At 67.6% G+C, this 57,671-nt stretch carries 57 protein-coding genes (1 of these 57 running past the window's edge); 49 read left to right on the top strand and 8 right to left on the bottom strand.

The window, feature by feature from the left end:
- On the top strand, positions 1–140 hold the final stretch of the coding sequence (locus WB461_RS06905; RefSeq protein ID WP_423851991.1) for a barstar family protein. 277 nt of this gene lie to the left of the window's left edge; 140 of the gene's 417 nt are visible here — the last part of the coding sequence; its start codon lies beyond the left edge, outside the window; the stop codon is at positions 138–140.
- Here the strand turns inward: WB461_RS06905 and WB461_RS06900 are convergent.
- Complete coding sequence (locus WB461_RS06900; protein ID WP_423851990.1) at positions 115–1,176, bottom strand: polyprenyl synthetase family protein; 1,062 nt, start codon at positions 1,174–1,176, stop codon at positions 115–117. The two genes, WB461_RS06905 and WB461_RS06900, sit on opposite strands and share 26 nt — an antisense overlap.
- Before the next feature lie 23 nt (positions 1,177–1,199).
- On the opposite strand from WB461_RS06900, the gene metF reads away from it, so the two are divergent.
- A complete protein-coding gene (gene metF, locus WB461_RS06895; RefSeq protein ID WP_423851989.1) occupies positions 1,200–2,093 on the top strand; it encodes a methylenetetrahydrofolate reductase [NAD(P)H] in 894 nt (297 codons plus the stop codon).
- A gap of 6 nt (positions 2,094–2,099) precedes the next feature.
- On the opposite strand, the gene WB461_RS06890 is transcribed toward metF, so the two are convergent.
- On the bottom strand, positions 2,100–3,359 hold the full coding sequence (locus WB461_RS06890) for an FAD-dependent oxidoreductase (RefSeq protein ID WP_423851988.1): 1,260 nt from the start codon (positions 3,357–3,359) through the stop codon (positions 2,100–2,102).
- A 105-nt stretch (positions 3,360–3,464) separates the two neighbouring features.
- Here WB461_RS06890 and WB461_RS06885 point away from each other — a divergent pair, with 105 nt between their 5' ends.
- Entirely contained in the window at positions 3,465–4,235 is a 771-nt protein-coding gene (locus tag WB461_RS06885; protein ID WP_423851987.1) for a class I SAM-dependent methyltransferase, read from the top strand.
- Positions 4,222–4,620 (top strand): DUF3040 domain-containing protein, encoded by a 399-nt coding sequence (locus WB461_RS06880; RefSeq protein WP_423851986.1) that lies wholly within the window; start codon positions 4,222–4,224, stop codon positions 4,618–4,620. Before WB461_RS06885 ends, WB461_RS06880 begins: the two co-directional genes overlap by 14 nt.
- 91 nt (positions 4,621–4,711) lie before the next feature.
- Here the strand turns inward: WB461_RS06880 and WB461_RS06875 are convergent, their stop codons facing one another.
- Positions 4,712–4,948 (bottom strand): hypothetical protein, encoded by a 237-nt coding sequence (locus tag WB461_RS06875; protein ID WP_423851985.1) that lies wholly within the window; start codon positions 4,946–4,948, stop codon positions 4,712–4,714.
- Positions 4,949–5,050: 102 nt separating this feature from the next.
- Between WB461_RS06875 and mraZ the strand changes: the two genes are divergently transcribed.
- From mraZ to WB461_RS06780, 19 genes are all read left to right on the top strand, one after another.
- The gene (mraZ, locus tag WB461_RS06870) at positions 5,051–5,500 is read left to right on the top strand and encodes a division/cell wall cluster transcriptional repressor MraZ (protein WP_423851984.1); all 450 of its coding nucleotides are present in this window, start codon (positions 5,051–5,053) and stop codon (positions 5,498–5,500) included.
- A gap of 121 nt (positions 5,501–5,621) precedes the next feature.
- Complete coding sequence (locus WB461_RS06865; RefSeq protein ID WP_423851983.1) at positions 5,622–5,750, top strand: hypothetical protein; 129 nt, start codon at positions 5,622–5,624, stop codon at positions 5,748–5,750.
- Positions 5,747–6,694 (top strand): 16S rRNA (cytosine(1402)-N(4))-methyltransferase RsmH, encoded by a 948-nt coding sequence (gene rsmH / locus WB461_RS06860; protein WP_423851982.1) that lies wholly within the window; start codon positions 5,747–5,749, stop codon positions 6,692–6,694. Before WB461_RS06865 ends, rsmH begins: the two co-directional genes overlap by 4 nt.
- Positions 6,691–7,128: a hypothetical protein gene (locus tag WB461_RS06855; protein ID WP_423851981.1), complete on the top strand. Its 438-nt coding sequence runs from the start codon at positions 6,691–6,693 to the stop codon at positions 7,126–7,128. The genes rsmH and WB461_RS06855 overlap by 4 nt, the downstream gene beginning before the upstream one ends.
- Positions 7,125–8,873: a peptidoglycan D,D-transpeptidase FtsI family protein gene (locus tag WB461_RS06850; RefSeq protein ID WP_423851980.1), complete on the top strand. Its 1,749-nt coding sequence runs from the start codon at positions 7,125–7,127 to the stop codon at positions 8,871–8,873. The genes WB461_RS06855 and WB461_RS06850 overlap by 4 nt, the downstream gene beginning before the upstream one ends.
- A gap of 61 nt (positions 8,874–8,934) precedes the next feature.
- Positions 8,935–10,425, top strand: a complete 1,491-nt coding sequence (locus WB461_RS06845; protein ID WP_423851979.1) for a UDP-N-acetylmuramoyl-L-alanyl-D-glutamate--2,6-diaminopimelate ligase — start codon at positions 8,935–8,937, stop codon at positions 10,423–10,425.
- Between the two features lie 5 nt (positions 10,426–10,430).
- A complete protein-coding gene (locus WB461_RS06840; RefSeq protein ID WP_423851978.1) occupies positions 10,431–11,768 on the top strand; it encodes a UDP-N-acetylmuramoyl-tripeptide--D-alanyl-D-alanine ligase in 1,338 nt (445 codons plus the stop codon).
- A 52-nt stretch (positions 11,769–11,820) separates the two neighbouring features.
- Positions 11,821–12,885, top strand: coding sequence for a phospho-N-acetylmuramoyl-pentapeptide-transferase (gene mraY, locus WB461_RS06835; protein WP_423851977.1), 1,065 nt, complete (start codon positions 11,821–11,823; stop codon positions 12,883–12,885).
- Positions 12,882–14,345, top strand: a complete 1,464-nt coding sequence (gene murD, locus WB461_RS06830) for a UDP-N-acetylmuramoyl-L-alanine--D-glutamate ligase (protein WP_423851976.1) — start codon at positions 12,882–12,884, stop codon at positions 14,343–14,345. Before mraY ends, murD begins: the two co-directional genes overlap by 4 nt.
- Before the next feature lie 92 nt (positions 14,346–14,437).
- The gene (gene ftsW, locus WB461_RS06825) at positions 14,438–15,682 is read left to right on the top strand and encodes a putative lipid II flippase FtsW (RefSeq protein WP_423851975.1); all 1,245 of its coding nucleotides are present in this window, start codon (positions 14,438–14,440) and stop codon (positions 15,680–15,682) included.
- Between the two features lie 2 nt (positions 15,683–15,684).
- A complete protein-coding gene (gene murG / locus WB461_RS06820) occupies positions 15,685–16,758 on the top strand; it encodes an undecaprenyldiphospho-muramoylpentapeptide beta-N-acetylglucosaminyltransferase (RefSeq protein ID WP_423851974.1) in 1,074 nt (357 codons plus the stop codon).
- Positions 16,755–18,158: a UDP-N-acetylmuramate--L-alanine ligase gene (murC, locus tag WB461_RS06815; protein WP_423851973.1), complete on the top strand. Its 1,404-nt coding sequence runs from the start codon at positions 16,755–16,757 to the stop codon at positions 18,156–18,158. The genes murG and murC overlap by 4 nt, the downstream gene beginning before the upstream one ends.
- Entirely contained in the window at positions 18,155–18,880 is a 726-nt protein-coding gene (locus tag WB461_RS06810; RefSeq protein ID WP_423851972.1) for a cell division protein FtsQ/DivIB, read from the top strand. Before murC ends, WB461_RS06810 begins: the two co-directional genes overlap by 4 nt.
- Positions 18,881–19,015: 135 nt before the next feature.
- On the top strand, positions 19,016–20,185 hold the full coding sequence (gene ftsZ, locus WB461_RS06805; RefSeq protein WP_423851971.1) for a cell division protein FtsZ: 1,170 nt from the start codon (positions 19,016–19,018) through the stop codon (positions 20,183–20,185).
- A 1-nt stretch (position 20,186) separates the two neighbouring features.
- Positions 20,187–20,903, top strand: coding sequence for a polyphenol oxidase family protein (locus WB461_RS06800; RefSeq protein ID WP_423851970.1), 717 nt, complete (start codon positions 20,187–20,189; stop codon positions 20,901–20,903).
- Entirely contained in the window at positions 20,900–21,616 is a 717-nt protein-coding gene (locus WB461_RS06795; RefSeq protein WP_423851969.1) for a YggS family pyridoxal phosphate-dependent enzyme, read from the top strand. The genes WB461_RS06800 and WB461_RS06795 overlap by 4 nt, the downstream gene beginning before the upstream one ends.
- Before the next feature lie 42 nt (positions 21,617–21,658).
- Positions 21,659–22,141 carry a cell division protein SepF gene (locus WB461_RS06790; protein WP_423851968.1) on the top strand — a complete coding sequence of 161 codons (483 nt, stop codon included), beginning with the start codon at positions 21,659–21,661 and terminating at the stop codon, positions 22,139–22,141.
- A gap of 3 nt (positions 22,142–22,144) precedes the next feature.
- Complete coding sequence (locus WB461_RS06785) at positions 22,145–22,435, top strand: YggT family protein (RefSeq protein ID WP_423851967.1); 291 nt, start codon at positions 22,145–22,147, stop codon at positions 22,433–22,435.
- 123 nt (positions 22,436–22,558) lie between these two features.
- The gene (locus tag WB461_RS06780; RefSeq protein ID WP_423851966.1) at positions 22,559–23,356 is read left to right on the top strand and encodes a DivIVA domain-containing protein; all 798 of its coding nucleotides are present in this window, start codon (positions 22,559–22,561) and stop codon (positions 23,354–23,356) included.
- A 101-nt stretch (positions 23,357–23,457) separates the two neighbouring features.
- Here the strand turns inward: WB461_RS06780 and ileS are convergent, their stop codons facing one another.
- Positions 23,458–26,601, bottom strand: a complete 3,144-nt coding sequence (ileS, locus tag WB461_RS06775) for an isoleucine--tRNA ligase (protein ID WP_423851965.1) — start codon at positions 26,599–26,601, stop codon at positions 23,458–23,460.
- A gap of 83 nt (positions 26,602–26,684) precedes the next feature.
- Between ileS and WB461_RS06770 the strand changes: the two genes are divergently transcribed.
- The 5 genes from WB461_RS06770 (at position 26,685) to WB461_RS06750 (ending at position 30,589) form a co-directional block, all read left to right on the top strand.
- Complete coding sequence (locus WB461_RS06770) at positions 26,685–27,086, top strand: TraR/DksA family transcriptional regulator (RefSeq protein ID WP_423851964.1); 402 nt, start codon at positions 26,685–26,687, stop codon at positions 27,084–27,086.
- A gap of 36 nt (positions 27,087–27,122) precedes the next feature.
- Positions 27,123–27,512 (top strand): RidA family protein, encoded by a 390-nt coding sequence (locus WB461_RS06765; RefSeq protein ID WP_423851963.1) that lies wholly within the window; start codon positions 27,123–27,125, stop codon positions 27,510–27,512.
- 243 nt (positions 27,513–27,755) lie between these two features.
- Positions 27,756–28,301, top strand: coding sequence for a signal peptidase II (locus tag WB461_RS06760; protein WP_423851962.1), 546 nt, complete (start codon positions 27,756–27,758; stop codon positions 28,299–28,301).
- Positions 28,298–29,242, top strand: coding sequence for an RluA family pseudouridine synthase (locus tag WB461_RS06755; RefSeq protein ID WP_423851961.1), 945 nt, complete (start codon positions 28,298–28,300; stop codon positions 29,240–29,242). Before WB461_RS06760 ends, WB461_RS06755 begins: the two co-directional genes overlap by 4 nt.
- Before the next feature lie 123 nt (positions 29,243–29,365).
- The gene (locus WB461_RS06750) at positions 29,366–30,589 is read left to right on the top strand and encodes a pyridoxal phosphate-dependent aminotransferase (RefSeq protein ID WP_423851960.1); all 1,224 of its coding nucleotides are present in this window, start codon (positions 29,366–29,368) and stop codon (positions 30,587–30,589) included.
- Between the two features lie 4 nt (positions 30,590–30,593).
- On the opposite strand, the gene WB461_RS06745 is transcribed toward WB461_RS06750, so the two are convergent.
- Complete coding sequence (locus tag WB461_RS06745; RefSeq protein WP_423851959.1) at positions 30,594–31,004, bottom strand: iron chaperone; 411 nt, start codon at positions 31,002–31,004, stop codon at positions 30,594–30,596.
- A 165-nt stretch (positions 31,005–31,169) separates the two neighbouring features.
- Here WB461_RS06745 and dnaE point away from each other — a divergent pair, with 165 nt between their 5' ends.
- Positions 31,170–34,721 (top strand): DNA polymerase III subunit alpha, encoded by a 3,552-nt coding sequence (gene dnaE / locus WB461_RS06740; RefSeq protein ID WP_423851958.1) that lies wholly within the window; start codon positions 31,170–31,172, stop codon positions 34,719–34,721.
- Positions 34,722–34,747: 26 nt separating this feature from the next.
- Positions 34,748–35,197 (top strand): hypothetical protein, encoded by a 450-nt coding sequence (locus WB461_RS06735; RefSeq protein WP_423851957.1) that lies wholly within the window; start codon positions 34,748–34,750, stop codon positions 35,195–35,197.
- Positions 35,198–35,203: 6 nt separating this feature from the next.
- On the opposite strand, the gene ybaK is transcribed toward WB461_RS06735, so the two are convergent.
- Positions 35,204–35,695 (bottom strand): Cys-tRNA(Pro) deacylase, encoded by a 492-nt coding sequence (gene ybaK, locus WB461_RS06730; RefSeq protein ID WP_423851956.1) that lies wholly within the window; start codon positions 35,693–35,695, stop codon positions 35,204–35,206.
- 34 nt (positions 35,696–35,729) lie between these two features.
- Between ybaK and hisD the strand changes: the two genes are divergently transcribed.
- The 12 genes from hisD to WB461_RS06670 are packed head-to-tail and all read left to right on the top strand — an operon-like array spanning position 35,730 to position 46,199.
- Positions 35,730–37,043 (top strand): histidinol dehydrogenase, encoded by a 1,314-nt coding sequence (hisD, locus tag WB461_RS06725; RefSeq protein WP_423851955.1) that lies wholly within the window; start codon positions 35,730–35,732, stop codon positions 37,041–37,043.
- Positions 37,043–38,119: a histidinol-phosphate transaminase gene (locus WB461_RS06720; protein WP_423851954.1), complete on the top strand. Its 1,077-nt coding sequence runs from the start codon at positions 37,043–37,045 to the stop codon at positions 38,117–38,119. Before hisD ends, WB461_RS06720 begins: the two co-directional genes overlap by 1 nt.
- Positions 38,116–38,715, top strand: coding sequence for an imidazoleglycerol-phosphate dehydratase HisB (hisB, locus tag WB461_RS06715; RefSeq protein ID WP_423851953.1), 600 nt, complete (start codon positions 38,116–38,118; stop codon positions 38,713–38,715). Before WB461_RS06720 ends, hisB begins: the two co-directional genes overlap by 4 nt.
- On the top strand, positions 38,712–39,347 hold the full coding sequence (gene hisH, locus WB461_RS06710; RefSeq protein WP_423851952.1) for an imidazole glycerol phosphate synthase subunit HisH: 636 nt from the start codon (positions 38,712–38,714) through the stop codon (positions 39,345–39,347). The genes hisB and hisH overlap by 4 nt, the downstream gene beginning before the upstream one ends.
- Positions 39,348–39,399: 52 nt before the next feature.
- A complete protein-coding gene (priA, locus tag WB461_RS06705; protein ID WP_423851951.1) occupies positions 39,400–40,125 on the top strand; it encodes a bifunctional 1-(5-phosphoribosyl)-5-((5-phosphoribosylamino)methylideneamino)imidazole-4-carboxamide isomerase/phosphoribosylanthranilate isomerase PriA in 726 nt (241 codons plus the stop codon).
- A gap of 35 nt (positions 40,126–40,160) precedes the next feature.
- Positions 40,161–40,922 (top strand): imidazole glycerol phosphate synthase subunit HisF, encoded by a 762-nt coding sequence (gene hisF, locus WB461_RS06700; protein WP_423851950.1) that lies wholly within the window; start codon positions 40,161–40,163, stop codon positions 40,920–40,922.
- Positions 40,912–42,741 carry an ABC transporter ATP-binding protein gene (locus WB461_RS06695; protein ID WP_423851949.1) on the top strand — a complete coding sequence of 610 codons (1,830 nt, stop codon included), beginning with the start codon at positions 40,912–40,914 and terminating at the stop codon, positions 42,739–42,741. Before hisF ends, WB461_RS06695 begins: the two co-directional genes overlap by 11 nt.
- On the top strand, positions 42,738–44,549 hold the full coding sequence (locus WB461_RS06690; protein WP_423851948.1) for an ABC transporter ATP-binding protein: 1,812 nt from the start codon (positions 42,738–42,740) through the stop codon (positions 44,547–44,549). Before WB461_RS06695 ends, WB461_RS06690 begins: the two co-directional genes overlap by 4 nt.
- Positions 44,550–44,563: 14 nt before the next feature.
- On the top strand, positions 44,564–44,911 hold the full coding sequence (gene hisI / locus WB461_RS06685) for a phosphoribosyl-AMP cyclohydrolase (protein ID WP_423851947.1): 348 nt from the start codon (positions 44,564–44,566) through the stop codon (positions 44,909–44,911).
- Positions 44,908–45,483, top strand: coding sequence for a Trp biosynthesis-associated membrane protein (locus WB461_RS06680; protein WP_423851946.1), 576 nt, complete (start codon positions 44,908–44,910; stop codon positions 45,481–45,483). The genes hisI and WB461_RS06680 overlap by 4 nt, the downstream gene beginning before the upstream one ends.
- A gap of 37 nt (positions 45,484–45,520) precedes the next feature.
- Complete coding sequence (locus tag WB461_RS06675) at positions 45,521–45,733, top strand: HGxxPAAW family protein (protein WP_423851945.1); 213 nt, start codon at positions 45,521–45,523, stop codon at positions 45,731–45,733.
- A gap of 13 nt (positions 45,734–45,746) precedes the next feature.
- Positions 45,747–46,199: a DUF2752 domain-containing protein gene (locus tag WB461_RS06670; protein WP_423851944.1), complete on the top strand. Its 453-nt coding sequence runs from the start codon at positions 45,747–45,749 to the stop codon at positions 46,197–46,199.
- Between the two features lie 9 nt (positions 46,200–46,208).
- Here WB461_RS06670 and WB461_RS06665 read toward each other — a convergent pair whose 3' ends face one another.
- Both WB461_RS06665 and WB461_RS06660 read right to left on the bottom strand, forming a co-directional pair.
- Positions 46,209–46,505 carry a hypothetical protein gene (locus WB461_RS06665; protein ID WP_423851943.1) on the bottom strand — a complete coding sequence of 99 codons (297 nt, stop codon included), beginning with the start codon at positions 46,503–46,505 and terminating at the stop codon, positions 46,209–46,211.
- Complete coding sequence (locus tag WB461_RS06660) at positions 46,502–46,912, bottom strand: DUF4190 domain-containing protein (protein WP_423851942.1); 411 nt, start codon at positions 46,910–46,912, stop codon at positions 46,502–46,504. Before WB461_RS06660 ends, WB461_RS06665 begins: the two co-directional genes overlap by 4 nt.
- Positions 46,913–47,017: 105 nt before the next feature.
- On the opposite strand from WB461_RS06660, the gene trpC reads away from it, so the two are divergent.
- From trpC to WB461_RS06625, 7 genes are all read left to right on the top strand, one after another.
- Positions 47,018–47,824, top strand: coding sequence for an indole-3-glycerol phosphate synthase TrpC (gene trpC, locus WB461_RS06655; RefSeq protein ID WP_423851941.1), 807 nt, complete (start codon positions 47,018–47,020; stop codon positions 47,822–47,824).
- A 62-nt stretch (positions 47,825–47,886) separates the two neighbouring features.
- The gene (gene trpB / locus WB461_RS06650) at positions 47,887–49,113 is read left to right on the top strand and encodes a tryptophan synthase subunit beta (RefSeq protein WP_423851940.1); all 1,227 of its coding nucleotides are present in this window, start codon (positions 47,887–47,889) and stop codon (positions 49,111–49,113) included.
- Positions 49,114–49,192: 79 nt separating this feature from the next.
- Positions 49,193–49,999: a tryptophan synthase subunit alpha gene (gene trpA / locus WB461_RS06645; protein ID WP_423851939.1), complete on the top strand. Its 807-nt coding sequence runs from the start codon at positions 49,193–49,195 to the stop codon at positions 49,997–49,999.
- Complete coding sequence (gene lgt, locus WB461_RS06640) at positions 49,996–50,832, top strand: prolipoprotein diacylglyceryl transferase (RefSeq protein ID WP_423851938.1); 837 nt, start codon at positions 49,996–49,998, stop codon at positions 50,830–50,832. The genes trpA and lgt overlap by 4 nt, the downstream gene beginning before the upstream one ends.
- A gap of 92 nt (positions 50,833–50,924) precedes the next feature.
- Positions 50,925–51,665, top strand: coding sequence for a VIT1/CCC1 transporter family protein (locus tag WB461_RS06635; protein WP_423851937.1), 741 nt, complete (start codon positions 50,925–50,927; stop codon positions 51,663–51,665).
- Positions 51,666–51,774: 109 nt separating this feature from the next.
- Positions 51,775–56,319: a glutamate synthase large subunit gene (gltB, locus tag WB461_RS06630; protein ID WP_423851936.1), complete on the top strand. Its 4,545-nt coding sequence runs from the start codon at positions 51,775–51,777 to the stop codon at positions 56,317–56,319.
- Positions 56,312–57,671, top strand: a 1,360-nt coding sequence (locus WB461_RS06625) for a glutamate synthase subunit beta (protein WP_423851935.1), incomplete at its 3' end; no start/stop codon positions are given. The genes gltB and WB461_RS06625, both read left to right, overlap by 8 nt.

Genomic DNA, 57,671 nt, shown 5'->3' with positions numbered 1-57,671 from the left:
TGGTCCAGCTCGCTGACGTCGACCCCGTGCTCACGGGCGCAGTCGTCGACGTGTTTCGTGACGCGATCGGTCAGGCGTCGTCACTTGCGGTGGTCGTCGCTGGCGACCTCGGGGTCAGTGGCTTCGACGGGTTGCTGTGAGCGCGAGCGGCCCGAGCACGGTTCGTCCCTGAGGGCCGAGCAGGTCGATCGCGGCATCGGCTTGGCCCTCGAGCCGGGCAATGTCGTCCTCGACCGCGGCGAGCGCACCGGAGTCCACGATCAGGTCTCGCACCGCGTCTACACCGTCCGTAGTCCCCAGAGCCGAGCCGAGGAGGTTCCGGCCGGCGTCCGAGGTGAGCTCTGCGGCCCGGGCCACCAGCACCGTGCGCTTGCCCTCGCGGAGGTCGTCACCGGTCGGCTTGCCGGTCAGCTCCGGGTCGCCGAACACACCCAGGACGTCGTCTCTCAGCTGGAATGCCTCGCCGAGCGGCAGGGCAACCTCGGACAAGGCGGCGACCAGGCCGGTGTCGGCTCCGGCGAGCGCAGCGCCGATGTGGAGGGGGCGTTCGACGGTGTACTTGGCCGACTTGTAGCGCACGACCGTCATGGCCTCGGCGACCGAGAGGTAGGCGCGCGTCTGACCGGTGACGTCCAGGAACTGTCCCGCGACGACCTCGGTCTTGCACCGGTCGAGGAAGTGTCGCGCTTCCAGCAGGTTGGGCCGCATGGAGTCGGACCGCAGGACAGCGCAGGTGAACATCTGGTCGCACCACGAGAGCAGGAGGTCGCCCAGCAGAACCGCCACCGAGGTGCCGAAGCCGACCGGGTCGCCATGGCGGCCCTCAGCGCGGTGCCGGGTCTCGAACTCGCGATGCACGCTGGGCCGCCCACGCCGGGTGTCTGAGCCGTCCATCAGGTCGTCGTGCACGAGCGCACTGGCCTGCAGCCACTCCAGGGCGGCCGCCGCGGTCACGATGTCGCGGTCGTGCGGGTCCCCTCCCGCGAGCAGCCAGCCCGCGTAGCAGAACTGTGGACGCAGCCGCTTGCCTCCTGCGACGAATGCGATCGAGACGTCGGCGAGATCCTCCACGTCGTTGCCCAGCGGGGCCAGGACGGGACGTTGCGCCTCGACGAAGGCGACGAGAGTGTGATCTACCTGTGTCCGAAATGCGGGATCGTCGGCACGTGAGGTCACGACTCGGACGATACCGTTGATCCATGCGCCCCGAAGACCAGTCCCTCGTCGATGCTCTGCGCGCTTCCGCCCCGAGCTACTCGTTCGAGTTCTTTCCGCCCAAGGACGATGCGGGCGAGGCAGTCCTGTGGCAGACGATCGCTGACCTCGAGCCGCTGAATCCCACCTTCGTATCGGTGACCTACGGCGCAGGTGGCACGAGCCAGGAGCGCACGGTGCGCATCACGGCGCGGATCGCCGAGCAGACCGGCATGCGACCGGTTGGACATCTGACCCTGGTCGCGCAGACGCGGGGCGAGATCGAGTCGGTGCTCAAGCAGTACGCCGCATCGGGCGTCGACAACGTCCTGGCGCTCCGCGGCGATCCCCGGGGCGGACCGCGCGCACCGTGGGAGCCGCACCCGGATGGGATGGACCATGCGCTCGATCTCGTCGAGCTCGCGAGCGGACTCGGCGGGTTCCGAATCGGGGTCGCGGCATTCCCTGAGGGGCACCCGGACGCCTCGAGCCTCCAGCACGATGCCGAGGTCCTGGTCGCCAAGGCCGAGGCAGGTGCTGAGTACGCCATCACGCAACTGTTCTTCCGTGCGGCGGACTACTTCGCCCTGATCGATCGGGTGCGGGCCCTCGGGTGCGACCTGCCGATCGTTCCGGGCATCATGCCGATTCTCAACTTTGCCCAGGTCGCCCGTATGGCCGAGCTGTCCGGCGCCGCGCTGCCACCCGAGGTGCTCGATCAGGTCGAGCCGATCCAGCACGACCAGGCCGCCGTTCGTTCGAAAGGAATCGAGCTGGCCACGGATCTGTGCCGGGAGCTGCTGGTCGGAGGGGCGCCGGGCCTGCACTTCATCACCCTCAACCGGTCGAAGGCGACTCGCGAGATCTTCGACGCGCTGCGTTCCGAAGGTCTGGTCTAGCCGCGCTCAGCGTGGTGCCGGTCCGATGGCGTCGGCGATCGCGGCAGTGGCCATGCCGATGGCCTCGAGAGTTGCTCCAGGATGTGCGTGGGCGCCGGCAAAGTGCAGTCCCCCCTGCGGCGCGACCCCCGGGAGCTCGAACGCGCTGGCCCAGCCGCGCCAAGCCCAGCCCCAGTGGCCCAGCCCGACCAGCTCGCTCGGTGACAGATCGGTTCGGTCCAGCACATACGACCTGAGGTCGATCCCGAACCGCACCAGTGCACGCAGGGGATCCTCGCCGCTGCGGTGCTCGATCGTCCATCGCCCCTCCCCGCCGCTCCACAAACGGATCGGAGGGTTGGCATGCACCAGGATCTCGTCAGGCATCGCGGGAGCCTCCGCGGACAGCGCAACCAGGGTCCGTGAAGCGGGGATGACGGGCATGAGCCGGATTGTCGGCAGGGGAGCGGGCCAGCTGGGTGCGCACCACACGACGATCTCGGCCGGCAGCGTACGTCGTGCCGTCACCACGCCACGGACCTCGCCTCCGTCCAGCACCAGCTCGTGAGCGGACTCGCCCAGCTCGACCGTGACGCCGCGCTCGCCGAGCCGGGTCTCCAGTGCTGCGGCGAGAGCCGGCAACCCACCGGCGAATTGCCAGCGGCCGAACGAGCGTTCGACGTAATGTGCGACCGCCGCGAAGGCGGGTGTCGCGTGCCGGTCCTGGCCGGCCAGGCGAACTGGGTCCAGCACGAGCTTGCGGAGTCTGTCGTCGTCGAGGTCCTTCTCGGCGAGCCGGGCGAGACTGCGCCGGGCCTGCAGCGTTGCGCGCACCGAGCGATCGACTGCTGGCCGCCCGGCAAACACCTGGTCGAGAGCCAGCCGTCGGACCACGTCCCACGTGTCGGCGAGCGTGTCGACCCACGGCGACCACTGGTCCTGACCGAATGCCTCCACGATCGCGGCGTGCTGGTCGCCACGGTTGCCCAGAGGGAGGTCGAGCACCGACTTGTCCTTGTAGACGTGGCGCCGTCCAGCGGTCATCGTGAGGTCGAGGACCCGATCGAGTGGTCGGCCGGTCTTGTGGAACAGGTCTCGGAAGACCCCGGGCAGCGTCACGCTGTCCAGCTCGGTCTGCCAGGTGTGTCCACCTGAGCTGACGCCGTTGAGCCTCCCTCCGAGGCGGTCCGAAGCCTCGAGGACAGTGACGTCGTGGCGCAACTTGGCGAGTCGCGCGGCGACCGACAAGCCGGCGAAGCCGCCACCCACGACCACGACCTTCGCCATGCGCGCAGACTACGGGGTGCGCCTCGAGGCTTCTGCTGGCGCCCCGCGAGCGGTCGCCAGGGTGCTGTCGCGGCTGCGGATCCGCGCTGTGGCACAGTGTCCGTCATGGGTCCGGTCCGCACCGAGTTGATGTGGCAGTCCGTCATCGATGCGGTTGATCTGGCCGGTCCGCGCAGCAGCCTCGACGTGCTCGACCTGGGTGGCGGCACGGGCGGCGACGCCGTCCGGCTAGCGGGACTGGGCCATCGGGTCACGGTCGTGGATCCGAGCCCCGACGCCTTGGCCTCCCTGCACCGCCGAGGAGTCGAGGCCGGGCTCACCGAGGGTTTCACTGGCATCCAGGGTGACGCCGACGACCTGCTCGATCACGTCTCGCCGGCCTCGTTCGACCTCGTGATCTGTCACGGCGTCATCGAGTACGTCGATGATCCCGGTCAGGCTTTGTCGACGATTGCGACAGTGCTCCGCCCCGGGGGGCACGTCAGTGTCGTCGTCGCCGGTCGTAATGCGGCCGTGGCGGCCCGTGCACTGGCCGGTGACTTCGTCACGGCGCAGGCGCTCCTTGGCCGGACGTCCTACGACTGGGACGTCCGCACGATGGGTCCACGGCGCTTCGTCGTTGCAGAGCTGGCCGAGCTCCTGGCCTCGCACGGATTCACGCCAGTGTCGACCACAGGTCTGAGGGTCTTCGCCGACCTCGTGCCCAGTGCATTGGTCGACACCGAGCCTGGAGCGAGGGATGTCCTGTACGCGCTTGAGCGTCAGTTGAGTGCATCGGCGGACTTCACGGCCCTTTCGGCTGGTCTGCACACGATCGCGCGCCTAGACTTGCCTACAGCAACACCCGATCCAGGAGGCAAACGTGCCGCTATCTGACGAAGAGGCCAGGCTGCTGCACCAACTCGAGCAGTCGCTGGCAGCTGAAGACCCCGATTTCGCCTCGACGCTCCGTGGGTCGAAGTTCATGGCGCACAACCGGCGGATCGCCGTGCTGGCGATCCTGGGCTTCCTCGGTGGAGTGGTGCTGTTGTTCGCTGGCGCGGTGTCGGCCATGACCTGGCTCGGCGTCGTGGGATTCGTCGCGATGCTCGCGACGGCCTACCTGTTCATGAATGCCTGGAAGAGTGGCATCGGCCGACGTGACGAGGAGCCGGCACCCAGTGCGTCAGGCCGATCGGGCCGGGCCGGCAAGCAGTCCGGAACGTTCGTCGATCGGATGGAGGAGCGCTGGCAGCGCCGCCGGGACGGCGACGAGCGCTAGCACAGCTCCACTTCACTCCACCGCGGCCGCCCCTTCGGGGGCGGTTTTTTTTTGGCCCGAGCGCACCCAGACCGCGGTCAGTTCGAGACGGTCACCCGCCGAGGCGCGCCTCGAAGTTGTCCAGTCCCTTGCCGTCACAGTTCTTGGCGCCGGGCAGGACGCCACGACGGCCCTTGGCTGCGTGGATGAACAGGATTTCGACGGAGACCGGGTTGCCCGGGGCGCCGGACGGCGTGAAGGTGTCCAGCGTCCATGGGGCTTTCGAGCCATGGGAGTAGTCGCCTGTGCCCAGCACGTTCCACGTGCGGGGCGGAGCTGGAAGGCGCACAGCAACAACCCCAAAAAGGGGTCGTTTTGACCCATAAAGTGGTGGGTTGTGGGGTATGGTGGAGCGAAATGGAGGATCTGGCCGGCGGCGAGGAGGAGTGAGGTGAACCCGGATGTCACGAATTTCTTCGGCACCTACACCCCGCGCCTGGACGACAAGGGACGGCTGTTCCTCCCGGCCAAGTTCCGGCCTCGGCTTGAGAACGGCATCGTCCTCACCCGTGGCCAGGAGAACTGCATCTACGGCTGGACGACCGAGAGCTTCAACGCCTTCACCGACCGAGTTCGCGACACTCCGTTCACCAACCAGGCGGCGCGCAACTTCACCCGGATGTTCTTCTCCGGCGCCTCCTCGGACGTGCCGGACAAGCAGGGTCGAATCTCGGTACCACCAGTCCTGCGCTCCTGGGCCCAGCTCGACCGCGAGTGCACGGTCGTCGGGGCGATGGACCGGATCGAGATCTGGGACTCGGGTCGCTGGGACGAGTTCTCCACAGCTCAAGAGGGTCCGTTCGCGGACATGTCAGAGGAAGTGATGCCCGGCATCTTCTGACGCGCGTGCGGCGAGATCTGCGCCCGCATGGTTCTGACATCACTTCCCCGGTGTCAGACCCGGCGGTCGCGGATCTGGCCACACGACACCAGCCGGGCACCGACACGACGAGGACGAGGACATGACAATCGACACGAGCCGCAGGCGCGTACGGCACGAGGTTGCCGACGGCCTTGCACTCATGGCGTTCTCGCTCGGTGCCTCGATCGTCCTGGCCCTGATCTCGGCTCTCTTCCTGGGCTCGCTGTGAGCAACGCAAGCCACGTCCCGGTCCTGCTCAAGCGGGTCCTCGACCTGCTCGAGCCGGCTGTTGCGGTCGACCGGCCGGTCGTGGTCGACGCGACACTGGGACTCGGTGGGCACACCGAGGCGATGCTCGACCGCTTCCCCGACCTGCATGTCATCGGGATCGATCGCGACCCGGAGGCGCTGGCCCGTGCCGAGGCTCGCCTCGCGCCCTACGGTGACCGGGTCACGTTCGCCCACGCTGTCTACGACGAGATCGCGGAGGTCGTGGTCGAGGCTGGATTCCGCGCGGTTTCGGGCGTGCTGTTCGACTTGGGCGTCTCGTCGATGCAGCTGGACCTGGCTGATCGTGGCTTTGCGTACTCGCAGGACGCGCCGCTGGACATGCGGATGAATCCTGAGGACGAGCTCACTGCGGCCGGCATCCTCAACACCTACACGGCGCGGGAGATCTCGAAGGTCCTGCGCGAGTACGGCGAGGAGAAGTTCGCCAAGCGCATCGCCGACGCGGTGGTCGCCGAGCGGACAGCTGAGCCATTCACCAACAGCGCCCGCTTGGTCGACCTGATCCGAACGTCGATCCCGGCAGCCGCCCGTCGCACCGGTGGCAATCCGGCGAAGCGAACCTTTCAGGCGCTGCGCATCGAGGTCAACGACGAGCTGGGTGTCTATCGGCGCGCTCTGCCGGCGGCGCTGGAGGTGTTGGCACCGGGTGGACGGGTTGTCGTTCTGGCCTACCACTCGCTGGAGGACCGGATCACCAAACGAGCATTTACCCAGGTCACCTCCACCGACGTGCCGCGCGACCTGCCCTTCGTGCCGGAGGGGCACGAGGCGCGCTACCGACTGGTCACCCGCGGGGCCGAGATGGCCACCGAGGCCGAGATCGAGGAAAACTCCCGCGCCCGGTCGGTCCGGTTGCGTGTCGCAGAACGGATCGCCGCATGAGCCCACAGCTGGCCCGCGCTGTCATGACCGCGCCTGTACCGCGCTTCTCGCCCGAGAGCGCCAAGCAGGCAGGTCTTCGACTCGTTCGTCCCGTCCGGAGTCGAGCCCGCAAGGCTCCTTTCGTGGTCGTGGTCCTGACGATCCTGTCGGCAGGTCTGGTCGGTCTCATCATCATGAGCACGATCTTGCAGACGCAGTCCTTCGAGGCTCAGACACTCAATCGCCAGGCGGCTGAGCTGGAGACCCAGCAGCAAGCTCTGGCCCGCGAGGTCGACCGGTTGCAGAGTCCCGCCAATGTCGCCCGACGTGCCATCCAGCTGGGGATGGTGCCGAACACCAACCCGGCCTTCCTGCGGTTGTCGGACGGCAAGGTGCTCGGCAAGCCCGAACCCGCCGCAGCGGGCAGCAGCAACATTCGGAGCGTGACGCCGTGAAGACCGCCAAGGCCGTCTCGCGGCGCCGGCTGCGTGTGTGCCTCGCGATCGTGATCGGGGTGTTCGGCGTCTTCGGTGCACGGCTGTTCCAGATCCAGGGACTCGACGCGAGTGCGTACGCTGCGATGTCGGTCGCGGCAGGCACCGCCAAGAGCACCGTCCCGGCCCCACGGGGTGCGATCCTCGACCGCAACGGCGAGGAGCTGGCGTCGAGCGTCGACGGCCTCACCTTGACCGCCGATCCCCAGATGACCGCCGCCAATGCGCCGCAGATCGCCCGAATCCTCCGCCAGAAGCTCGGAGACCGGATCGACTACTTCGACATGATCGACAAGCTGCGGACACCGAATTCACGATTCGTCTATCTGGTCCGAGACCTGCCGGCCTGGACCGCGAAGAAGGCACTGGCGGCAATCGCGAAGGCAGAGCTGACCGGCGTCTTCAGCGAGAAGGAGACCCTCAGGACATATCCGGGCGGCCGGCTCGCGGCGAACCTGCTGGGCTACGTCAACGGCGCGGGCAAGGGCGTCGCCGGCGTCGAGGCGAAGTACGACAAGGCACTGACGGGTGTCGATGGCTCCAGCACCTACGAGGTCTCGCCCACGGGTCAGCGCATCCCGATGGCCGACAGCGCCGTCACCGAGATGGTCCCCGGAGACGACGTCACGACCACGATCGATCGAGACCTGCAGTGGTACGCCGACCAGCGGCTGGCCGACGCCGTACGCCAGTCGAGCTCGGACTGGGGTCTGGCGATCACGATGGACACCCGCACCTGCCAGATCGTGCAGATGTCGCAGGCCCCGACATTCAACCCCGACGACCGCACGGGCATGCAGGACTCCAACACGGTCTCGCGTGGCGTGCAGAACGTCTACGAGCCGGGCAGCGTCATGAAGACCGTCACGATGGCTGCGCTGGCGGATCAGGGCAAGATCGCTTCGGACACGCCGATCGTGGTGCCTTCTGGAATGCAGGTCGACGGCTTCCCCATCGGCGACTACTGGCAGCACGGCACTCTGCGCCTGACCGCAGCCGGGGTCATCGCCAAGTCCTCCAACCTGGGGACGATCGTCGCGTCCCGGCAGATGAGCGACATGACGATGTACAACTACCTCCGGAAGTTCGGATTCGGTCAGATGTCGGGTGTCAACCTGCCCGGCGAGTCCGACGGCATCCTGACCAACGGCAAGAACTGGACCAAGGCCAACCACGCGACGATCTCGTTCGGTCAGGGAATCTCGGTCACGGCGATGCAGATGGTGCGCGCCGTCGGTGCCATCGCGAATGACGGCAAGATGTGCGAGCCCTCCGTCGTGAGCGGCACGGCAACCGCCGACGGTGACGAGACCCCGATCCCGGCCCAGGCCAGCAAGCGCATCGTCTCGCCCGACGCCGCGTCGACCGTGACCCGCATGATGGAGGCCGTGACCGCGCCGGACGGGACGGCACCCGCGGCCGCCATCAAGGGGTATCGCGTGGCGGGCAAGACCGGCACCGCCTGGCGAGTCAACCCGAAGACGGGCCGCTACATCCGCGGCCAGAACACCGTCTCGTTCATGGGGTTCGCTCCAGCCGACAACCCGCGCTTCCTGACCTACATCGTGCTCGACAAGCCGTTCAGCAACGCGGGCGGTGGCTCCACGGCTGCACCGGTCTTCCACGACATCATGTCGATGGCACTGGAGCGCTTCGGCGTCGCGCCCACCGGCTCCAAGAGTCCCAAGGTCGCTCAGACCTGGTGACGATGTGCGAGCCCGGCCCGCGCGCTCCGATGGAAATCCGCGCTGTGGGTAGGGTCAGGGGGTGACCGAGGAGATGCGTGTACGTCCGAACACGACACCACGGTGGGAGCTCAGCGCACTGGCCGCCGAGCTCGACACGTCTGCTTCTGCCGAGGCCATCGTGACCGGCATCTCGCTGAACACGCGACACCTCGAACCAGGTGACCTGTACGCAGCACTGCCGGGGGCGACATCACACGGTGCATCGTTCGCGAGTGTTGCCCGCGAGCTCGGTGCGAGCGCTGTGCTGACCGATCCCGAGGGCGCAGCCATCGTCGAGGATCTTCCGACGGTGGTCGTCGCCGATCCTCGGCAGGCATTGGCGCGGCTCAGCAGCACGTTCTACGACAACCCGAGCAGCGCCTTCACGACCCTCGGCGTCACGGGTACCCAGGGCAAGACCACCACGACCTACCTTGCCGAAGCGGCCCTCGGCGATCACGTGTCGGCGGTCGTCGGCACGATCGGCACCCGAATCGGGCAGAAGCCGGCCGCGTCAACGCTCACGACTCCCGAGGCGCCGCAGCTGCAGGCGCTGTTCGCGGTCATGCGAGAGGAAGCGGTCGAGCTGTGCGCCATGGAGGTGTCGAGCCACGCCCTGGTGCAGGGCAGGGTCGACGGCTTCCAGTTCGACGTTGCGGTCTTCCTCAACCTGGGCCGCGATCACCTCGACTTCCACCACGACCTGGAGGACTACTTCCTCGCCAAGGCGGCGCTGTTCACACCAGAGCACGCCCGGCGGGCTGTGATCAACGTCGACGATGCCCACGGCCGCAGACTGCGAGAGCTGACCCCGCTGCCGGTCACGACGTTCTCGACCGACGGCAATCCCGCCGACTGGCGTGCGGTCAACATCCGACCGAATCGCCTCGGTACAGACCTGGAGGTGCTCGGCCCCGCCGGGGTGGCATTCGACCTGGCCGTGCCGTTGCCCGGCGTCTTCAATGTGTCGAACGCTCTGGCTGTCATCGCGGGTCTGGCCACGGTGGGCTACGACCCCGTCAGCCTGGCCGCGGGGATCGCGGCAAGCACGGGAGTGCCGGGACGCATGGAGCGGATCGAGGCCGACCAGGCCTTCACCGCGATCGTCGACTACGCGCACAAGCCGGACGCGGTCGAGGCGGTTCTGACCGCCCTGCGCCCCGTGACCGCAGGACGCCTGATCGTGGTGATCGGCGCCGGGGGTGACCGTGATCATGGCAAGCGGCCACTCATGGGTCAGGCCGCAGCCCGCCACGCTGATGTCGTCATCGTGACCGACGACAACCCGCGGAGCGAGCCAGCCGCGGCGATCCGCGCCGCCGTTCTCGAGGGCGCGGCAGCGGGGCCGGGCGTCGCCGTCGAGGTCCCCGGGCGGCGCGAGGCGATCGCCCGCGCTGTCGCGATGGCGCATCTCGGCGACACCCTCGTCGTCGCGGGCAAAGGTCACGAGCGGGGTCAAGAGGTCAACGGGGTCGTCGAGCCGTTCGACGATCGCGAGGTCCTCGTCGAGCTGATCGGGGGGACCGCATGATTGCCATGTCGCTGCGACAGATCGCGGACGTGACGGGCGGCCTGGTCAGCGGTGACGAGCGCACCATCGTCGACTCCAGGGCGACCGTCGACTCGCGTGCCATCGAAGCCGGCGGACTGTTCGTCGCCGTGGCCGGTGAGCATGCCGATGGCCACGACTACGTGGCCCAGGCCATGGCAGCCGGCGCCGCAGCGGTGCTGTGCAGCCGCGAGGTCGACGCCCCGTCGGTCGTGGTGGCAGACGTCACCGGAGCCCTGGGCCTGCTGGCTCGTCACGTCCTCGGTCTGGTCGATGACGTCTCGGTCGTCGGGATCACCGGTTCCAGCGGCAAGACCAGTACCAAGGACCTCCTCGCCCAGGTGCTCGAGCCCGAAGGAGTGACGGTCGCGACAGCCGGCAACTTCAACAACGAGCTCGGCGTACCGCTCACGGTGCTCGGCATCGACGAGCTGACCCGGTTCATCGTGGTTGAGATGGGGGCCCGGGGAGTGGGGCACATCGCAGCGCTGTGCCGGATCGCCCCACCGACTATCGGTGTGGTGCTCAATGTTGGTCATGCGCACATCGGCGAGTTCGGATCGGCCCAGGCGATCGCCCGGACGAAGGGCGAGCTGGTGGAGGCGGTCGACCGCAGTGGCGTCGCAGTGCTGAATGCCGATGACCCATTGGTCCTGGCGATGGCAGGGCGCACCGATGGCACGATCAAGACCTTCGGTGCCGCCGGTGACGTGCAGGTGTCCGACATCCACCTGGACTCGTCCGGCACACCGCACTTCACGTTGCGCCATGACGGCCGCAGTGTGGAGGTGCACCTCCCACTGATCGGGGAGTATCACGTCGCCAACGCTGCAGCCGCCGCGACGGTCGCCCTCGCCCTGGGCATCGACCTCGCCACGATCGCCTCCCGCCTCGCGACCGCGGAGCCACGGTCGTCGATGCGAATGGAGCGGCACGTGCGCGACGACGGTGTCGTGATCGTCAACGACGCCTACAACGCCAATCCGGAGTCCATGGCCGCAGCGTTGCGGGCCGTCGCGGCGATCGGCAAAGGGCGCGCGGTCGCAGTGCTGGGCGAGATGCTTGAGCTCGGAGACGACAGCGAGCAGGCGCATCGCGAGGTCGGACGTCTGGCCGCCGAGCTTGGCTTCTGGCGGGTTGTCGCGGTCGGTGCGGGCGCGCGCTGGATCGCCGAGGGTGCGGGGGAGGTCGCGGTGACGGTCGACGATGTCGATGTGGCCATTCGCACACTGTCCGCGAGCCTGTCCGGGGACGAGGTCGTCCTTGTGAAAGCATCGAGAGGCGGCCGCCTCGAGCGGGTCGCGTACGCCCTGCTGCAGAGTTGACGGCATACTCGTCCGAACACGTTGAACTGCCCGGGAAAGGACACGCGACCCGATGAAGGCCATCCTGATCGCTGGAGCGCTGTCGCTGCTGGGCACCCTGATCGGCACGCGTTTCGCGATCTCTGTCCTGGTCAAGAAGGGTTACGGACAGCTGATCCGCGACGACGGCCCGACGTCGCACCACACCAAGCGCGGCACACCCACGATGGGTGGCTTGGTCGTGATCCTGTCGGTTCTCGTGGCCTACTTCGTCGCCAAGCTAGCGACGCAGACGGTGCCGAGTGCCTCGGCGATTCTCCTGCTGTTCCTGTTCACCGGCCTGGGGGCGATCGGCTTCCTCGACGACTACATCAAGGTCGCCAAGCAGCGCAATCTCGGCCTCCGCTCCAAGGCCAAGCTCGTCGGCCAGACCGTGATCGGGCTGATCTTCGCGTGGCTCGCGATCGGTTGGGAGGACGACACAGGTCAGACGCCGATCACGCACGCCATCTCGTTCACCCGCGACCTCCGTGGCTGGGAGCTGCCCACGATCCTGTTGGTGATCTGGGTGCTCCTCATGATCGCCGGCGCCAGCAACGGGGTGAACCTGACGGACGGTCTCGACGGCCTCGCCACCGGCGCGTCGGTCATGGTGTTCGGCGCCTTCGTCTTCATCAACATCTGGCAGAGCGGCCAGAACTGCTCGTTCAACCCCGGTCCCAAGTGCTATGAAGTGCGCGACCCCCTCGACCTCGCCGTCGTCGCCTCGGCACTGACAGGTGCCTGCTTCGGCTTCCTGTGGTGGAACGCCTCGCCGGCGAAGATCTTCATGGGGGACACGGGCTCGTTGTCCCTGGGCGGGGCGATGGCTGGCTTCGCGCTGATGACCCGCACTGAGCTCCTGCTCGTGGTGATCGGCGGCCTGTTCGTGGCGATCACTGCGTCGGTGATCCTGCAGGTCGGCTTCTTCAAGCTCAGTGGCGGCAAACGGATCTTCCGGATGGCGCCCCTGCAGCACCACTTCGAGCTGCTCGGCTGGGCCGAGATCACGATCGTGGTGAGGTTCTGGATCATCAGCGGCCTGTGCGTCGCGGCGGCCATGGGCATCTTCTACGCCGAGTGGGTCACCGGCACATGAGCGGTCCCGATCTGTCCGCCCTCGGCCGGGAGTCATCCTGGGAGGGCGTACGAGTCGCCGTCGGTGGGCTCGGTGTCAGTGGATTCGCGGCCGCCGACACCCTGCAGCATCTCGGCGCCGAGGTCATTGCTCTGGACGACGGTGACGACGACGCGTTGCGGGAGAAGGCGACGCTGCTGGAGATCCTTGGCGTGGACGTCCGTCTCGGGGCTGGGTCGACGGCGAGTCTGCCTGACGACATCGACCTCGTGGTCACGTCACCGGGTTGGTCCCCGGACACCCCGATCCTCACCGAGGCGATACTGCGCGGCACGCCGGTGTGGGGCGAGGTCGAGCTCGCCTGGCGATTGCGTGGCGAAGGCAGTGCCCCCTGGCTGGCCGTGACCGGCACGAACGGAAAAACCACAACAGTGCAGATGCTCGAGTCGATCCTGCGCTCGGAGGGCCTGAACGCGCTGGCAGTCGGCAATGTCGGCACGCCGGTGCTGGAGGCCGTCATGAACCCTGACCCCTTTGACGTCCTCGCGGTCGAGCTGTCGAGCTATCAGCTGCACTGGAGCGAGTCCATCTCCGCCGAGGCGAGCGTGGTGCTCAACGTCGCACCCGATCACCTCGATTGGCACGGTGGACTGGCGGCGTACACCGCGGACAAGGCCCGAATCTATGCCCGAACCAGAGCCGCCTGCGTCTACAACGTGCAGGACCCCGTGACCGAGCACCTGGTCGAGGAGGCCGAGGTCCAGGAGGGGTGCCGCGCGATCGGCTTCACGATGGGTGTCCCGGCGCCCGGAATGATCGGCCTGGTCGACGACGCGATCGCCGATCGCGCATTCATCGCCGGTCGGGTCTCCAACGCGGCCGAGCTCGGCAGCATCCATGATCTGGCGCCCGTCGACGGGGAGATGCCCGCGCCGCACCTCGTGTCGGACGCACTCGCTGCTGCGGCGTTGGCTCGGGCGCACGGGGTGTCCGCGCGCGCAGTGCGTGACGGTCTTCGGTCGTTCCGGCCAGATGCGCACCGCATCGCGGACGTGGCGCGCATCGGCGGCGTCCGGTGGGTCGACGACTCCAAGGCGACCAACCCGCACGCTGCGACCGCATCCCTGCAGGGATTCGAACAGGTCGTCTGGGTCGCGGGTGGGTTGGTCAAGGGCGCGGCGTTCGACGATCTCGTGCTGACGGCCCGGGACCGGTTGCGCGCTGTGATCCTGATCGGCGCCGACCGCGCGGTGATCGCCGAGGCGCTTGCGCGACACGCGCCCGACGTCCCCGTGGTCGAGGTGGACACCGGGGAGACTGATCCCATGGATCGCGTCGTCGAGACCGCGGCATCGCTCGCCCGTGATGGCGACACGGTGCTGCTGGCTCCCGGCGCCGCCTCCATGGACCAGTTTCGCAACTATGCCGCGCGGGGCGACAGCTTCGCCGCGGCGGTGCACCGGTTGCGTGACAGGGCCTAGACCTTCCTTCCCCGAGGCAGAGGACGACCGATGACGTGGAGCACCCGCCACAAGCGAGCTAACCATGGTGCGACCTGCACGTCGGAGATTGCGTGCTGTGGCCCGATGACCCGGAGCGCGACATGACGACGACCGACGAGCGCCGCTCGCCGGCGATCGTGGAAGCTGCCCGCCGCACGCTCGAGCGCCCACTCGCGTCCTACCAGCTGGTGCTCGGGACGACCGCGCTGCTGCTCGGGCTGGGGCTGATCATGGTCCTGAGCGCGAGCTCGGTGTTTGCGCTGACAAACTATGACAACTCGTTCGCGATCGTCGAGCGCCAGCTGTTCTTTGCGGTGCTGGGGCTTCTCGGTGCGTTCGTCGCCGCACGGATCCCGCTGACGCTGCTGCGCAGGCTGATCCTTCCGTTCCTGCTGATGTCGGTGGCGCTGATCGTCGCGACGTTCGTCATCGGCGTCGACGTCAACGGCAACCGCAACTGGCTCGCACTGCCGGGAGGTTTCCAGCTCCAGCCGTCGGAGTTCGCCAAGCTCGCGGTGGTGCTGTGGATCGCGGATCTGTACGCGCGCCGGCAGAAGCACCTCGGCACTCCGCGCTACGTGCTGACGCCGATGGTGCCGATCGCCGGCGCCGTCGCTGCGCTCGTCGTGGCCCAGCACGACCTCGGCACGGCGCTGGTGCTGTTCGCACTGATCGTCGGCATGCTGTGGGTGGCGGGCCTGCCCGCCAAGCAGATGAGCGCGGTCGTCGCGGGCATCTTCGTCGTGCTGGTGTTCTTCGTCGCGACTGCACCGCACCGCGTCGCGCGGCTGCTCAACTTCACCAATCCACTGGCTGACCCCGACAATGCAGGGTTCCAGTCGATCCACGCGAGCATGGCGCTGGCCAGGGGTGGTTTCTGGGGCGTGGGCCTGGGTGGCAGCCGACAGAAGTGGGGCTCGTTGCCGGAGGCGCACACCGACTTCATCCTTGCGGTCATCGGCGAAGAGCTCGGGCTGCTGGGCACGTTCGTGGTGCTGATCCTGTTCGTCGTGCTGGCCTTCGCAGGGATCCGCATCGCGAGCCGCACGAGGGACCCGTTCGTCCGGTACACCGCGGCTGGAATCACGATCTGGCTCATGGTGCAGGCCGTCATCAACATCGGGATGGTGCTGGGCCTGCTCCCGGTCATCGGCCTGCCGCTGCCACTGATCTCGTACGGCGGCTCGAGTCTGCTGGTGACCCTTGTCGCACTGGGCGTCCTGATCAACTGTGCCAAGACCGAACCCGGAGCCCGGCGCGCACTCGCGGCGGGCCGCGCCAGCCGCGCACGGGGCCGGCTGTCACGGAGGAGCTGACGGTGCGAGCGTTACTTGCTGGCGGAGGGACCGCAGGGCACACGTCGCCGCTGCTGGCCACCGCAGCAGTGCTGAGCGAGTCCGGGGTCGAGATCACGTGCCTCGGCACGCCTCGGGGCCTCGAAGTGACCCTGATCCCGCAGGCCGGCTTCCAGCTCGAGCTCGTCCCTCCGGTCCCCTTGCCGCGCCGACCGGGCAAGGCAATGGTCCAGGTTCCGACGAAGCTCCGAGCCGCTGTGCGGGCGACCAATGAGGTCGTCGATCGCGTCCGACCTGACGTGATCGTCGGCTTCGGGGGCTACGTCTCGGTGCCTGCCTATCTCGTGGCGCGTCGCCGGCACATCCCACTCGTCGTGCACGAGGGCAACGCAATCCCCGGAATCGCCAACAAGCTCGGCGCCCGCTTCACCGAGCACGTCGCCACGAGCTTTCCCGACACGGAGCTGCGACACGCCCGCTACATCGGTCTGCCGATCAGGCGCGAGATCTCGGGCCTGGATCGTGCAGCCCTGCGATCCGAGGCCCTGGCCCACTTCGGGCTGGCAGCCGACCGACCGACCTTGCTGATCACCGGTGGGTCCCAGGGCGCCCGCCGGATCAACCAGACTCTCTCCGCGGCGGCGCGAGATCTTGCCGAGGCAGGAGTCCAGGTGCTGCATGCCGCCGGGCGACCCGACGAGGTGACGGTCCATCCGCGTGCGGGCGATCCTGCTTATGTCGTGGTCCCGTACATCGACCGGATGGACCTGGCCTACGCCGCGGCCGACCTGATCGTCTGCCGGGCTGGGGCGAACACGGTGACCGAGGCAGCGGCGGTCGGGCTGCCGGCCGCATTCGTCCCGTTGCCGATAGGCAACGGCGAACAGGCCCACAACGCACACGCCGTCGTCCAGGCGGGGGGAGCGCTGCTGATCGACGATGCGGCTCTCACCCCGGCGTGGATCGACAATGTCGTGATCCCGTTGGTCTGTCACCCGGGGCGGCTCGCCGCGATGTCGAAGGCGGCCGCCGGGTTGGTCCCGCGCAACGCTGACGAGCTGCTCGCCGACATGGTCCGGAAGGCGGTCCGGTCGTGAGGATTCCGTTTCCCGACCACGTGCCACCGGCTCGGGACCTCGGCGCGGTGCACTTCGTCGGCATCGGCGGTGCCGGACTCTCGGCGATCGCCCGGATCATGTCGCAGCAGGGGTTAGCGGTCAGCGGCAGCGACACGGCTGATTCTGCCGTCGTCCAAGCGTTGCGTGCCGAGGGCATCACCTGCTTCATCGGTCACGATGCCGCGCACCTCGAAGGCATCCAGACCGTGATCGCCTCGACCGCGGTGCGCGAGGACAACGCCGAGATCGTCGAGGCCCAGCGTCTCGGCCTGCGCCTGTGGCCGCGGTCCGCGGGGATGCGTGCCCTGATGGCAGACCGGCGCACGATCGCCGTCGCCGGCACCCATGGCAAGACCACCACGACCGCGATGCTGACGTGCGCGCTGATCGCCGCCGGAGCCAAGCCGTCCTTCGCGATCGGGGCGCAGGTCGCCAGCCTCGGCGTCAATGCGCGGCTCGGACGCGGCGACCTGTTCGTTGCCGAGGCGGACGAGAGTGATGGCGCGTTCCTGCACTACTCGCCCGAGGGTGCGATCGTCACCAATGTCGACGCAGACCACCTGGACAACTACGGCACGATCGAGGCGTACGCGGCGGCATTCGACGAGTTCGTGGCCTCCATCGGTGGGTTCCTCGTCCTGGACGTCGATGACGAGGGCGCCCGGGCGCTGATCGGGCCGGCACGCGAACGCGAGCTCGAAGTGTTGCGTGTCGGCTTCGACGAAGAAGCCGATCTGCAGGGGCGCGACCTGGTCATCGAAGGTTCCACCTCGACCTTCTCGGCTTCCCTGCACGGCGTCGACCTCGGCCCAGTGCACCTAGCGGTGCCGGGAGCGCACTATGCCAAGGATGCCCTGCTGGCCCTGGGAGCAGGGCTGCTGGACGGACACCACGTCGACCTTCTCGTGGCGGGGCTCGCGGCGTACACCGGTGCCGATCGGCGCATGCAGCTGCTCGGCAGTGCTGCCGAGGTGCGGGTCTACGACTCGTACGCCCATCATCCGACCGAGATCCGCGCGGACCTCGCTGCGGCCCGGGCGATCGCTGCGGGCGACCGGCTCGTCGTCGCCTACCAGCCGCACCTCGTGAGCCGGACCCGTTTGTACGGGGTCGAGATGGGCGAGGCGCTGTCGGCTGCCGACCGCGTCGTCGTGGCTGACATCTACCTCGCCCGCGAGGACGCCGATCCCACCGTCACCGCCGCACTGATCGTCGACGCGGTGGACGGACCCCCGGCCTCCGCTGGTGGACCCGTGGACGGTCTGGCGCAGGTGTTGCTGTCCGAGCTGCGGGCGGGCGACCTCCTGCTGACCCTCGGTGCCGGCGACATCACGACGGTCGGCCCGGCCGTGCTCGCTGGGCTGCAGGAGCGCGGGTGAGCGGCCAGCCCTTCGCTGCCCGTGCCGCAGCGCTGCGGCAGCGCCGCTGGAAGCAGGCCGCGATCGCCCTCCTTGCCTTGGCAGGGACGGCGACGTTGGTGTGGATCGTGATGTTCTCGAGCGTCTTGTCGGTGCACCGGGTCGCGGTGGATGGGGAGTCCTCACTTCCCGAGGCCGTCGTTCGCCGCACGGCCGATGTGCGCATCGGCCAGCCACTCGCTCGCATCGACGTGGCGGCGATCGAGGCCCGGGTGGCCGCGATGGAGCGGGTCCGTACCGTCAGGGTCTCTCGGTCCTGGCTCCACACGGTGCGGATCACGGTGATCGAGCGCCGGCCGATCGCCTGGATCTCCCTCAGGGGCGCGATCCGGGGCGTGGACCGTGACGGCATCGACTTCCGGACCTACCGCAAGGCGCCCAAGGGCCTGCTCGAGGCGACCGTCACGGCGACAGGTGCGCGGCAACGTCAGCAGACCCTGGAGGCCGTCGCACGGGTCGTCGAGGTCATCGACTCCGACGCCCCTGCGCTGCGCAAGGCGATGCAAGGGATCAGCGCCGCAAGCAAGGACTCGATCGAATTGGATCTGACCAAGGGGCGCACGGTGGTGTGGGGGAGTGGAACCGATGCCAGCCACAAGCTCAGCGTCCTGCGGGCTCTCCTGCGCATCGACGCGGCACGCTACGACGTCAGCGCGCCCGACCAGCCGACGACTCGGCGGTAGTTGACCGCGACACGCGGCGTGTCGGACCGGGATGCCTGGTCCGCGCGCGTACCGTTTGTCGAAAGTCATAGGTTGACATAACTATAAATCTCCACCTCAGGGTTAGAGTTTCCAAATCCCCGGAAGGGACACACGATGGCGGTTCAGAATTACCTCGCCGTGATCAAGGTCGTCGGCATCGGCGGTGGCGGCGTCAATGCCGTCAACCGCATGATCGAGGTGGGGCTCAAGGGTGTCGAGTTCATTGCGATCAACACCGATGCGCAGGCGCTCCTGATGAGCGATGCAGACGTCAAGCTCGATGTGGGGCGTGATTCCACGAGGGGACTTGGTGCAGGAGCCAATCCCGAGATCGGCAAGCGCGCAGCAGAGGACCATGCCGAGGAGATCGAGGCAGCCATCAAGGGCGCCGACATGGTCTTCGTGACGGCAGGCGAGGGTGGCGGCACGGGCACCGGCGGCGCCCCCGTCGTGGCCCGGATCGCTCGTTCGCTGGGCGCGCTGACGATCGGTGTCGTGACCCGGCCCTTCAAGTTCGAGGGCCGCAACCGCTCGGGCCAGGCCGATGCGGGCATCCAGGCGCTGCGCGACGAGGTGGACACCCTCATCGTGATCCCCAACGACCGGCTGCTGTCGATCAGCGATCCGAACGTCAGCCTGCTCGATTCGTTCCGCCAGGCCGATCAGGTCCTGCACTCGGGCGTCTCGGGCATCACCGACCTCATCACGACGCCGGGCTTGATCAACCTCGACTTCGCCGACGTCAAGTCAGTCATGTCGGATGCCGGATCAGCGCTGATGGGCATCGGCTCTGCGCGTGGCGAACATCGCGCCGCGGTCGCAGCCGAGAGTGCCGTGTCGAGCCCCCTGCTCGAGGCCTCGATCGAGGGCGCACGTGGTGTGCTGCTGTCGATCGCCGGTGGTTCGGACCTCGGCCTGTTCGAGATCAACGAGGCAGCCGGTCTGGTGGCTGACGCGGTGCACCCCGACGCCAACATCATCTTCGGCGCGGTCATCGACGACGCCCTTGGTGACGAGGTGCGCGTGACGGTCATCGCCGCTGGCTTCGACGGTGGAGAGCCGATGCTGCGCGACGCGACCAAACCCGCGCTGCTCAAGGAGGTCGAGAAGCCAGCCGCGTCGGTGGCTTCCGTGCCGGCAACCGCCCAGAGCTTCCTCGAGCCCGATCCACACCTGGACGGACCGAGGCGGGCAGCGGACGGCGCCAGCAACGTGACGGTCCCGGCGGACCCGATGCCCACGGACTACGGCGACGACCTCGACGTGCCCGACTTCCTCCGCTGAGTTGCTGCACCGGGAGACGGTCGATCGGGTCGAGCTGGTCTTCACCGACCGGGACGGCGGGCTGAGCGACGGCCCATGGGCATCGCTCAATCTCGGCACGTCCAACGGTGATGATCCTGGGTTGGTGCTGCTCAACCTGGCCCGCCTGGCCGACGAGATCGGTGTCGACCGGTTGGTCCGGATGACCCAGGTGCACGGCGCGGATGTCGTGTGGACCGACGAGGTGGCCGCGGACGAGATCCCGCAGGTCGATGCACTGCTGACCGATCAACCCGGCGTGGGTCTGTTGGTGCGGGTCGCGGACTGCGTGCCGATCGTCCTGGTCGGCCTCGACCAGCCCATGGCCGGGGTCGTCCACTGTGGCCGGGAGGGCTTGATCAAGGGAGTTGTCCCGGCGGCGGTCGCCGCACTGCGTGAGCGCGGAGCCGAGTCGCTCCGGGCCTGGGTCGGTCCGCGAGCCTGCGGTCAGTGCTATGAGCTCCCCGAACAGATGGCAGACACGGTTGCGGCGATCGTGCCATCGGCCCGGTCGACGACCTCGTGGGGCACCCCCGCCGTGGACATCGGGGCCGGCGTCCTGGCCCAGCTGCACGCGCTGGGTGTCACCGCCACCGATCTCGGCGCCGGGTTGTGCACGATCGAGGACGAGCGCTTCTTCTCGTACCGGCGGCAGGGACAGGACTCCGGTCGGTTCGGGGCCGTGGTGGTGGTTCGATGAGTCGGCGCGACGAGATCGCGGCGGGACTTGCCGAGACCGAACGGCGCATCGAGTCGGCCTGCGAGTCCGCCGGACGCGAGCGCTCGGAGATCACGCTGATCGTGGTGACCAAGACCTACCCCGCCTCCGATGTCGAGCTGCTGACAGAGCTTGGCGTCACCGACGTGGGGGAGAACCGCCACCCCGAGGCAGGGCTGAAGCTGGAGGAGCTGCGGGCCGGGCATCCCGACGCTGCCGAACCGATGCCGCGCTGGCACTTCCTCGGAGGACTGCAGACCAACAAGGCCGGGGCGGTCGCGCGGTACGCCGATGTCGTCCACAGTGTCGACCGGGCCAAGCTCGCGCACTCCCTGAGCCGTGGTGCCGAGGCGGCCGGCCGCGTCCTGACCTGTCTGGTCCAGGTCGACTTCGCTGCGACGGACCCCGGCAGATCTGGCGTCGTCCCTGCCGGCATAGCCGACGTCGCCTCAGCCATCGCCGACTCCGCACACCTCGAGCTCGGTGGTCTGATGACGGTGGCGCCGCTCGGCGAGGACCCGGCTCCGCACTTCGCGCACCTCGTGCAGCTGTCGCACGACCTGCGTGGCAGGCACCCGGCGGCGACGATCGTCTCAGCCGGGATGAGCGGTGACTTCGAGGCAGCGGTCGAAGCTGGCGCGACACACCTGCGGATCGGGCGTTCGATACTCGGTGAGCGTCCTCCGGCGGGGTAATCTCAGTCCTGTCACAACCCACACGCACACGACGGAGTTCTCATGGCTGGCGCAATGCGGAAGGTCGGCGAATACCTCGGTCTCGTCGAACAGGCTGACTTCGACGACGACTTCGAGGACGACCTCGATGACCCCACCCCCGTGGGCCGGCAGCCCGCAGTGGTGCGCCCGGCTCCGGTCGCGAGCATCGACGACCACCGTCGACCCGAGCGCCGTCCTGAGCGCCGCGCGTCCAACGCCGCCGACCTCGCGCGCATCGAGACCGTGACCCCTCGGACGTACAACGATGCTCGGACTGTTGGCGAGCACTACCGCTCGGGTGTGCCGGTCATCATGAACCTTTCCGAGATCGACGACGACGACGCCAAGCGGCTGGTCGATTTCGCGGCGGGCCTCGTGTTCGCCGTTCACGGATCGATCAATCGTGTCACCGCCAAGGTCTTCCTGTTGTCGCCCGAGAACATCTCGGTGACGGACGAGGACAAGCAGCGCATCGCTGCCGGCGGCTTCTTCAACCAGAGCTGATCCATGGAGCTGGTTGGCGGCATTCTCGACCTCATCCTGCTGCTCGCCATCATCGTTCTGATCGCCCGGTTCATCCTGGACTGGGTGCAGATGCTGGCTCGCAACTGGCGACCGCGAGGGCTCGTGCTCGTTCTGTGCGAAGTGCTGTACTCGTTGACCGATCCTCCGCTGCGGGCCGTGCGCCGTGTGATCCCACCCCTGCGGCTCGGCGGGGTCATGCTCGATCTGTCGCCGATGGTCCTGCTGATCGGCATATACATCCTGCGCGCCATCGTCCAGTCGATCTTCTTCTGAGAGTCTGCCAAGAGTGATCTGCGACACTCCTGGCGTTCGGGAGTCCCGTGGCAAAAGGCTTCGTCGGCAGAGTACGGTGGAGTCTCAAAGTCCCAGGACCAACTCCAACCCCGAGGTGTACTCATGCCACTGACGCCAGAGGACGTGCGTAACAAACGGTTTACGCCAGTCCGTCTCCGCGAGGGCTATGACATGGGCGAAGTGGATCAGTTCCTCGACGAGGTCGAGGCCGAGCTCGAACGCCTGACGGTCGAGAACGAAGAACTTCGCGCCAAGGTAGCTGCCGCATCAACCGGTGAACCCACCGGACTCATCCCTGCGGTCTCGCCGGCCACCCCGGCCTCGCAGGCCGCGCCCACCCCGGCCGTCCAGGAGCCTGTGAAGCAGGAGACACCTCCGCCAGCACCCGAGCCGGAGCCCGTCGAGGAGGCGCCTGCGGCCGCCCCTCAGCAGCCGGTCCGCGCTTCGATGGGCGACGCCTCGTCGGCTGCCGCTCGTCTGCTGGAGATCGCCTCGAACAACGCCGACCAGCTCATGGACTCGGCCAAGGAAGAGGCCGACCGGATCGTGGGCGAAGCCCGCGCCAAGGCCGAGCGCCTGACCAACGAAGCGCGTGGCAAGGCCGATCGGCTCGAGACGGACTCTCGCATCCGCGCACAGAAGCTCGATGAGGAGACCAACGAGCGCCGCCAGCAGGCTGTGGCGACGATCGAGCGGGATCGCTACGAGATCCAGCGCGAGGTCGAACACCTGCGGGCCTACGAGCGCGAGTACCGCGCCCGGCTCAAGAATTACTTCCAGAGCCAGCTCGACCAGCTCGCGGCCAATGAGAGCAGCACCGGTTCGCAGCCGGTGCAGACGCCCGCTGAGGCCGGCCCGCGCCGTCTTCGCTCGCTGCTGGGCGACGACGAGAGCTACTGAGCATCGGCTGACGCAACTGCAACCAGAACGGCCCGCCTCCACCTGGAGGCGGGCCGTTCTGATTGCCCGGCCCGACCGTTGACGCAGCGAGCAGGCTGCGGTCAGGCCCTGACGACGGAGAAGGCCAGGCCGAGATCGGTGTCCACGGACTGTGTCTCGTCCTCGGTCTCGGTGATCGTGGTCGCCAGCACCTCGTCCGCGATCAGTCCGTCGTGAGCGCGAAGCGCCTCGGCCATCGGACCGCTAGCCGACCAGGCGAGCGTGATGCGATCGCTGATCTGCAGTCCTGCAGCCTTGCGCGCCTCCTGGATGACCCGGATGGCCTCGCGGGCCAGGCCGGCCATGCGCAGGGCATCGTCGAGCTCGAGGTCGAGCGCAACCGTCTCGCCCTGGTCGTTGACGACCGACCACCCCTCTCGGGGCCGTTCGGAGATGATGACGTCGTCCGGCCCGATCTCGACCGGCGACCCGTCCACGTCGACTGTGGTGTCCCCGCGATCGGACAGTTCATGTGCAAGGCTCGTGGCGTCGGCAGCCGCGATCGCCGCTGCGACCTGCGGGGTGCCCTTGCCGAACCGCTTGCCGAGATTGCGGAAGTTGGCCTTCGCCGAGTGGTCGACCAGGTCCCCACCGGCATCTGCCATGGATTCCAGGCTGCCGACGTTGAGCTCCTCGCACACCTGGGCCCGCAGGTCTTCGCCCAGCTGCTGCCACGCGCCTGAGGGAACCAGGGCGCGACGCAACGGCTGCCGGGTGCGAACCTTGGCTTCGGCGCGGGCGGCCCGGCCGAGCTCGGTCACGCGGCGGGCCAGGTCGACCCGTTCGCCCAGGCCGGCGACGATCAAGGATTCATCGGCGACCGGCCACGGAGCCAGGTGCACGGATGCGGCAGCGCCCTCGGTGACCGGCACGACGACGTCCTGCCACACCCGTTCGGCGATGAAGGGCGTGAGGGGAGCGAGCAGTCTGGTCAGCTGATCGAGCGTCTCGTGCAAGGTGGCGAAGGCTGCGGTGTCGCCGCGCCAGAACCGCCGCCGCGAGCGGCGGACGTACCAGTTCGACATGTCGTCGATGAAGCGTGCGAGCCGTGCGCCCGCGGCCTGGGTGTCGAAGGCTTCGAGCGCCGTCGTGACGTCGCGGGTGAGTGTGTGCAGCTCGGACAGCAGCCACTGGTCGAGCACCTCGCGCTCGGCGACAGGTGGGACCTCGCCGGACTCGGGGGACCAGCCCTCCGAGCCGGCGTACAGGACGTGGAAGGCCGTCGTGTTCCAGTAGGTCAACAGGACCTTGCGCACGATCTCGCTCAGGGCGGTGTGGCCGATGCGCCGGGGCGACCACGGCGATCCCGAGCACGCCATGAACCAGCGGAGTGCGTCGGCGCCGTGCTCGTCCATGAGCGGCATGGGCAACAGGATGTTGCCGAGGTGCTTGCTCATCTTCTTGCCGTCCTCGGCCAGGATGTGACCGAGGCAGACGACGTTTTCGTACGAGTTCTGATCGAAGACCAGGGTGCCGACGGCCATGAGCGAGTAGAACCAGCCGCGGGTCTGGTCGATCGCCTCGCAGATGTACTGCGCAGGGTAGGCCTGCTCGAACTTCTCCTTGGACCCTTCTGCGTGCGGATAGCCCCACTGAGCGAACGGCATGGAACCGGAGTCGAACCACGCGTCGATGACATCGGGAACCCGGCGGTACGTTCCTGCCTCGCCGTCCTTGGTGAAGGTGATCTCGTCGATGTAGGGACGGTGCGGATCGAGCTCGCTCAGGTCGCGGCCGGTCAGCTGGGACAGCTCGGCGAGCGACGCGATGCACACGAGCCGGCTCGGCTCGGCGTCATTTCGCCAGATCGGCAACGGCGTGCCCCAGTAGCGGCTGCGGGACAGTGACCAGTCGATGTTGTTGGTGAGCCAATCGCCGAACCGGCCATTCTTGATCGTCTCGGGGAACCAGTTGGTGTCCTCGTTCTCCGCAAGCAGTCGGTCCTTGACCGCAGTCGTGCGGATGTACCAGGCCGGCAGGGCGTAGTACATCAGCGGCGTGTGACAGCGCCAGCAATGAGGGTAGGAGTGCTCGTAGGCCAGCTCGTTGAACATCAGTCCGCGGGCCGCGAGGTCGTCGGCCAGGGCCCGATCGGCCGTCTTGAAGAACTGGCCACCGACGAGCGGAACGTCGGCCTCGAAGTGGCCGTCGGCGGTGATCGGGTTGACCACCGGCAGGTCGTACGCCTTGCACACCGCCATGTCGTCGGCGCCGAACGCTGGGGACTGGTGCACCAGGCCGGTGCCGTCGTCCGTCGTCACGTAGTCGCCGAGGACCACGATATGTGCGGGTGACGGGAACTCGAGGAGCTCGAACGGCCGCTGGTAGGTCCAACGCTCCATCTCGCGACCGGTGAACGACTCGCCCGTCGCGCTCCAGCCCTCGCCGAGGGCCTGCGCGAGCAGCGGTTCAGCGACGATCAAGTTCTCCTCGCCGTTGGTGGCCAGGACGTAGGTGACGTCGGGGTTGACTGCGACAGCGGTGTTCGAGACCAAGGTCCACGGTGTCGTGGTCCAGACCAGCAGCGATGCGCGGCCTGCGTGGGGGCCCGACGTGAGGGGAAACCGCACGTAGACCGAAGGATCGGTGATCGTCTCGTAGCCCTGGGCCAGCTCGTGGTCGGACAGGGTGGTCCCACAGCGCGGGCAGTAGGGCGCGACCCGGAAGTCCTCGGTCAGCAGGCCCTTGTCGAAGATCGTCGACAGCGCCCACCAGACGCTCTCGACGTAGGAGGGCTCCATCGTGCGGTACGGATGAGCCATGTCGACCCAGTAGCCCATCCGCTGGGTCATCTCCTCGAACAGATCGACGTTGCGCACGACGGCTTCCCGGCACTTGTCGTTGAACGCTGCGATGCCGTACGCCTCGATGTCGGGCTTGCCGTTGAAGCCCAGCTCCTTCTCGACCGCGATCTCGACTGGAAGCCCGTGACAGTCCCAGCCGGCCTTGCGGTCGACGTGATAGCCCTGCATGGTCTTGAACCGCGGAAACACGTCCTTGAAGACTCGAGCCTCGACGTGGTGAGTGCCGGGTGTGCCGTTCGCCGTCGGCGGGCCCTCGTAGAAGGTCCAGCGGGGAGCGTCGGCCGGGGTGTCCAGGCTGGCCGCGAAGGTGCCCTGCTCGGCCCACAGATCGAGGATCTGGTGCTCCAATGCCGGCAGATCGACATGGGCGGGAACGGGGCGATAGGACGCGTGCGAAGTCACACCCTCAATTCTACGGGTGACCGTCGTCGAGTCGGCGGCGGTGCGAGTTGTCTTTGACCCACGTGGGGTCTAATCTCCCTCGCATGCCAAACACGAAGCTTGCGGTGCGAGCTGACGAGAAGCCCTGGACCGCCGCCGAGACCAAGGCGGTGCGGGCCGAGCTGGAGGGTGACTCGACCCGCCTGCGCGGCGAGCTGGATCAGTCGGCCCGCGAGCTGCAGGATCTGCTGCGTGACGGGGTGGATGGAGCCGGCAACGATCAGGCCGATGTGGGGTCCAAGGGACTGGAGCGCGACGCGGAGATGTCCCTCGCGGCCAACCAGCGTGAGCTGCTGATGCAGACCGAGAAGGCACTGGATCGGCTCGAGAAGGGCAGCTACGGGCAGTGCGAGGTGTGCAACGAGGCGATCGGGAAGAATCGGTTGATGGCGTTCCCGCGTGCGACTTTGTGCATGACCTGCAAGCAGCGCGAAGAGCGTCGCTGAGCCTGGCGAATGTCAGCCGAACCCTAGGTGCACTCGATGATCTCCCACCATGTCCGACCGGATGGGCTACCACCACCGAACGGATACAGCCAGGTGACCGTGGCATCGGGTCTGGTCGTCCATGTCTCCGGGCAGGTGCCCGTCCAAGCAGATGGGGAGATCGTGCACGGGGGCGCCGAGGCGCAGGCGGATCAGGTCTTCCGCAACCTGTCCAGGGCATTGCAGGCAGCGGGGGCCTCATGGGCAGACGTGGTGAAGCTGACGTTCTACCTGCGTGACATGGCTGACCTCAGCGACGTACGCATGGTCAGAGATCGCTTCCTGGATCCCACGCGTCTGCCTGCCAGCACCCTCGTTCAGGTGGCAGGACTCGTTCATCCGGACTTCCGGCTCGAGATCGATGCCGTTGCCGTGATCGGAGACTAGACCCGCTGATCTCGATCGTGTGCGCGTCCCGGTTGACCTGCCCGATGGTGATGCCGGCTGGCCAGACCCGGCGCGGCGACGGTCTGGATGTTCCAACGATCCGGCTGGGTCCGCCTCCACGGGCGGCTCGTCACCGACGGTGTGCGACGATTGGCGACGACATGCCTGCCGATAGCGACCCCGCACGAACCACGATCGCTCTGCGAGTGACCGTACCTGTGTCGAGGGTTGCTGGTTAGCGCGATGCGAGCAGCGCGAGGAGCGTCGCTGAGCCGTGGCGACGACCACGGCCCGACCGCCACACACACCTACGTCCGCCTGTTCACGGTTGTCGCAGCTCTGACCCTTCTGGTCGATCAAATCAGCAAGATGCTTGCCGTCCAGAAGCTGCAGGGGCGTGAGTCGATCGAGCTGATTCCACAGGTGCTGTCTCTGACATTCCTGCGCAACGGTGGTGCCGCGCTGGGCACCGGCGCCGGATTCACGATCGTCCTCACCGCGATCGCCGTTGCTGTCACGATCGGTGTGGTTCGAGTCGCGCCCAAACTGCGGGACAAGGGGTGGGCGGTGGGCCTGGGGCTCCTGCTCGCCGGCGCAGCGGGCAATCTGCTCGATCGGATCTTTCGCGAACCCGCGCCGCTGCGCGGCCACGTCGTCGACTTCATCGACTACGGGGTGTTCGTGGGCAACGTTGCCGATGTCGCCCTGACGCTCGCCGCGGTGCTGATCGTGTGGCGCACCTGGCGTGGTGTGGGGCTGGACGGATCTCGTCAGGAGAAGAAGACATGACTGCCGGTGACGCCGAGCTCGAGCACAAGGTGGTTCAGGTCCCCGAAGGGCTGGCTGGCGAACGGGTCGACAGCGCGCTTGCTCGGCTCCTGGGCCTGTCCCGCACGCGCGCCAGCGAGCTGGTGGCCGACGGGCTGGTGATGCTGGACGGCGAGCCCCCGGCGAAGTCCGACCGGGTGACGCCGGGTTCGATCCTCGAAGCCTCGATCCCCGCACCGCGACGTGTTGCGGTGGTGGCGACAGAGGTCGAGGGCATGCGCATCGTGTTCCAGGACGAAGACTTCGTCGTGGTGGACAAGCCGGTCGGTGTCGCCGCGCATCCCAGCGTCGGCTGGTACGGCCCGACCGTGCTGGATCATCTGGCCGGTGCCGGCATCCGAATATCGACCTCGGGAGCGCCTGAGCGACGCGGGATCGTGCACCGGCTCGATGTGGGTACCAGTGGGCTGATGGCGGTCGCCAAGTCCGAGCACGCGTACACGGTCCTCAAGCAGGCGTTCCGCGACCGGACGGTCGACAAGACCTACCACGCGCTGGTGCAGGGCCACCCCGATCCACACATGGGCACGATCGATGCTCCGATCGCGCGCCACCCCAAGCATGACTTCAAGTTCACCGTCAAGGACGGTGGGCGCGACAGCGTCACGCACTACGACACGCTTGAGGCGCACCACTACGCGAGCCTGCTGACGATCAAGCTCGAGACCGGGCGCACGCACCAGATTCGTGTCCACATGAGTGCGCTGCACCACCCGTGCGTAGGCGACCTGATGTACGGAGCCGATCCAACCCTGGCCACGAAGGTCGGTCTCGACCGGCAGTGGCTGCACGCCAAGAAGCTGGGTTTCATCCACCCGCGGACCGGCTCGTACGTCGAGTTCGACTCCGACTACCCAGATGACCTGACCCAGGCTCTCGAGGTCATTCGCGCGCTCGACTGACTCAGCTCCCCCGCCGAGGTTGACTCCGCGGAGGGCCGGGCACCCGTACCACCCGCTAACGCCACACCCGTCTGGATGGGTGGGGAAGGGCAGCGGCCGTGGGATGTCGTGGACAATGAGCACATGAGTTCTGTCGTGCGCCAGTCCGAGAAGCTGAGGGATGTCCTGTACGACATCCGTGGTCCCGTCAGCGCTCGAGCGGCCGCCCTGGAGGCCGAGGGGCACCGCATCCTCAAGCTCAACATCGGCAATCCGCAGCCGTTCGGCTTCGATGCCCCGGCCGAGATCCTCCAGGATGTCATCGCGGCGCTGCCGGGCTCAGCGGGTTACTCCGACTCCCGGGGGATCCAGTCAGCCCGGCGGGCCGTCGTGCACCACTACCAGCTCCAGGACGGCTTCCCCACGATCGACATCGATGACGTCTGGATCGGCAACGGGGTCTCCGAGCTGATCCAGATCGCCTTGCAAGCACTGCTGAACAACGGCGACGAGGTCCTCGTTCCGATCCCGGACTACCCGCTGTGGACTGCCGTGACTAACCTCGCCGGAGGAGTCCCGGTGCACTACCGCTGCGACGAGAAGAGTGGCTGGAACCCGGATCTGGAGGATCTGGAGGCCAAGATCACCGACCGCACGCGGGTCATCGTGGTGATCAACCCCAACAACCCGACCGGAGCGGTCTACTCTCGCGAGACCCTCGCCGGGATCGCTGATCTTGCCCGCAAGCACGATCTGGTGCTGATGGCTGACGAGATCTACGACAAGATCCTGTACGACGACGCGGTGCACATCCCGATGGCGAGCGTCGCGCCGGACGTCCTCACCCTGACCTTCAACGGGCTGTCCAAGGCCTATCGCGTGTGTGGCTATCGCGCTGGCTGGCTGGTGGTGACCGGCCCGCTGGACCGCGCGGGTGACTACCTCGAGGGCATCACCCTGCTGGCCTCGATGCGGCTGTGCCCCAACGTGCCTGCGCAGAACGCCATCCAGGTGGCCCTGGGGGGCTACCAGTCGATCAAGGAGCTGATCCTGCCCGGCGGACGGCTGCTGGAGCAGCGTGACACTGCGGTCACCGAGCTTCGCAAGATCCCCGGCGTCAGCGTGGTGACACCGCGGGGCGCCCTGTACGCCTTCCCGCGGCTCGATCCCGAGGTGCACCCGATCAAGGACGATCAGCAGCTCGTGCTGGACCTGCTCCTGCAGGAGAAGATCCTGCTGACCCAGGGCACCGGGTTCAACTGGCCGGAGCCGGACCACCTGCGCATCGTGACTCTCCCGTGGGCGCGGGACCTGGCCGAAGCGATCCAGCGGCTCGGTAACTTCCTCAGCACCTACCGGCAGGTCTGAGCGACTACCTTCCCGAGCGTTTGCGGGCGGCGTACTCGGCGGCCTCCCCGGCGCGAAACCGCGTGATCGCCGCGATCAGGTCGACCGGAAGCGGCTGGTCCACCGGGAATCGCACCGCGGACTTGCTCGTCCGGTACGTTCCGAGCTCCTCGCCGAAGTGGGCGAACGTGGCCGCGGTGGGAAAGAAGTTGAGCGAGGTGTGGTCGGCATGGCCTGCGAACTGGACCACGACCACACCGTCCTGCGTGTAGGTGGGAATGTTGTGGCTGATCGTCTCGTCGGCGTCCGGAATCGTCTCGCGGATCACGCGGCGTGTCTGGGCCAACCGGGGCTCCACGTCGAAGAGCGCGGCCTCGAGGTACTGCTCGACCGTGGTGAACTTCTGTCGGTCGCCGTCGTCGGTCGATGAGGTCATGTGCCCAGTACAGCCGATCGTGGTGCCGATGGGCCAGTCGGGACCGAAGTGGCACGGTTTCGGCCCGGGACGATGGCGACACGGGGTTGCTTGGTTCGCTGCGTCTGAGCCCTCGACTAGGCTGAGGTCCTTCCCCCCAGATCGTGCCGAGGAGGCCATTTTTCGATGTCGAGCGACTCGCCATTCGTGCACCTGCACGTGCACACGGAGTACTCGATGCTCGATGGGGCGGCCCTGCTCGACGGGCTCTTCGACCGGACGTCCGCGCTGGGCATGCCGGCCATTGCGATGACCGATCACGGCAACCTGCACGGCGCTTTCGACTTCTACCGCAAGGCCAGGGCACACGGCGTCAAGCCGATCATCGGCATGGAGGCCTATCTCACCCCCAACATCCCGCGCACCGAAAAGAAGGCCGTGCAGTGGAACAAGGGCGCCAAGGATGCCGACGTGGCTGGTCGCGGCGCCTACACGCACATGACGCTGCTCTCGGAGACCACCGAGGGCATGCACAATCTCTTCCGGATCGGGTCCTATGCGAGCCTCGAGGGCCAGTATCGCAAGCCGCGCGCCGACCGCGATCTGTTGCAACGCTTCGGCAAGGGGCTCATCGCCACGACCGGATGCCCTTCGGGCGAGATCCAGACCTGGCTGCGCATCGGCAACTACGAGAAGGCACGCGCGGCCGCGGCCGAGTTCCAGGACATCTTCGGCAAGGACAACTTCTTCCTCGAGCTGATGGACCACGGGCTGGCCATCGAGACCCAGGTCCGCGATGGACTGCTGCGCCTGATGAAGGACCTCGACCTGCCGCCGATCGCGACCAACGACTCGCACTACACCGCGCCCGAGGATGCCGAGGCGCACTCGGCGCTGCTGTGCGTGCAGTCCGGCAGCACCATGACCGATCCCAACCGGTTCAAGTTCGACTCCAACGACTTCTACATCAAGTCGGCCAAGGAGATGCGTGACCTGTGGGAGGACCGCTTCGACCTGAAGGCGGCCTGTGACAACACGTTGCTGATCGCCGAGCGTTGCGAGGTCGAGTTCGCCGAGTCCAACGGCGGCTACATGGCTCGCGCCGACGTGCCCCCGGGCGAGTCCGAGGACTCCTGGTTCACCAAGGAGGTCTGGCGGGGCGTCGAGTCCCGGTATCCGGGTGAGGCGCTGACCCCCGAGGTCCGGGCTCGCACCGAGATGGAGCTCGGCGTCGTCCGGGCCAAGGGCTACTGCGGCTACTACCTCGTGGTCGCAGACTTCATCAACTGGGCCAAGGACAACGGCATCCGGGTCGGGCCCGGTCGAGGGTCGGGCGCCGGGTCGATCGCGGCGTACGCCCTGCGCATCACCGACCTGTGCCCCCTGACCCACGGCTTGATCTTCGAGCGATTCCTCAATCCCGAACGCATGTCGATGCCCGACTTCGACATCGACTTCGACGAGCGTCGGCGGGGCGAGGTCATTCGCTACGTCAGCAACAAGTACGGCGAGGAGCGGGTCGCCATGATCGCGACCTTCGGCCGGCTCAAGTCCAAGGCCGCGATCAAGGACGCTGCTCGTGTCATGGACTACCCGTTCACGCACGGCGAGCGCATCACCAAGGCGCTGCCCGCTGACGTCATGGGCAAGGGCGTCACGCTCAAGGGACTCTTCGACAAGGACGACAGGCGCTACGGCGACGGGGCCGACTTCCGCAAGATGCACGACGAGGACGCCGACGTCCGCAAGATCTACCAGACCGCCCTGGGGCTCGAGGGGCAGATCCGGCAGTGGGGTGTCCACGCGGCCGGGGTCATCATGTCCAGCGATCCCCTGATCGACATCGTCCCGATCATGAAGCGCGAGCAGGATGGCGCGATCATCACGCAGTTCGACTACCCGATGTGCGAGGCGCTCGGGCTGGTCAAGATGGACTTCCTGGGTCTGCGAAACCTCACGGTGCTGGACGACACCTTGGTCAACATCAAGCGCAACCGCGACATCGAGCTGGTCCTGGAGGACCTGACCTTCGATGATCCCGCCACCTACGACCTGCTGGCGCGCGGCGAGACCCTGGGGGTGTTCCAGCTCGACGGTGGACCGATGCGAGCCCTGCTGCGCAGCATGAGGCCGGACAAGTTCGAGGACATCTCCGCTGTCGGCGCGCTCTACAGACCGGGCCCGATGGGTGCCGACTCGCACAACAAGTACGCCCGACGCAAGAACGGTCGCGAGCCGATCGACCCGATCCACCCCGAGCTCGAGAAGCCCCTGGAGGCCGTCCTGGGGGAGACCTACGGCCTGATCGTCTACCAGGAGCAGGTCATGGAGATCGCCCAGGTGCTCGCCGGGTTCTCCCTCGGCCAGGCCGACAGCCTGCGTCGCGCGATGGGCAAGAAGAAGAAGTCCGAGCTCGACGAGCAATATGCCGGCTTCCAGGCCGGCATGCTCGAGCGCGGCTACTCCCAGAAGGCGATCACGACGCTGTGGGACATCCTGCTGCCGTTCTCTGACTACGCGTTCAACAAGGCGCACTCCGCGGCGTACGGCGTCATCTCCTACTGGACCGCCTATCTCAAGGCCAACTACCCGGCCGAGTACATGGCCGCACTGCTGACCAGCACCCGCGGTGACAAGGACAAGTCCGCGATCTATCTCAATGAGTGCCGCCGGATGGGCATCAAGGTGCTGCCGCCCGATGTCAACGAGTCCGTGTCCAACTTCGCGTCGGTCGGAGCCGACATTCGCTTCGGCCTCGGGGCGATTCGCAACATCGGTGAAAATGTGGTCGCCGGCATCGTGGAGGGTAGGACCGCGCAGCCAGGCGGTGGACAGGGTCCCTACGCCGACTTCAACGACTTCCTCGACAAGGTCCCCACGTTGGTCTGCAACAAGCGTGTGCTCGACTCCTTGATCAAGGCAGGCGCCTTCGACTCGTTGGGCCATCGCCGCCGGGCCCTGACGACGGTCGCCGAAGAGGGTGTCGATCTCTACATCGATCTCAAACGGCAGGCGGCCATCGGTCAGGACTCGCTGTTCGGAGGAGCCAGCGACGCGTTCACCGGTGGCAAGGTCGAGGTGCCGCTGACGATGCCGGAGTGGGAGAAGACGCAGCTGCTGGCGTTCGAGCGCGACATGCTCGGCCTCTACGTGTCGGACCATCCGCTGCAGGGTCTTGAGCATGTGCTGCGCGCGAGCAGTGACTGCACGGTTGGCGAGCTGCTGACCGATGCCGACCGTCCCGACGGCAGCACGGCTCGCATCTGCGGACTCATCACGGGTGTCCAGCGACGCATGAGCAAGAAGGGCGACAGCTGGGCGTCGATCACGATCGAGGACCTCGAGGGCGGGATCGAGGTCATGGTCTTCCCCGGGGCCTACCAGCTTGCGATGCCGGTGCTGATTCCCGACACGATCGTCATGATCAAGGGTCGGGTGCGCCGCAAGGACGACGGGCTCGAGCTCAACGCGCTCGAGGTCACGCTGCCAGCGATGGGAACCGGCGCACCCGATCGTCCGCTGGTGGTCAGCCTGCCGGTGGCCCGCTGCACGACCGACACCATCGGCACGTTCAAACAGGTCCTGGCCGCCCATCCGGGGGTCTCCGAGGTGCATCTGCGACTGATCGGCAACGGCTCGACGAAGGTCCTGCGACTTCCGGACAGTCTGCGTGTGGCACAGTCCTCCTCATTGATTGCTGACCTGAAAGAGTTGCTGGGCCCACATTGCCTCTCCTGAGACGAGCATCTCTGTCCCTAGCCGCGGTGCTCGTTCTGGGCGTCGCGGCCGGTGTCGTGTGGGAGCAGCTCGCCGATCCTGCCGATTGGGAGGTCCGTGAGACCGGCATCGTCCTGACCGAGGCCGCCTCGACCGGCAGCTTCTCGGTGATCGTCACGTTCGTTGCGATCGGTGCCGTGACCTCGCTGATCCTGGGCTGCGCATTGACGTTGGCATTGCGCGATCTGGACTGGAAGCTGACCCCCGTGCTGATCGTCGCGACCCTCCTCGCCGGGGTTGTGGCCTGGCAGGTCGGGGTTCTGCTCGGCCCACCGGAGCCAGCCACGGTCCGCGGGCTGACGGTCGGGGATCGGGTGCCGTCGGCCCTGGCCATCGATTCGGCCTGGCCGTTTCTTTTCTGGCCGATGTTCGGCCTGGCCGGGCTGCTTGGCACGGCCGTGCTCGGCTCGACACGCGAGCTTCGACCGCGCTCGTAGCTGTCGTCAACGGGCGATGCGGGCCACTACTGCGCTCGTGACGATGACGAGATCGTGGGGGTGGAGCTCGGCCTCCAGGCCCCGCCGTCCGCCGGAGACGAAGATCGTGGGCCACTGTTGTGAGGACTTGTCGATCACGGTCGGGTGGTGCTTCTTCTGGCCCAGTGGCGAGATGCCGCCGATGACGTAGCCGGTCGCACGCTGCGCCTGCGCCGCATCGGCCATCTGTGAGCGCTTGCCGCCGAGTGCATCAGCCAGCGCCTTCAGGTCCAGCGACCCCATGACCGGAACGATGCCCACACAGAGCACACCATCGACCTCGGCCATCAGGGTCTTGAAGACCCGGCTGGGCTCGACGCCGAGTGCGTCGGCCGCCTCCATGCCGAACGACTCAGCTCGAGGGTCGTGCACATAGGAATGCGGCGTGAAGGGGACGTTGGCCCGATGTAGCGCGATGAAGGCAGGCGTCGCGTCGGTGGACTTCTTGTTGGCGGCCACCTGCCCACCGTAGTGCGTCCGTAGACTTGCCGGTGTGATGCGACGACTTGACCTGAGAAATCTGCAGCCCGCCGAGCAGGATCTGCAGCGGGTCTATGGCTCGACGGTTCCGCGGGCCGAGGTCGACGTCGAGCAGGCGATGGCAGCGGTACGGCCGATCTGCGAGGACGTCAGATCTCGCGGTGCCGAGGCCGTGCTGGATGCAGGAGAGCGTTTCGACGGCGTGCGCCCCGCACAGCTGCGGGCGCCCGCCGCAGCGATCTCGGATGCCCTGAAGGCCCTCGACCCTGACATCCGCGCCGCGTTGCAGGAGTCCATCCGCCGGCTGCGGCAGACCAGCCGGGCCGAGCTGGAGCACACCCTGATCACCGATGTGGCTCCCGGAGCCGTCGTTGAGCGCCGCATCGTCCCGATGCAGCGGGTGGGACTGTACGTCCCCGGCGGCCTCGCGCCCCTGGTCAGCACCGTCATCATGAATGCCGTCCCGGCCCAGGTGGCTGGAGTGCCGGGCATCGCGCTCGCCAGCCCGCCCAGCGCCGAGCACGGAGGTCTGCCGCACCCGACGATCCTGGCCGCGTGTGGTCTGCTCGGCATCGACGAGGTCTATTCCGTCGGTGGCGCGCAGGCGCTGGCGATGTTCGCGTACGGCGCGGGTGAGTGCCGCCCGGTCAACCTGATCACCGGGCCGGGCAACATCTACGTCGCGGCCGCCAAGCGCTATCTCCAGGGCACCGTCAGCATCGACTCCGAGGCCGGGCCGACCGAGATCGCGATCATCGCGGACGACACCGCCGACGCCGGTTTCGTCGCTGCCGACCTGATCAGCCAGGCCGAGCACGACCCGCTGGCAGCCAGCGTCCTGATCACCGACAGCGAGGCTCTGGCCCGGGCCGTCGACTCGGCCCTGGACGAGCAGATCGGGTCGGCGAAGCACGCCGATCGCATCCGCACCGCGCTCGAGGGGCGACAGTCCGCGACGATCCTGGTCAGAGACATCGACCAGGCCGTCGAGGTGGCCAACGGCTACGCCGCGGAGCACTTGGAGGTCCAGACCGCGGACTCAGCCGCCGTGGCAGCCCGCATCGTCAACGCCGGGGCGATCTTCGTCGGACCGCACACCCCGGTGTCGCTGGGCGACTACGCGGCCGGTTCCAATCACGTCCTGCCGACGGCGGGTTGCGCCTGTCACTCATCCGGCCTCTCAGTCCGCGCGTTCTGCAAGAACATGCACGTCGTGACCTACGACGAGGCCGCCCTGCGCGAGGTGGGTGGCCACGTCGTGACCCTCGCGGAGGCAGAGAACCTGCCGTCGCACGGAGCCGCGGTGTCGATCCGGACGTCCCGCTGATGCCGCTGCCCGCCTGGGTGCCGATCCGCGAGGACCTGCGCGGATTCGAGCCCTACGGCGCACCCCAGATCCCCGACGTCATCAACCTCAACGTCAACGAGAACCCGTACGGCCCCAGCGCCGAGGCGGCCGCCGACATAGCCGAGGCGGTGCGAGCCGTGGCGACGACGCTCAACCGCTACCCCGACCGGGAGGCGCTCGACCTGCGGGCAGGCCTGGCCGACTATCTGGGCCACGGGCTCACGATGGACCGAGTCTGGGCGGCCAACGGGTCCAACGAGGTCATGCTGCAGATCCTGCAGGCCTTCGGTGGTCCGGGCCGCACTGCGCTGTCCTTCGCGCCCACGTACTCGATGTATCCCGAGTACGCCCGTGACACCCACACCCGCTGGGTCACGGGTCAGCGTGAGGAGGACTTCTCGGTCGACGTCGACCGGGCCCTGGCACTGATCGAGACGGAACAGCCTGATGTCGTGCTGCTGACCTCACCGAACAATCCGACCGGTACGGCACTCCCGCTCGACACCGTGCGAGCCCTCGTCGAGGCCGCGCCCGGCGTCGTCGTGGTCGACGAGGCATATGCGGAGTTCCGCCGGCACGGCACACCGAGCGCCCTCGATGTGCTTGAGGAGTTCCCGCGGCTGCTGGTCACCCGCACGATGAGCAAGGCGTTCGCCCTGGCCGGTGGGCGGCTGGGCTACGTCGCCGCGGATGCCGCGATCATCGACGCACTGCGCATCGTGCGCCTTCCGTACCATCTGTCCGCCGTGACACAGGCTGCCGCGAGCGCCGCGCTGCGCCACCGCGACGAGCTGCTGGCCCGAGTCGACGAGCTGCGGACGACTCGAGACGACCTGGCAGCGTGGCTGACCACGCACGGCTTCGAGGTCGCGGACTCGGATGCCAACTTCGTCCTGTTCGGCCGTTTCGACGACCGACACGCGATCTGGCAGGGCCTGGTCGACCGCGGAGTGCTGATACGGGAGACTGGACCCGACGGTTGGCTCCGTGTCTCGGTCGGGACCCCTGACGAGATGCAGGCCTTCTACACATCACTCCTGGAGGTGACCCGATGACCCGTAGCGCCCGCATCGAGCGAAAGACCTCGGAGTCCCACGTCGTCGTCGAGCTCGACCTCGACGGCACCGGTGCCAACGACATCTCCACGGGAGTCGGCTTCTACGACCACATGCTGACCGCCTTCTCGCGGCACTCGCTGATCGACCTGACGGTCCGATCCGAGGGCGACCTGCACATCGACGCGCACCACACCGTCGAGGACACCGCGATCTGCCTCGGTGAGGCGATCCGCGAGGCGCTCGGTGACAAGGTCGGCATCCGCCGCTATGGCGACGCACTGGTCCCGCTGGACGAGTCGATCGCCCAGGCCGTCGTCGACGTGTCCGGGCGGCCCTACTTCGTGCACTCCGGCGAGCCCGAGCGGCAGATCACCGCGATCATCGGCGGACAGTACTCCGGATCGCTGACCAGCCACGTGCTCGAGTCGATCGCCCACCACGCCGGAATCACGATGCACGTGCGGCTGCTGGACGGCCGCGATCCGCACCACATCGCCGAGGCACAGTTCAAGGCGGTCGCCCGTGCACTGCGCGACGCCGTCGCGATCGACCCGCGCGAGTCAGGTATCCCCAGCACGAAGGGTGCTCTGTGACCCGACCGCGTGTCGCGGTGCTCGACTACGGCTCCGGCAACGTTCGTTCGGCCGTGCGTGCGATCGAACGAGCCGGTGCCGATGCAGAGCTCACGAGCGACCCCGGTACGGCGGCCGAGGCCGACGGCCTGCTCGTGCCGGGAGTGGGCGCGTTCGAGGCGTGCATGCGCGGACTGCTCGGCGTCGACGGTGTGCGCGTCATCGAACGCCGGCTGATCGCCAGTCGCCCGGTGCTCGGTATCTGCGTCGGCATGCAGATCCTGTTCGCCGAGGGCATCGAGCACGGGGTGCGCACAGAGGGCTGTGGTGAGTGGCCGGGGGTCGTCGAGCGGCTGCAGGCGCCGATCATCCCGCACATGGGATGGGACACCGTGGAGGCGAGTGCTGGCACGCGCATGTTCACCGGTATCGAGGACGAGCGGTTCTACTTCGTGCACTCCTACGGCGCGCGTGACTGGGTGCTGCGTCAGCCACCGGCCCTGCCGGCTCCCGCGGTCACCTGGACCGAGTACGCCGGAGAGCGGTTCGTCTCGGCAGTCGAGCACGGACCCCTCTGGGCGACGCAGTTCCACCCGGAGAAGTCCGGCGACGCAGGCTCCCAGCTGCTGCAGAACTGGCTCGCGACCTTCTAGCGGCTCGTCCCACTCAGGGTTGCGGGCACCGGGGCCAGATACGATCGCCTGCGTGACTCTCGAACTCCTCCCCGCCGTCGACGTTGCTGATGGGCAGGCCGTGCGCCTCGTCCAGGGCGAGCTCGGCAGCGAGACCACCTACGGCTCCCCGCTCGATGCCGCCCTCCAGTGGCAGACCGACGGGGCCGAATGGATTCATCTAGTCGATCTCGACGCGGCATTCGGCAAGGGCTCGAACCGCGATCTCCTCGCTGATGTCGTCGCCAGACTCGACGTCAAGGTCGAGCTGTCCGGGGGCATCCGGGACGACGCATCGCTCGCCGCCGCGCTCGCCACCGGGTGCACCCGAGTGAACCTGGGTACCGCGGCGCTGGAGAACCCGGCGTGGTGCGCCAAGGTCGTGAGCCAGTACGGCGACCAGATCGCGGTCGGGCTCGATGTGCGCGGCACCACGCTTGCCGCCCGTGGGTGGACCCAGGAGGGCGGCGACCTGTTCGCGGTGCTCGAGCGGCTCGAGCGCGACGGATGTGCCCGCTACGTTCTCACCGACGTCACCAAGGACGGGACGCTGACCGGTCCGAACCTCGAGCTCCTGCGCCAGGTGTGCGCCATCACCGACAAGCCTGTGGTGGCGTCCGGTGGCGTCTCGAGCCTGCAGGACCTGCGCGACATCGCCGCACTGACCGATATCGGTGTCGAAGGCGCGATCGTGGGCAAGGCGTTGTACGCGGGGGCGTTCACGCTTCCCGAGGCGCTGTCCGCAGTCGCTGTGGGCTGACGGCAGCTCTCACGGTCGGCAGATAGGCTCGTGCAGTGAGCCTCTCCGTCCGCGTCATCCCGTGCCTCGACGTTGATGCCGGTCGGGTGGTCAAGGGAGTCAACTTCGTCGACCTGCGTGATGCCGGCGATCCGGTGGAGATGGCGACGGTCTACGACGCCGAGGGTGCCGATGAGCTGACCTTCCTTGACATCACCGCCTCCTCGGGCAGCCGCGCCACGACGCTCGACGTCGTCGGTCGCACCGCCGACCAGGTCTTCATCCCGCTGACGGTGGGCGGTGGCGTGCGCACACCCGAGGACGTCGATCGGCTGCTGCGCGCGGGGGCCGACAAGGTCGGCATCAACACCGCGGCGATCAATCGACCAGAGGTCATCGCCGAGATCGCACACCGCTTCGGCAACCAGGTGTTGGTGCTCAGCGTCGACGCACGACGCAATCCCGATCAGCCGAGCGGCTTCGAGGTCACGACCCACGGAGGACGTACGTCGGCAGGTCTCGACGCCGTGGAGTGGGCGCGCACTGCGACCGAGCTGGGGGCGGGGGAGATCCTGCTCAACTCGATGGATGCGGATGGCACCAGGAACGGGTTCGATCTGGAAATGATTCGGGCGGTCCGTGACGTTACACAGGTGCCGCTCATCGCGAGCGGTGGCGCCGGCCGGCTGGAGCACTTCCCTGAAGCCGTCGAGGCCGGAGCCGACGCAGTGCTCGCCGCGAGTGTGTTCCACTTCGGCGACATGACCATCGGACAGGTGAAAGAGACCTTGCGAGCAGCTGGACACCGTGTCCGATAGCCCGATCACCGAGGAGCGGGACGACCGCGACCTCGGCTCGACGAACACCGCCCGGATCACCCGGCGTGGCTTCACCCTGCTCGGGCGCGGCATCCGCGAGCAGCGACTGCTGTTCTGGATCTCAGTCATCGGCAGCGTCCTGTTTGGCTTCATGACCGTGGCAGACGCCCGCGTGCTGGGCTGGGCCACCGATCACGTCATTCGGCCGTCGTTCCAGAGCGGGGAGGTCACCCAAGGTGCCCTGGTCGCCGCCGTCGTGCTGTTCATGGCTGTTGCGTTGCTGCGTGCACTCGGCATCGTCGGGCGCCGCCTCATCGGTGGCATCGTGTACTACCGGCTCGTCGCGGACTATCGCCGTCGGGTGACCCGGCAGTACCTCTCGCTGCCGATGTCGTGGCACCACCGCCACCCGACCGGACAGCTGCTGTCCAACGCCAATGCGGACGTCGAGGGCGCCTGGGCGGTCTTCATGCCACTGCCGATGGCCATCGGGGTCATCGCGATGCTGGTAGCAGCGATCTTCGAGATGGTTCGCGCCGATCTCGTGCTGACCCTGGTGGGCCTGGTGGTCTTTCCCGCGCTGTTTGCCATCAACGTCTTCTACCAGCGCTGGCTCTCCCCGAAGGTCGCCCGAGCCCAGTCCCTTCGTGGCGCCGTCAGCGCGGTGGCCCACGAGTCCTTCGACGGAGCACTGGTCGTCAAGTCACTGGGTCGTGAGACCGACGAGACCGACCGCTTCCGTGACGTCGCCGAAGAGCTCCGCGACGCCAACATCGAGGTCGGCCGCATCCGCAGCATGTTCGATCCGCTGCTCGAGGCACTGCCCAACTTCGGCATCCTGCTGGTCGTGATCCTCGGAATCGGGCGGGTCAGCAGCGGCGCCGCAGATCCCGGTGACGTCGTCTCGGTCGCCTACCTGTTCACCGTCGTGGCCTTTCCCGTTCGGGCGATCGGCTGGGTGCTGGGCGAGCTGCCGCGCAGCGTGGTCACGTGGGACCGGGTCGCCTCGGTGCTCGACGAGCGGGGCTCCATGCCCTACGGCAGCGCCCAGCTCCCGGGCGCTGGCCCCATCCGACTCGTCGTCGACGATCTGACCTTCGGCTACTCGGACGCAGATGTCGACGTGCTGCGTGGCATCGACCTCGACGTCGCCCCGGGCCGGGTCGTGGCAGTGGTCGGCGCCACCGGCAGCGGCAAGAGCACGCTCACCTCGCTGCTGACCCGCCTGGTCGATCCGCAATCCGGCGTCATCCGGGTGGACGGCGTGGACATTCGTGAGCTGACCCATGACGAGCTGGCCCGGGCGATCGCGGTCGTGCCGCAGGGGACGTTCCTGTTCGACGACAGTGTGCGCGAGAACGTCACGCTGGGCGGCGACATCAGCGACGACGACGTGTGGGCGGCCCTGCGCACGGTCCAGGCCGACCAGTTCGTCGCAGACCTGCCGGCCGGACTGGATGCGCAGCTCGGCGAGCGCGGCACGACGCTGTCAGGCGGTCAACGTCAGCGACTGTCACTGGCACGAGCGCTCGTACGGCGCCCCCGTCTGCTGGTCATGGACGATGCGACCAGCGCGGTCGATCCAGAGGTCGAGCAGCGCATTCTCAAGGCACTCGCAGCGCACACCTCGGACCAGGATGGTCCCACCGTCCTGGTCGTTGCCTACCGCAAGGCCACGATCGCCCTGGCTGACGAGGTCGTGTTCCTCGACGGAGGGGCGATCGCCGACCGTGGTACCCATGACGAGCTGGTGGAACGGTCCGTCGACTACCGCAATCTGGTCAATGCTTACGACCACGCCAGAGAGGCGTTGTCATGAGCAGGCAGGTGGACGAGGACGCACGCCTTGGAGGCATCGCGATCATCCGGCGAGGACTGTCGATGTCGCCGGCGATCAAGGACGGGATCGGCCTCACGATCCTGCTGGCGATCCTCAGCACTCTCGGCGGCTCCGCAGTGCCGATCCTGATCCAGAGGACCGTCGATTCCGGGCTCGGTGACGGCCGCGGCACGACGGTGTCCGACATCGCGACGTTCCTGGTCATCGCGGCGGTGCTGATCGTCATCACGGCCGGCATCGCGTACTGGATGCGCATCCGGTTGTTCGTGGCCAGCGAGACCGGTCTCGCCCAGATGCGCGTCAACGCCTTCCGGCACGTCCACGACCTGTCGATGCTGACCCAGAACTCCGAACGTCGAGGCGTGCTGGTCTCGCGCGTGACGTCCGACATCGATCAGGTGTCGCAGTTCCTGCAGTTCACCGGCATCCAGATCGTCGTGAGCATGGGCCAGATCCTGGTGGCCACGCTGATCATGGCCTACTACTCGTGGCAGCTCACGATCGTGGTCCTGATCTGCTTCCTGCCACTGGTCATCAGCCTGCGCTTCTTTGCGCAGAGGTTGAGCGACGCCTACGACATCGTGCGCCGCACGGTCGGCGAGATGATCGCGGTCATCGCCGAGCCCGTCGTCGGGGCTTCGGTGGTTCGGGCGTACGCCGTGGAGCGCCGCACCCAGGCGCGGGTCGATGCGGGCATCAAGCGCAATCTGGACGCCAACGTCAGTGCGCAAAAGCTGGTTGCGGTGACCTTCTCGGCGGCCGGGGTGGCTGGTGGGCTCGCCAATGCCGGCGTCATCACGTTCGGCGTCATCATCGGCGTCGCCGGCGGTCTCTCCATGGGCACCGTCATCGCCTTCGCCTTCCTCGTGGGACTGTTCGTCGGCCCCGTGCAGACTGCGACCCAGGTGCTGACCGATGCGCAGAATGCGATCGCCTCGTGGCGCCGGGTCATCGAGCTGCTCGACACCCCGGCCGATGTCGTCGACCCCGGTGTTCGTGGCGTGACCTTGCCGACCGGCAGCCTCGGCGCCCGGTTCGACCACGTGACGTTCGCCTACCCCGGCGGCCCCGACGTGCTGAAGGACGTCGATGTCACCCTTGCACCGCGGCAGCGGGTCGCGGTCGTCGGCGAGACCGGATCGGGCAAGACGACCTTCGCCAAGTTGCTGACCAGGCTCATGGACCCCACCGAGGGCGTCGTGCGGCTCGGCGACACCAACATCGGCACGGTGTCCTTCGATGACCTGCGCCGGCACGTCCTGATGGTCCCGCAGGAGGGCTTCCTGTTCGATGCGACGCTGCGGGACAACCTGCTGTACGGCAAGCAGGACGCGACCGATGCGGAGCTCCTGGCGGTCTTCGACCGGCTCGCGCTGACTGACTGGTACGCCGCACTGCCTCGTGGGCTGGCCTCGCAGGTCGGGCAGCGCGGCGAGTCGCTGTCGGCGGGGGAGCGGCAGCTCGTGGCACTGGTGCGCTCGGCGCTGGCCGATCCGGAGTTCATCGTGCTCGACGAAGCGACGAGTGCGGTGGACCCGCAGACCGAGCTGCGGGCGACGCGTGCCCTGGACCGACTCCTGGACGGGCGGTCCAGCGTCACGATCGCCCACCGACTGTCGACCGCTGAGAATGCCGACCGGGTGCTGGTCTTCGATGCCGGCCGGCTGGTCGAGGACGGAACCCATGCAGAGCTGGTGGAGCTCGGCGGGGTCTACGCCCGACTGCACTCCAGCTGGGTTGCCCAGGCCTCCTTGGCCGGCCCGCACGCGGTTGTCGATCCGTCGTGACCCGGCCTGAGACAATGGATCTCGTGAGCTCCCTCGATCCCGCCATCGCGACCCGTCTCAAGCGCGACGCGGACGGCCTCGTGCCTGCCGTGGTCCAGGACGTCGAGAGCAGGGACGTGCTGATGGTCGGCTGGATGGACGACGAGGCGTTGCACCGCACCCTGACGACGGGTCGCGGCACCTTCTGGAGTCGCAGCCGACAGGAGTATTGGGTCAAGGGTGAGACTTCGGGCCACACCCAGGCGGTGCGCGAGGTGCGGCTGGACTGCGACGGCGACACGCTGCTCGTGCTGGTCGACCAGAGCGGCCCGGCGTGTCACACCGGTGAGCGCACGTGCTTCGACGCAGACCGCCTGCTGTGAACCCGCGGCGCCTGTACGCCCCGGTCGTGCTGGGCACCCTCGTGGCCGGCGCGCTCGCGTTCTTCGCTGCCTCGCGGACCTGGGCGCGAGTCCGGGTGGCGACCGACGGCCTACCCTCGGACTCGGTCGACGTGACCGGCACCGACGCCCAGCCACTGGTGTCTGCACTCGCGGTCGTGATCATGGCGGCTGCGCTGGCGGTCCTGGCCTCGTCCCCGCGCGTGCGCCGCCTGGTCGGCGGATTCACTGCTCTCGTGGCGGTGGCCGGCGCGACGATCGTGCTGCTCGGCTCCGCGGCGCTCGCCGATGCCGTCGACCGTGCAGTCGAGGCCTCGCCCGCATTCACCGGCGGCGGCACCCCCGACTTCTCGACCTCGCCGTGGACGTACGTCGCGGTCCTGGGCTTCGTCCTCGCCGCGCTGCTCGGTGGGGTCACCGCGCGATTCGGTGCGACGTGGCCCACGATGAGCAGCCGTTATGACGCTCCTTCGGCCCGCCCGACCGTGATCGCGCCGCAGTCCGACTCCGACATGTGGAAGGCGTTGGACGAGGGCCGCGATCCCACCCAGTAGTCTGAGCGGAGTTCGCGACCACGAGGAGACTTCACCCATGCACGGATCATCGCCAGCCGCCTGGACCGCCGTACTGCTGTGCCTGCTCGGCATCACGATCGCCGGCGTCGCTCTGATCCCGAACCCGCACTGGGTGTGGTTCACGGTGGGTTGTGTGGTCACGCTCGCCTCGGGTGTCGTCGGGCGAGTGATGTCCTCGGCTGGTCTGGGTGCCGACACGCCTGAACACTCGCAGCAGTCCCAGCACTGAGCCTTTCCGTGCCATGAGGGAGCAGCCGCTGTTGCCAGCTGTCGAAGCTCGAACGACCGCGACCTCGAGCCGGCTGACAGACCTGCGCGCACCGGCGATGGTTGGCGTGGCCGGTCTGGCAGCAGCGACCCTGCTGCACCTGTACGACCCGCACCAGTCAGGCTCCTACGGCTTCTGCCCGTTCCTGGTCCTCACCGGCCACCCCTGCCCGGGCTGTGGGGGTCTGCGCGCAGTCAATGACTTGAGCCGTGGCGACCTCGTGGGCGCGATCAGCAGCAACGCGTTGGTCGTCGCGCTGGTGGTGATCCTGGCCGTCACCTGGGGGCGGTGGATCGGGCGCCGCCTTCAGGGCACCCGAGACCAGATGTTCGTGCTCACGACGCGGGTGGGTCTGAGCACGATCGCGCTGCTGGTCGTGTTCGGCGTCCTGCGCAACACGCCGTGGGGTTCCTGGCTCGCGCCCTGATCCCGAGCGTCAGCCGGCCAGCCCTCCCAGCACCCAAGCCGCCAGCGCCGTCACCATGGCGGCGCCGCCGATCAGCATGCCGAGCACCGCCGCCGAGTCGCCCGTCTGGCTGCCCTGGGACGCCGCGATCTCGCGGCGGCCCTGCACTCCGGTCGTGATCGACGGCACGCCGAGGATCGCCCCGTAGGGAAACAGGTAGACGCAGGCGAACGCAGCGACCCCGAACAGCACGCTGTAGACGGCATAACGGTTGACCGGGGCGTCATCGTCGGGCGGGCCTGGCGGCAGGGAGGACTCGGGCGTCACGATGTGCTGAAGTCGATGTTGCCGGTCGACACCACGAGGATCAGGTAGCCGATCGACAGGACGATGGCCACGATGCCGAGCACCAGACCCGCTGTTGCCTGACCTGAGCCGGTTTGCGTGCCGCGCGATTCCCCGATCTCGCGCTTGGCCAGCACAGCCAGGACGATCGCGGGGATGCCGGCGAAGATTCCGCAGCAGACGATCGACACGATCCCGAGGATCATCGACCACAAAGCCTTCTTGTTTCCCTGCGGCACGCCATAGCCTCCCGGCGCCCCTGGTGGCGGGAATCCACCGGGTGGGGGTGGGTAGCCACCCTGCGGCGGCGGGACCGAGCCATGCGCGGGGAGGTCGTTGGTGCTTGGCTGGTCGTCGCCGGGATAGGGCGGCGGCTGGTTCGTCGTCATGCGGTGAGCATAGTGATTTGGAGGTCCGGGGGAACCCCCGCGGGGTCCAGTCCTCTGCCGGGATACCCTTGAAACAGACAATCGTGCGCGAGGGAGGGAGGATCCGTGACAGTTCTCGACGAGATTCTGGCCGGCGCAGCCGCCGACTTGCAGGACCGGATGACGCGGACGTCCCTCGACGATCTGAAGGCCCAGGCCGCGCGCCAGAACTCCGCACTCGATCCGATGCCGGCGTTCCGCGCCGACGGTGTGTCCGTCATCGCCGAGGTCAAGCGCGCCAGTCCCAGCAAGGGAGTGCTGGCCGCCATCAAGGACCCGGCAGCGCTCGCTGCGGACTACGCAGCCGGCGGGGCCGCCGTGATCAGCGTCCTGACCGAGGAACGCCGTTTCGGCGGCACGCTCGACGATCTGCGAGCAGTACGCGCCTCGGTCGACATCCCGGTGCTGCGCAAGGACTTCATCACGACTTCGTACCAGCTCTGGGAGGCGCGCGCCGCCGGAGCCGACATGGCTCTGCTGATCGTCGCGGCACTCGAACAGATCGTGCTCGAGAGTCTTGTCGAGCGAGCTCGGTCGATCGGTCTGACTCCGTTGGTCGAGGTGCACGACGAGGAGGAGGTCCGGCGTGCCGTCGACGCAGGCGCCGACCTGATCGGCGTCAACGCGCGTAATCTCAAGACCCTCGAGGTCGACGCGAGCACCTTCGAGCGGCTCTCGCCGGCCATCCCCGACGGTGTCGTCAAGGTCGCCGAGTCCGGGGTCCGCGGACCTCACGACGTCATCGAGTACGCCAAGAGCGGAGCACACGTGGTTCTGGTCGGCGAGACGCTGGTACGCGGCGACGACCCACGCGCGAGTGTCGCCGATCTCGTCGCGGCCGGCACCCATCCGGCACTGCAGCACCGCTGGTAGTGGCGTCACCGTCCACCCGGTGACGCGCCCCGCCCCTGCCGCTTCGATCCCTCTGAGGACTTATGACGTACGCCCAGCCCGACCCAACTGGCCACTTCGGACGCTTCGGTGGCCGCTTCATGCCCGAGGCCCTGATCGCCCCGCTCGACGAGCTCGATCGCGCGTGGACCGACGCCAAGGCTGATCCAGCCTTCATGTCCGAGCTCGACCGCATGCTGCGCGAGTACGCGAACGTCCCCAGCCCGCTCTACGAGGCGCACAGGTTCTCCGAGGCGGCAGGCGCTCGCATCCTGCTCAAGCGCGAGGATCTCAACCACACCGGCGCGCACAAGATCCGCAACGTCATCGGTCAGGCACTGCTGGCCAAGCGCATCGGCAAGCCGCGGGCGATCGCCGAGACCGGGGCCGGACAGCATGGCGTCGCCTCTGCGACGGCGTGTGCCTACCTCGATCTCGAATGCGTCGTCTACATGGGCGAGGTGGACACCGAGCGTCAGGCGCTCAACGTCGCCAGGATGAAGATGCTGGGCGCCGAGGTCGTCTCCGTCAAGACCGGCAGCCGCACGCTCAAGGACGCGATCAACGAGGCTCTTCGCGACTGGGTCTCCAGCGTCGACACGACGTCGTACCTGTTCGGCACAGCGGCCGGACCGCACCCCTTCCCGAGCATGGTGCGCGACCTGACCCGTGGCATCGGTGACGAAGCGCGCCGTCAGGTCCTCGAGCTCACCGGTTCGCTTCCGGACGCAGCCGTGGCGTGCGTCGGTGGTGGCTCCAACGCGATCGGACTGTTCACGGCATTCATCGACGACGCCGACGTCATGCTGCGGGGCATCGAGGCGGGCGGTGACGGTGTGGGAACGGGGCGGCACGCCGCGACGATCACCGGTGGCGACGTCGGTGTGCTGCACGGCGCGCGGTCGTTCCTGCTGCAGGACGACGACGGCCAGACCATGGAGTCCCACTCGATCTCGGCAGGTCTGGACTATCCGGGGGTCGGCCCAGAGCACTCGTTCCTCGCCGACACAGGCCGGGCGTCCTACGTCCCGGCGACCGATGACGAGGCAATGGCGGCCTTTGACCTGTTGTGCAAGACCGAGGGGATCATCCCGGCGATCGAGTCGGCGCACGCGCTAGCCGGGGCGCTCGAGCTGGCCAAGGAGCTGGGCCCGGACTCGACGATCCTGGTCAACCTCTCCGGACGCGGCGACAAGGACGTGCACACCGCGGCCGAGTACTTCGGTCTGATCGAGGCCCCCGTCGTCCTCAGCGAAGGGGTCGAGGAGTGATCGAGCCTCGGCGACCAGATCAGCAGGCAACGCTCTGGGTCTCGGCTCGGTGTCGCGTCGCCTCCGTGGGTGTGGCGACGTGACCGCCATCGACGAGCTGTTCGCGCGCACGCGTGCCGAGAACCGGGCGGCCCTGGTGGGCTACCTGCCGGCGGGTTTCCCGACCAAAGAGCTGTCGATCAAGGCGATCGAGGCGATGGTGGCTGGTGGGGTCGACCTCGTCGAGGTCGGGCTGCCGTACAGCGATCCGGTGATGGATGGCCCGACGATCCAGGCCGCTGCAGAGCAGGCCCTGCAGGCTGGAACGCGTACGACCGATGTGTTCGACGTGGTTCGGGCCAGCGCGGCGACCGGCGCCCCGACCGTTGTCATGACGTACTGGAATCCTGTCGAGCGCTTTGGCGTCGATCGGTTCGCCGACGCCCTCGTCGATGCCGGGGGTTCGGGTCTGATCACGCCGGACCTGATTCCCGACGAGGCGGCCGATTGGGTCTCTGCATCCGAACGCCTCGGTCTCGATCGGATCTTTCTGGTCGCACCGTCCTCGACCGACGAGCGACTGGTGATGACGGCCGAGGCGGCCAGCGGCTTCGTCTATGCGACCGCCGTGATGGGCGTGACCGGCGCACGCGAGCAGACCAGCTCGCTCGGTCCCGAGCTCGTCGCCCGGTTGCGCCACGTCACCGACAAGCCGGTCGGTGTGGGGCTCGGCGTCAGCAACGGAGCCCAGGCTCGGGAGGTCGCTGCGTTTGCCGATGCTGTCATCGTGGGGTCCGCCCTCGTACGCTGTCTGCTGGATGCGCCGGACGAGTCGTCCGGGCTTGAGGCCATTCGTCGGCTGGCGCAGGATCTGCGTGCCGGCGTCGAGAGGAATCAGTTCACGTGAACATCGCGACCTTCATCCCGAGTCCCTCCCAAGGCGTCTGGGACCTCGGGCCGATCCCACTGCGGGCGTATGCGCTGGGCATCATCATCGGCGCCCTGGTGGCGATCTGGATCGGGGAGAAGCGATTCCAGGCTCGCGGTGGTCGCGAGGGACTGATCGGCGACGTCGCGATCTGGGCGATCCCGTTCGGCATCGTGGGTGCCCGCGTCTATCACGTCGCGACCGATCCTGAGCTGTACTTCAGCGAGGGCGCGCACGCCGTCGACGCGCTGAAGATCTGGCAGGGCGGCCTGGGCATCTGGGGTGCGGTCGCCGGCGGTGCCGTCGGCGCGTACATCGCCTGCCGCCGCTACGGTGTCTCGTTCTCGTCGGTGGCGGACGCGCTCGCGCCCGGCCTCCTGGTCGCGCAAGCCATCGGACGAGTAGGCAACTACTTCAACCAGGAGCTGTTCGGTCGGCCGACGACCAAGCCGTGGGGTCTGGAGATCGCGGCGGACAATCGACCGGCCGGATTCGAGCAGTTCGCGACCTTCCACCCGACCTTCCTGTACGAGCTGCTGTGGAATCTCGCCGCGGCAGCTCTGATCATTGCGATCGACCGCAAGGTGAGGTTGACCGGCGGTCGGGCGTTCGCGCTGTACGCGATGCTCTACACGTCGGGCCGGGTGTGGATCGAGGCGCTGCGGATCGACACGGTCAATCACATCGGTCCGTTCCGACTCAACGTCTGGACATCGCTCCTCGTGTTCACGCTGGCCTTGATCTACTTCGTCGTCAGCCGCAGGAGAGACCGCGCCAAGGAGCCGACCCAGGAGTCCGTCGAGCTGGACTGAACCGCCGACGACCGACGATCGCGGCGCTGGCGCCGAGGTAGGAAAGCCAATCCTTCGGTGACGAAGTCGTCCGCTGGACGTACCTTCTGAGCATGACCGATGCGATCGACCGTAGCGAACCCCTGCCCGATCCCGGCCAGGTCGAGCACGAGCACCCCGACGTCACCGGCGGCTGGCTTCGCCCCGCCGTGTTCGGGGCGATGGACGGTTTGGTCTCCAACTTCGCGCTGATCATGGGCGTCGTGGGCGGCAGCAGCGCCAATGACACCAAGCCCATCGTGCTGGCCGGCATGGCCGGTCTGGCCGCCGGCGCGTTCTCGATGGCGGCGGGTGAGTACACGTCGGTGGCCAGCCAGAGCGAGTTCGCTCTGGCCCAGATCGAGGTCGAACGCAGCGAGATTCTTCGCAACCAGCGCGGCGAGGAGGCCGAGCTTGCGGTGATGTACGTCGAGAAGGGCGTCGATGAGGATGTCGCCCGCACAGTTGCCGCACAGATCCATCGCGATCCGGAGAAGGCCGTTCGGGTGCATGCACGTGAGGAGTTCGGCATCGACGTCGACGACCTGGCGTCACCGATGCTGGCAGCGATGTCGTCGTTCGTGGCGTTCGGCCTGGGTGCGGTCATCCCGGTCATGCCCTACCTGCTGGGAGTCGAGTCCCCGTGGACGGCGATCGTGGTCTCCCTGATCGGTCTGTTCGCGTGTGGGTCGATCGTCACCCGCATCACGGCCCGGTCGTGGCTGTTCGGTGGCGTCCGCCAGCTCGTGCTGGGCGGCGCAGCAGCAGGCCTCACCTACCTCGTTGGCAACGCGGTCGGTGGCCTGATCGGCTGATGCGACACCACGGCACTCCGCCGTGTAACCTTGAGTCGCTGTCCGAGGCCAATGTCGTCCCCGGTACGAAGTAACTCGTGATCCCTGATGACATGAAGGCAGGCCCCTCGTGCGCACTCCCAAGTTCTCGACCCAGCCCTCGGCTCAGGGTCTGTACGACCCGCAGAACGAGCATGACGCGTGTGGCGTTGCCTTCGTCGCGACACTGACCGGTGTCCCCAGCAACGACATCGTCGTCAAGGGACTCACGGCGCTGCGCAACCTGGATCATCGTGGTGCGGTCGGTGGGGAGCCGGACACGGGTGACGGTGCAGGCATCCTGCTGCAGATCCCCGACACCTTCCTGCGAGCGGTGGCGGGCGTCGCGCTGCCTGAGCTCGGCTCGTACGCCGCAGGCATGGCCTTCCTGCCACTGGATGAGTCCGAGGCAGCGCAGGCTCGCACCCGCATCGAGGAGATGGCACGCGAGGAGGGCCTCACCGTCCTCGGCTGGCGCGACGTGCCGGTCAACCCAGAGATCCTGGGATCGATGTCTCGCGGCGCCATGCCTGCGTTCTCGCTGATGTTCGTGACGTCGGCGGGAGAGCCGCAGACCGGCGTCGAGCTGGACCGCACGGCGTTCTGCCTGCGCAAGCGAGCCGAGCACGAGCTCAAGGTCTACTTCCCGTCGCTGTCGAGCCGCACCCTGATCTACAAGGGCATGCTGACGACCGACCAGCTCGAGAACTTCTTCCCCGATCTGAGCGATCCGCGCATGGAGTCGGCGATGGCGATCGTGCACAGCCGCTTCTCGACCAACACCTTCCCGAGCTGGCCGCTGGCCCACCCGTTCCGCTTCATCGCGCACAACGGTGAGATCAACACCGCTCGAGGCAACCGCAACTGGATGCGCGCTCGGGAGGCGCTGCTGGAGAGCGATCTGATTCCGGGCGACATGCGCCGGCTGTTCCCGATCTGCGATCCGCTCGGCAGCGACACCGCATCGTTCGACGAGGTCCTGGAGCTGCTGCACCTGGGCGGCCGCAGCCTGCCGCACGCCGTCATGATGATGATTCCTGAGGCCTGGGAGAACGACACGGACATGGACCCCGCGCGGCGGGCGTTCTACGAGTTCCACTCCTCAGTCATGGAGCCGTGGGACGGCCCTGCCGCGGTGTGCTTCACCGACGGCAACCAGATCGGTGCCGTGCTGGACCGTAACGGGCTGCGTCCTGGTCGCTACTGGGTCACCGAGGACGGGTTGGTCGTGCTCGCCTCTGAGGCCGGCGTGCTCGACCTCGACCAGAACAGCATCACCCGCAAGGGGCGTCTGGAGCCCGGCAAGATGTTCCTCCTCGATCTCGACCAGCACCGGATCATCGAGGATCACGAGATCAAGAACGCCCTGGCAGCCGAAAACCCGTACGACGAGTGGCTCTACTCCGGACTGGTGCGCTTCGAGGACCTGCCAGACCTGGAGCACATCGTCCACACGCACTCCTCGGTGACCCGGCGCCAGCAGGTGTTCGGCTACACCGAGGAGGAGCTGCGCATCCTCATCGCCCCGATCGCGCGGTCCGGTGCCGAGGCGATCGGCTCGATGGGCACCGATACTCCCATCGCGGCGATCTCGGACCGCCCGCGGCAGCTGTTCGACTACTTCTCCCAGTTGTTCGCGCAGGTCACCAACCCGCCGCTGGACGCCATCCGCGAAGAGGTCGTGACCTCGTTGGCCGGCACGATCGGTCCCGAGCGCAATCTGCTCAACCCCAGCCCGGCTTCATGCCGCATGCTGCAGCTGCCGTTCCCGGTCCTCGACAACGACGAGCTCGCGAAGATTCGGCACATGAACAAGGACGGCGACATGCCGGGCTTCTCGGTGCACGTGGTCCGAGGCCTGTACGCCGTTGCCGGTGGTGGAGCCGCACTGAAGGCCAAGCTCGACTCGATCTGCGCCGAGGTGTCGACCGCGATCGCCAAGGGCGCGCGGATCATCGTGCTGTCGGATCGGCACTCGAACGCCGATCTGGCGCCGATCCCGTCGTTGCTGCTCACCGGTGCGGTGCACCACCACATGGTTCGCGAGAAGCTGCGCACCCAGGCCGGGCTCATCATCGAGTGCGGCGATGTCCGCGAGGTGCACCACGTCGCACTGCTGATCGGCTACGGCGCGACTGCGGTCAATCCCTACCTGGTCCTGGAGTCCGCCGAGGACCTGGCGCGCGAGAAGATCTTCGTCGAGGACGTTGCTCCCGCCGTGGCGCTGCGCAACGTCGCGTACGGCCTGGGCAAGGGCGTGCTCAAGGTCATGAGCAAGATGGGTGTCTCGACCGTCGCGTCCTACACCGGGGCGCAGATCTTCGAAGCCGTCGGCCTCTCCCACGAGGTGGTCGATGCATACTTCACCGGGACCTCGTCCAAGCTCGGCGGCATCGGGCTGGACGTGCTCGCCGAGGAGGTTCACTCACGGCACCTGAAGGCCTACCCGACGAGCGGCATCGCGGGACCTCGTCGTCACCTGGACGTCGGAGGTGAGTACCAGTGGCGCCGCGAGGGCCCGGAGCATCTGTTCGACCCCGAGACGGTCTTCCGCCTGCAGCACTCCACCCGCACGGGCAGCTACGAGATCTTCAAGCAGTACACCTCGCGGGTCGACGATCAGTCGGAGCGGCTGATGACGCTGCGTGGCCTGTTCGAGCTGCGCGACGGGCAGCGCCCGGCTGTTCCGATCGACGAGGTCGAGCCCGTGTCCGAGATCGTCAAGCGGTTCTCGACCGGCGCGATGTCGTACGGGTCGATCAGCCAGGAGGCGCACGAGACGCTCGCGATCGCGATGAACCGGCTGGGCGGCAAGTCCAACACCGGCGAGGGCGGCGAGGACGCCGATCGGCTCTACGATCCCGAGCGTCGGTCGGCGATCAAGCAGGTCGCATCGGGACGCTTCGGCGTCACGTCCGAGTACCTCACCAACGCCGATGACATCCAGATCAAGATGGCGCAGGGCGCCAAGCCCGGCGAGGGCGGCCAGCTGCCCGGACCCAAGGTCTACCCGTGGGTCGCCAAGACCCGGCACTCGACGCCGGGTGTTGGGCTGATCTCCCCGCCGCCGCACCACGACATCTACTCGATCGAGGATCTCAAGCATCTCATCCACGATCTGAAGAACGCCAATCCGTCGGCACGCGTGCACGTCAAGCTCGTGTCGGAGGTCGGCGTCGGCACCGTCGCCGCAGGGGTCTCCAAGGCCAAGGCCGACGTCGTCCTGATCTCGGGGCACGACGGCGGGACCGGCGCGTCGCCGCTGACATCGCTCAAGCACGCCGGTGGCCCGTGGGAGCTGGGTCTGGCCGAGACGCAGCAGACCCTGCTTCTCAACGGCCTGCGGGACCGCATCGTCGTCCAGTGCGACGGCCAGCTCAAGACCGGTCGGGATGTCGTCATCGCTGCGCTGCTGGGTGCCGAGGAGTTCGGCTTCGCGACGGCACCGTTGGTGGTCAGCGGCTGCATCATGATGCGGGTCTGCCACCTCGACACCTGCCCGGTGGGGGTCGCGACGCAGAACAAGGCCCTGCGCGAGAAGTACTCGGGCAAGGCCGAGTACGTGGTCAACTTCTTCGAGTTCATCGCCCAGGAGGTTCGCGAGATCCTCGCGAACCTGGGCTTCCGGTCGATCGAGGAGGCCGTCGGTCACGCCGAGATGATCGACGTCGAGCAGGCGGTGGGCCACTGGAAGGCCGACGGACTCGACCTGACTCCGATCCTGTTCGTCCCGGAGCTCCCCGAAGGTGCCTCCTTGCACAACACGACCCGTCAGGATCACAGTCTCGACCTGGCGCTGGACAACGAGCTGATCGCGCTCAGCGCGGACGCGCTGGAGCGCGGCGAACCGGTGCGGGCGCAGCTGGACATCCGCAACGTCAACCGCACCGTCGGCACGATGCTCGGCCACGAGGTCACCAAGCGCTACCGCGGCGAGGGGCTGCCAGAGAACACGATCGACCTCACCTTCCTGGGCTCAGCCGGGCAGTCGTTCGGCGCCTTCGTGCCCAAGGGCATCACGCTGCGGCTCGAGGGCGATGGCAACGACTACGTCGGCAAGGGGCTCTCCGGAGGTCGGATAGTCGTCCGCCCGCCCCGAGACGTGCAGTTCACCGCGGAGGCGCAGATCGTGGCCGGCAACGTGATCGGCTTCGGTGCGACGGGAGGTCAGATCTTCCTGCGCGGCAAGGTTGGCGAGCGCTTCTGCGTGCGCAACTCCGGCGCCAGCGCAGTGGTCGAGGGCGTGGGTGACCACGCCTGTGAGTACATGACGGGCGGCCGGGTCGTGATTCTCGGTCCGACCGGTCGCAACGTCGCCGCCGGCATGAGCGGCGGATCGGCGTATGTCCTGGACCTCGACGAGAGTCTGGTCAACCGGGACATGGTCGAGACCCGCCCGGTCACGGGGGAGGCTGTCCAGGAGCTCCACGACCTGGTCCGAACCCACCGCGACGAGACTGGATCGGTGGTCGCCGAGCAGCTGTTGAACAGCTGGGACGCGTCGCTGGACCGCTTCACCGAGATCATGCCGGTCAACTACCGACTGGTGCTCGAGGCGCGCGAGGCCGCCGAGTCAGCAGGTCTGTCCGAGGAAGACACAACCGCACGCATGATGGAGGTGGCCGCACGTGGCTGATCCCAGAGGTTTCATCACGACGCCCCGCGAGGTCGCCGAACGGCGCCCGGTCGAGGAGCGGATCCACGACTGGAACGAGGTCTATCCGGGTGGTGCCGGGCGGGCGCTGCTGCCGATCATCAGCGAGCAGGCTGGACGCTGCATGGACTGTGGCATCCCGTTCTGCCACTCCGGCTGCCCGCTCGGCAACTTGATCCCGGAGTGGAACGACCTGGTCTGGCGCGAGGACTGGGACGAGGCCCTCGACCGGTTGCACGCGACCAACAACTTCCCCGAGTTCACGGGTCGGCTCTGCCCGGCGCCGTGCGAGACAGCGTGTGTCGTCGCGATCAATCGAGACGCCGTCACGATCAAGAACGTCGAGGTCGCGATCATCGACAAGGCGTGGGATGACCGTCAGGTCCGACCCGAGCCGCCTGAGTGGCTGACCGGCAAGACCGTCGCCGTCGTCGGTTCGGGACCGGCCGGCCTGGCCGCCGCCCAGCAGCTGACCCGGGCCGGGCACACCGTGGCTGTCTACGAGCGTGATGACAAGCCCGGCGGGCTGCTCCGCTACGGCATTCCCGAGTTCAAGATGGAGAAGATCCAGGTCGAGCGCCGAATCAACCAGATGGAGCGCGAGGGCACGGTCTTCCGCACCGGCATCCAGGTCGGCGACACGTTGACCGGCCACCAGCTTCGCGATCGCTACGACGCCGTCGTGCTGGCGGTCGGCGCCACGGTACGCCGGGACCTGCCGGTGCCCGGCCGTGAGCTCGGTGGCATCCACCAGGCGATGGACTTCCTGCCGCAGGCAAACCGGGTCGCGCTGGGTGAGGACGTCGACGACCAGATCGTCGCGACGGACAAGGACGTCATCATCATCGGTGGCGGCGACACCGGTGCCGACTGCCTCGGCACGTCGATCCGCCAGGGCGCCCGGTCGATCACGCAGCTCGAGATCCTGCCCAATCCCGGGACCGACCGTCCCGAGGCGCAGCCATGGCCGACCTATCCGATGATCTACCGGGTCTCCTCGGCACACGAGGAGGCAGGCGATCGGGTCTACTCGATCTCCACCAAGGAGTTCCTCGGCGAGGACGGACACGTCAGCGGACTGCGGCTGGTCGAGGTCGAGATGGTCGACGGGAAGTTTGCCGAGATCGAGGGCTCAGAGAAGGTCGTCCCGGCTCAGCTCGTGCTGTTCGCGATGGGATTCACCGGACCCGAGACCGAGGGTCTGATCGATCAGCTCGGGGTCGATCTGGACGAGCGTGGCAACGTCAAACGGGACAAGCGCTACATGTCCAGCGTCGATGGCGTCTTCGTTGCCGGCGATGCGGGGCGTGGTCAGTCGCTGATCGTCTGGGCGA

Origin of the sequence: Aeromicrobium sp. (assembly GCF_049587115.1) — a bacterium.
Taxonomy (GTDB): Bacteria; Actinomycetota; Actinomycetes; order Propionibacteriales; family Nocardioidaceae; genus Aeromicrobium.
Note: the sequence above shows the minus strand (reverse complement) of the source record. Positions and strands in the feature narration are given on the sequence as shown.

Excerpts from the sequence above, each read along its gene's own strand:
- WB461_RS06690 (WP_423851948.1), top strand. The coding sequence starts at position 42,738 with ATGAGCAGGCAGGTGGACGAGGACGCACGCCTTGGAGGCATCGCGATC.
- WB461_RS06865 (WP_423851983.1), top strand. The coding sequence starts at position 5,622 with ATGACAATCGACACGAGCCGCAGGCGCGTACGGCACGAGGTTGCCGAC.
- WB461_RS06890 (WP_423851988.1), bottom strand. The coding sequence starts at position 3,359 with ATGGCGAAGGTCGTGGTCGTGGGTGGCGGCTTCGCCGGCTTGTCGGTC.
- WB461_RS06855 (WP_423851981.1), top strand. The coding sequence starts at position 6,691 with ATGAGCCCACAGCTGGCCCGCGCTGTCATGACCGCGCCTGTACCGCGC.
- WB461_RS06795 (WP_423851969.1), top strand. The coding sequence starts at position 20,900 with ATGAGTCGGCGCGACGAGATCGCGGCGGGACTTGCCGAGACCGAACGG.
- WB461_RS06660 (WP_423851942.1), bottom strand. The coding sequence starts at position 46,912 with ATGACGACGAACCAGCCGCCGCCCTATCCCGGCGACGACCAGCCAAGC.
- hisB (WP_423851953.1), top strand. The coding sequence starts at position 38,116 with ATGACCCGTAGCGCCCGCATCGAGCGAAAGACCTCGGAGTCCCACGTC.
- WB461_RS06760 (WP_423851962.1), top strand. The coding sequence starts at position 27,756 with ATGCGAGCAGCGCGAGGAGCGTCGCTGAGCCGTGGCGACGACCACGGC.
- dnaE (WP_423851958.1), top strand. The coding sequence starts at position 31,170 with ATGTCGAGCGACTCGCCATTCGTGCACCTGCACGTGCACACGGAGTAC.
- murD (WP_423851976.1), top strand. The coding sequence starts at position 12,882 with ATGAGCGGTCCCGATCTGTCCGCCCTCGGCCGGGAGTCATCCTGGGAG.
- ftsZ (WP_423851971.1), top strand. The coding sequence starts at position 19,016 with ATGGCGGTTCAGAATTACCTCGCCGTGATCAAGGTCGTCGGCATCGGC.
- WB461_RS06635 (WP_423851937.1), top strand. The coding sequence starts at position 50,925 with ATGACCGATGCGATCGACCGTAGCGAACCCCTGCCCGATCCCGGCCAG.
- WB461_RS06770 (WP_423851964.1), top strand. The coding sequence starts at position 26,685 with ATGCCAAACACGAAGCTTGCGGTGCGAGCTGACGAGAAGCCCTGGACC.
- WB461_RS06840 (WP_423851978.1), top strand. The coding sequence starts at position 10,431 with ATGTCGCTGCGACAGATCGCGGACGTGACGGGCGGCCTGGTCAGCGGT.
- trpB (WP_423851940.1), top strand. The coding sequence starts at position 47,887 with ATGACGTACGCCCAGCCCGACCCAACTGGCCACTTCGGACGCTTCGGT.
- WB461_RS06755 (WP_423851961.1), top strand. The coding sequence starts at position 28,298 with ATGACTGCCGGTGACGCCGAGCTCGAGCACAAGGTGGTTCAGGTCCCC.
- mraY (WP_423851977.1), top strand. The coding sequence starts at position 11,821 with ATGAAGGCCATCCTGATCGCTGGAGCGCTGTCGCTGCTGGGCACCCTG.
- WB461_RS06780 (WP_423851966.1), top strand. The coding sequence starts at position 22,559 with ATGCCACTGACGCCAGAGGACGTGCGTAACAAACGGTTTACGCCAGTC.
- WB461_RS06720 (WP_423851954.1), top strand. The coding sequence starts at position 37,043 with ATGCCGCTGCCCGCCTGGGTGCCGATCCGCGAGGACCTGCGCGGATTC.
- WB461_RS06885 (WP_423851987.1), top strand. The coding sequence starts at position 3,465 with ATGGGTCCGGTCCGCACCGAGTTGATGTGGCAGTCCGTCATCGATGCG.
- metF (WP_423851989.1), top strand. The coding sequence starts at position 1,200 with ATGCGCCCCGAAGACCAGTCCCTCGTCGATGCTCTGCGCGCTTCCGCC.
- WB461_RS06670 (WP_423851944.1), top strand. The coding sequence starts at position 45,747 with ATGAGGGAGCAGCCGCTGTTGCCAGCTGTCGAAGCTCGAACGACCGCG.
- hisI (WP_423851947.1), top strand. The coding sequence starts at position 44,564 with ATGGATCTCGTGAGCTCCCTCGATCCCGCCATCGCGACCCGTCTCAAG.
- WB461_RS06785 (WP_423851967.1), top strand. The coding sequence starts at position 22,145 with ATGGAGCTGGTTGGCGGCATTCTCGACCTCATCCTGCTGCTCGCCATC.
- WB461_RS06675 (WP_423851945.1), top strand. The coding sequence starts at position 45,521 with ATGCACGGATCATCGCCAGCCGCCTGGACCGCCGTACTGCTGTGCCTG.
- WB461_RS06765 (WP_423851963.1), top strand. The coding sequence starts at position 27,123 with ATGATCTCCCACCATGTCCGACCGGATGGGCTACCACCACCGAACGGA.
- WB461_RS06750 (WP_423851960.1), top strand. The coding sequence starts at position 29,366 with ATGAGTTCTGTCGTGCGCCAGTCCGAGAAGCTGAGGGATGTCCTGTAC.
- WB461_RS06790 (WP_423851968.1), top strand. The coding sequence starts at position 21,659 with ATGGCTGGCGCAATGCGGAAGGTCGGCGAATACCTCGGTCTCGTCGAA.
- WB461_RS06745 (WP_423851959.1), bottom strand. The coding sequence starts at position 31,004 with ATGACCTCATCGACCGACGACGGCGACCGACAGAAGTTCACCACGGTC.